Source organism: Streptomyces sp. NPDC041968 (assembly GCF_055589025.1).
The window spans coordinates 1-57,671 of the sequence record NZ_JBVJCB010000009.1; the positions used below are offsets into that span (position 1 = coordinate 1).

The 57,671-nt window shown below is 72.8% G+C and carries 18 protein-coding genes and 3 pseudogenes (1 of these 21 running past the window's edge); 6 read left to right on the top strand and 15 right to left on the bottom strand.

The annotated features are described in order from the left end of the window. The 5 genes and pseudogenes from ACZ6EG_RS22005 to ACZ6EG_RS22025 all read right to left on the bottom strand — a co-directional run. The coding region (locus tag ACZ6EG_RS22005; RefSeq protein WP_391973031.1) for a type I polyketide synthase at window positions 1-1,842 on the bottom strand (1,842 nt) is incomplete at its 3' end. Between the two features lie 432 nt (window positions 1,843-2,274). After that, window positions 2,275-6,126 (bottom strand): SDR family NAD(P)-dependent oxidoreductase, encoded by a 3,852-nt coding sequence (locus ACZ6EG_RS22010; protein ID WP_469607323.1) that lies wholly within the window; start codon window positions 6,124-6,126, stop codon window positions 2,275-2,277. Next, a pseudogene (locus tag ACZ6EG_RS22015) lies at window positions 6,112-17,666 on the bottom strand (SDR family NAD(P)-dependent oxidoreductase); the annotation flags it as partial. The pseudogene ACZ6EG_RS22015 and the gene ACZ6EG_RS22010, both read right to left, overlap by 15 nt. A 50-nt stretch (window positions 17,667-17,716) precedes the next feature. After that, window positions 17,717-33,997: a type I polyketide synthase gene (locus ACZ6EG_RS22020; RefSeq protein ID WP_469606789.1), complete on the bottom strand. Its 16,281-nt coding sequence runs from the start codon at window positions 33,995-33,997 to the stop codon at window positions 17,717-17,719. A gap of 194 nt (window positions 33,998-34,191) precedes the next feature. Next, window positions 34,192-35,436 carry a cytochrome P450 gene (locus ACZ6EG_RS22025; protein WP_391970420.1) on the bottom strand — a complete coding sequence of 415 codons (1,245 nt, stop codon included), beginning with the start codon at window positions 35,434-35,436 and terminating at the stop codon, window positions 34,192-34,194. Between the two features lie 449 nt (window positions 35,437-35,885). On the opposite strand from ACZ6EG_RS22025, the gene ACZ6EG_RS22030 reads away from it, so the two are divergent. Further along, window positions 35,886-37,082 (top strand): cytochrome P450, encoded by a 1,197-nt coding sequence (locus ACZ6EG_RS22030; protein ID WP_356612433.1) that lies wholly within the window; start codon window positions 35,886-35,888, stop codon window positions 37,080-37,082. A gap of 90 nt (window positions 37,083-37,172) precedes the next feature. Here ACZ6EG_RS22030 and ACZ6EG_RS22035 read toward each other — a convergent pair whose 3' ends face one another. Together ACZ6EG_RS22035 and ACZ6EG_RS22040 are read right to left on the bottom strand one after the other, a co-directional pair. Beyond that, window positions 37,173-38,282 carry a DegT/DnrJ/EryC1/StrS family aminotransferase gene (locus ACZ6EG_RS22035; RefSeq protein ID WP_469606795.1) on the bottom strand — a complete coding sequence of 370 codons (1,110 nt, stop codon included), beginning with the start codon at window positions 38,280-38,282 and terminating at the stop codon, window positions 37,173-37,175. A gap of 166 nt (window positions 38,283-38,448) precedes the next feature. Next, window positions 38,449-39,705: an activator-dependent family glycosyltransferase gene (locus ACZ6EG_RS22040; RefSeq protein ID WP_469606799.1), complete on the bottom strand. Its 1,257-nt coding sequence runs from the start codon at window positions 39,703-39,705 to the stop codon at window positions 38,449-38,451. Window positions 39,706-40,338: 633 nt separating this feature from the next. Between ACZ6EG_RS22040 and ACZ6EG_RS22045 the strand changes: the two genes are divergently transcribed. Beyond that, window positions 40,339-42,126, top strand: coding sequence for a fatty acyl-AMP ligase (locus ACZ6EG_RS22045; RefSeq protein WP_391970424.1), 1,788 nt, complete (start codon window positions 40,339-40,341; stop codon window positions 42,124-42,126). A 61-nt stretch (window positions 42,127-42,187) separates the two neighbouring features. Here the strand turns inward: ACZ6EG_RS22045 and ACZ6EG_RS22050 are convergent, their stop codons facing one another. Continuing rightward, window positions 42,188-43,786, bottom strand: a complete 1,599-nt coding sequence (locus ACZ6EG_RS22050; RefSeq protein WP_391970425.1) for an acyl-CoA carboxylase subunit beta — start codon at window positions 43,784-43,786, stop codon at window positions 42,188-42,190. Window positions 43,787-44,299: 513 nt separating this feature from the next. Here ACZ6EG_RS22050 and ACZ6EG_RS22055 point away from each other — a divergent pair. Continuing rightward, window positions 44,300-47,176, top strand: a complete 2,877-nt coding sequence (locus tag ACZ6EG_RS22055; protein WP_469606804.1) for a helix-turn-helix transcriptional regulator — start codon at window positions 44,300-44,302, stop codon at window positions 47,174-47,176. Window positions 47,177-47,459: 283 nt separating this feature from the next. Next, a complete protein-coding gene (locus ACZ6EG_RS22060; RefSeq protein WP_391970427.1) occupies window positions 47,460-48,224 on the top strand; it encodes a thioesterase II family protein in 765 nt (254 codons plus the stop codon). Between the two features lie 113 nt (window positions 48,225-48,337). Here ACZ6EG_RS22060 and rfbB read toward each other — a convergent pair whose 3' ends face one another. The 5 genes and pseudogenes from rfbB to ACZ6EG_RS22085 form a co-directional block, all read right to left on the bottom strand. Further along, entirely contained in the window at window positions 48,338-49,327 is a 990-nt protein-coding gene (rfbB, locus tag ACZ6EG_RS22065) for a dTDP-glucose 4,6-dehydratase (protein WP_469606807.1), read from the bottom strand. Between the two features lie 9 nt (window positions 49,328-49,336). Beyond that, window positions 49,337-50,209, bottom strand: a complete 873-nt coding sequence (rfbA, locus tag ACZ6EG_RS22070) for a glucose-1-phosphate thymidylyltransferase RfbA (RefSeq protein WP_469607325.1) — start codon at window positions 50,207-50,209, stop codon at window positions 49,337-49,339. A 401-nt stretch (window positions 50,210-50,610) separates the two neighbouring features. Further along, entirely contained in the window at window positions 50,611-51,114 is a 504-nt protein-coding gene (locus tag ACZ6EG_RS22075; protein ID WP_391970429.1) for a cold-shock protein, read from the bottom strand. A gap of 214 nt (window positions 51,115-51,328) precedes the next feature. Further along, window positions 51,329-52,132 carry an SAM-dependent methyltransferase gene (locus ACZ6EG_RS22080; protein ID WP_391970430.1) on the bottom strand — a complete coding sequence of 268 codons (804 nt, stop codon included), beginning with the start codon at window positions 52,130-52,132 and terminating at the stop codon, window positions 51,329-51,331. A gap of 38 nt (window positions 52,133-52,170) precedes the next feature. Then, a pseudogene (locus ACZ6EG_RS22085) lies at window positions 52,171-53,167 on the bottom strand (sigma-70 family RNA polymerase sigma factor). A 64-nt stretch (window positions 53,168-53,231) separates the two neighbouring features. On the opposite strand from ACZ6EG_RS22085, the pseudogene ACZ6EG_RS22090 reads away from it, so the two are divergent. Then, window positions 53,232-53,510: pseudogene (locus tag ACZ6EG_RS22090) on the top strand (hypothetical protein); the annotation flags it as partial. Between the two features lie 129 nt (window positions 53,511-53,639). Here the strand turns inward: ACZ6EG_RS22090 and ACZ6EG_RS22095 are convergent. Then, the gene (locus tag ACZ6EG_RS22095) at window positions 53,640-53,816 is read right to left on the bottom strand and encodes a hypothetical protein (RefSeq protein ID WP_391970431.1); all 177 of its coding nucleotides are present in this window, start codon (window positions 53,814-53,816) and stop codon (window positions 53,640-53,642) included. Between the two features lie 270 nt (window positions 53,817-54,086). Between ACZ6EG_RS22095 and ACZ6EG_RS22100 the strand changes: the two genes are divergently transcribed. Next, on the top strand, window positions 54,087-57,362 hold the full coding sequence (locus ACZ6EG_RS22100; RefSeq protein ID WP_469606812.1) for a LamG-like jellyroll fold domain-containing protein: 3,276 nt from the start codon (window positions 54,087-54,089) through the stop codon (window positions 57,360-57,362). Window positions 57,363-57,442: 80 nt separating this feature from the next. Here the strand turns inward: ACZ6EG_RS22100 and ACZ6EG_RS22105 are convergent, their stop codons facing one another. Continuing rightward, window positions 57,443-57,671, bottom strand: partial view of a glycoside hydrolase family 43 protein gene (locus ACZ6EG_RS22105; RefSeq protein ID WP_391970433.1) — the 3' end only. It continues 1,274 nt past the right edge of the window; the window shows 229 of its 1,503 coding nt (coding positions 1,275-1,503); its start codon lies beyond the right edge, outside the window — the gene reads right to left on this strand; its stop codon occupies window positions 57,443-57,445.

Below are 57,671 nucleotides of genomic sequence, written 5' to 3' on the forward strand. Positions count from 1 at the left end.
CTCCGCCATCGCCTGGGCGAACACCGGCTCCCGCTCCAACAACTCCGCAGCCATCCCCGCCCACTGCGACCCCTGACCGGGAAACACGAACACCGGAGACACCCGCGAACGCGCCACACCCCGCACCACACCCGGATGCGCCACACCCCCCGCCAACGCCCCCAACCCACCCACACGATCCGGCCCCACCACCACCGCCCGGTGCTCCAACACCGCGCGGGAGACCGCCAGGGTGCGCGCGACACCGACCGGGTCGAGGTCGCCGGCGACCTCGGCCAGCCGTTCGGCCTGGCCCCGCAGCGCCTCAGGGGTCCGGGCGGAGAGGATCCAGGGCAGCGCCGTGGTGTCGGCGATGCGCGGCGCGGGCTCGTCGGTATCGTCGGCCCTGCGCTCGGCCTCTTCCTCGGCCCTCCTCCCGCCCCCGTCGTCGGCCTCGTCCTCGGCCGGTGCGGCCGTGGCGTCGGCGCCCTCCAGGAGGAGGTGGGCGTTGGTTCCGCTGATGCTGAACGAGGAGACGCCCGCTCGGCGGGGCCGCTCGGGGTTCTGCTGCCAGGACATGGGGTCGGTCAGCAGCCGGACGTGGCCCTGGGACCAGTCGACGTGCGGGGTGGGTTCGGTGACGTGGAGGGTGGGCGGCAGCTCCCCGGCGCGCAGGGCCATCACCATCTTGATGAGACCGGCGACACCGGACGCGGCCTGGGCGTGCCCGATGTTGGACTTGATCGAGCCCAGCCACAGCGGCTGGTCGGCGGGCCGGTCCTGACCGTAGGCGTTGAGCAGCGCCTGCGCCTCGATCGGATCACCCAGGGTGGTGCCGGTGCCGTGCGCCTCCACCACGTCGATGTCGGCGGCGGCGAGCCGGGCGTTCTCCAGCGCGGCACGGATGACGCGTTCCTGCGAGGGGCCGTTCGGGGCGCTCAGGCCGTTGGACGCGCCGTCCTGGTTGACCGCGGAGCCTCTGATCACGGCGAGCACCCGGTCGCCGCGGCGGCGGGCGTCCGACAGGCGGCGCAGCACGAGGACGCCGGCGCCCTCGGACCAGCCGGTTCCGTCGGCGTCGGCGGAGAACGGCTTGCAGCGGCCGTCGGCCGCGAGGCCTCGTTGCCTGCTGAACTCGGTGAAGATGCCCGGGCTGGTCATGACGGTGACGCCGCCCGCGAGCGCCGTGTCGCACTCGCCGTTGCGCAGCGCCTGCACCGCGAGGTGGGTGGCGACCAGCGAGGACGAACAGGCGGTGTCCACGGTGACCGCGAGCCCTTCGAGGCCCAGGGCGTAGGCGACGCGGCCGGAGACGACGCTGGGCGCGCTGCCGGTGAGCAGGTGGCCCTCGACGCCCTGCGGGAGGGTACGCAGACCGGTGCCGTAGGCGGAGGACGAGGAACCGATGAAGACGCCGGTGCGGGATCCGCGCAGGGACAGCGGGTCGATGCCCGCGCGTTCCAGGGCTTCCCAGGAGGTCTCCAGCATCAGCCGCTGCTGGGGGTCCATCGCGAGCGCCTCGTGGGGGGAGATGCCGAACAGGTCGGCGTCGAACTCGCCCGCGTCGTGGAGGAATCCGCCCTCCCGCACGTACGTCGTGCCGGCGGCGTCGGGGTCGTCGTCGTGGACGGCGGTGTCCCAGCCACGATCGAGGGGGAAGCCGGAGATCCCGTCACGGCCCTCGGAGACCAGGTGCCAGAGGTCCTCCGGGGAGTGCACACCGCCGGGGTAACGGCAGCCCATGCCGACGACCGCCACGGGTTCGCTCCCGCGCGCCTCGACCTCCCGCAGCCGGCGCCGGGTCTGCCGCAGGTCCGCGGTGAGCCGCCTGAGGTAGTCGAGATACTTCTGATTGTCGGCCACTCGATGCCACCTTCTCCGGACCGGCAGTTCATTTTTTCGCGCCGGGAAATCTCGCACAGCTCACACGGGCCGCGTGATGCGAAGTGTTGTGGGTCGCCGAATGATTTCGGGTCCCCCGGGAAAACCGCCCCAATACCGTCGGCAAAAACCCTCACCGAGGCTACGAACGACTCGAAGCCGCGGACAACCCCTAGCCCACCCCTAGGGGGGACGGACCGTGAGGTCGCTCCGGGTGCCCGGGCGGCGGGCCGGGGCGCCGGGAATAACCGGTCCGAGGAAAGGGGTCGTGCCGTCCGAATACGCCGCTCGGCTGGGACCGCGCGGACCGGTCCACGTCATCACGCGACGGCCGTGGAAGGCATTCCTGGAACTGTTCGCGGAATACGTCCGCACTGAACGTGTTCGGGTCGATTCCGGCGCCCGGTGGGTGGGTCACGGGCTCTCCAGCTCGTTGTCGATGAGCGCGAAGATGCTCTCCTCGGTGGCGGAATACAGATCGGCGTCGCGGGCCTCGTCGGCGGTGTCCGGGCCGTCGGGTCGATCCGCCCATCGGGCGAGCAGGGCGCTCATCCTGACCCGTAGCCGGGAGCGGTCGCTGGCGGACAAGTCGTGTGACGCCGCCTCCAGTTGGTCCAGCCCGGCCATCATGGCCTCCGCCGGGTCGTGGGCGGGAGGCACCAGGTCGGCCCCGAGCCGCTCGGCGAGCGCGTCGGGCGTCGGGTAGTCGAACACCAGGGTGGCGGGCAGTCGGATGCCGGTGGCCGCGCCGAGCCGGTTACGGAGTTCCACGGCGGTCAGCGAGTCGAAGCCGAGGTCCTTGAACGCCCGGTCCCGTTCGACGGCTTCCGCTCCGGCGAAGCCGAGCACGGTGGCCGCCTCCGACCTCACCCGGTCCAGAAGCACCTGCGCCCGTTCGGCGGGAGGCAGGGCCCGCAGCCGGTCGGCGAAGCCGGTCTCCCGGGCCGCGGTGGCGGTGCGCCGACGGCCCCGTACCAGACCGCGCAGCAGATGCGGCACGTCGGGGCGGCCGGCGAACCCGGTGACATCGACGGCACCCGGCACCACGGCGGGGTCGGGCCCGGAGAGGGCCTCGTCGAGCAGGGCCAGGCCTTCGTCGGCGGTGAGCACGGGCAGACCGGAGCGGGTGGCCCGCAGGCGGTCGCCGTCGGTGAGCACGCCGAGCATGCCCGCGCCGACGTCCCACGGGCCCCAGGCCAGGGACAGGGCGGGCAGGCCCCTGCCGTGGCGGTGGCGGGCCAGGGCGTCGAGGTAGGCGTTGGCCGCTGCGTACGACGCCTGGCCGGGACTGCCCAGGGTGGCGGAGACGGACGAGAAGAGCACGAACTCCTCGGCTTCGGGCAGGAGTGCGTGCAGAGCGCGGGCCGCGGTGATCTTGGGCGCCAGCACCGGGGCGATCCGTTCGGGTGTGAGGGCGGTGGCCACCCCGTCGTCGAGGACACCCGCGAGGTGGAAGACGGAGCTGACGCGCCGCCCGGCCAGCACCTCGGCCAGGGCTTCGGCATCGGTGACGTCGCAGGCCACGATCTCGACCCGCGCTCCGGCCGCCTCGAGGTCCGACCTCAGCGTGTCCGCGCCCTCGGCGTCCGGGCCGCGGCGGCTGAGCAGCAGCAGCCGGTCCACCGCGCGCCGCTCCACCAGGTACCGGGCGACCGACGCACCCAGAGCACCCGTGCCACCGGTGATCAGCGCCGTGCCGCCGGGCTCCACCGCACGCGGCAGGGACAGCACGACCTTGCCCACGTGCCGGGCCTGGCTCATGAAGCGAAACGCCTCCGGCGCCCGCCGTACGTCGAAGGTCCGCACCGGCGGCAGGCTGAGCACGCCCCGCGCGAACAGAGCCAGCACCTCGTCCAGCATCCGCCCGATCCGCTCGGGACCCGCCTCGCTCAGATCGAACGCACGGTACATCCGACCGGGCACCGAGTCCGCATCGCGTACGTCCGCCTTGCCCATCTCCACGAACCGTCCGCCCGCGGTCAGCAGCCGGACCGAAGCGTCGACGAACTCACCCGCCAGGGCGTTCAGCACCACGTCCACCCCGCGACCGGCCGTACGCTCCGCGAAGACCTTCTCGAATCCCAGGTCCCGGGAGGAGGCCAGGTGCTCCGCGTCCAGCCCGGTCGCGCCCCACTTGCCGGGCGAGGCCGTGCCGTACACCTCGGCTCCCACGTGCCGGGCGATCTGCACCGCCGCCATGCCGACCCCGCCCGCGGCCGCGTGGACCAGCACCGACTCCCCGGCCGACAGACCTCCCACGTCCAGCAGGCCGTAGTACGCCGTCACGAACGCGATCGGAACCGCGGCGCCCTGAACGAAGGACCACCCCTGCGGAAGGGGGGCCGTCAACCGCTCGTCCGCCACCGCCAACGGGCCCATCGCACCGCTGAAGAACCCCAGCACCCGGTCCCCCACGGCCAGCTTCGACACCCCGGGCCCGACCTCCACCACCACACCGGCGGCCTCTCCCCCCAGCTCCACCTCCCCGGGGTACATCCCCAGCACGTTCAGCACATCCCGGAAGTTCATGCCGGCCGCTCGTACCGCCACCCGCACCTGTCCTGCTTCCAGGGTGCCTTCCGCATCGGGCGCGGCCACCAGCCCCACACCCTCGACGGCGCCCCGCGACACCACGCCCACACGCCACGGGCCCTCGGGAGCCCGCAGGGTGCGTTCGGCGAGCGAGGCCAGACGGGCGGCGTACAACCGTCCGTCGCGGACGGCCAGTTCCGGTTCGTCCGCGCCGGGGGTGCTGAGCAGCGCGGTCCACGGGTCGGCGTCGACGTCGACCAGCAGCAGGCGGCCGGGGTGCTCCGACTGCACGCTGCGCAGCAGCCCGCGCACGGCGGCGCCCGCCACGTCGGACAGGTCGTCGCCCGCGTCGACGGCGACAGCGCCCCGGGTGAGCACGACGAGGGTGGCGTCGGTGTCCTCGCGGGCCAGGAACTCCTGGACGGTGGCCAGCATCGCGGTCACCCGGGCCTCCGCGTCGTCGCGGCCGGCGGCGCCGTCATCGCGGCCCGCGGCGGCGTCGCGGCCGGCGTCCGGCGCGGAGGTGACCAGCAGCAGGTCGGCCGAGGCCGAGGCGAGGTCTGACACCCGCGCGCACTCGGCCCCCAGCTCCGAGAGCGCCTCGGCCGCGCAGTACGGGTCGGGGCCCAGGACCGCCCAGGTGCCGGGGGCACGTGCCACGTCGGGGAGCGGAGTCCAGTCCACCCGGTGCAGCGGCCGCGACGGGGCGGCACCCGTCGCGGCGGCCTCGGTGAGGGGACGCAGCACCACTCGTCCGACGGAGACGACGGTCTGCCCGCCGGGGTCGACGGCCACCAGCTCCACCCCGTCGGCGCCGCGGGGTGAGACACGCACGCGGAGCCTGGTGGCGCCGGAGACGGTCAGCGCGATCCGGGACCAGGAGAACGGCAGTCCGGGGGGCCCGGCGGGACCGTCGGACGCCTCCGCCCGCACGGCGAGCGAGTGGAGCGCGGCGTCGAGCAGTGCGGGGTGCAGTCCGAAGCGTCCGGCGTCGGCGTGCGCCGTCTCGGGCAGCTCGACCTCGGCCCAGAGTTCCTCACCCGCTCGCCACACTCCACGCAGGCCCTGGAACACGGGCCCGTAGTCCAGGCCGGCCGCGGCCAGCTCGGGGTAGAGGGCGTCGACCGGCACGGCCCGCGCGTCGGCCGGCGGCCAGGTCAGCTCCGGCACGGCCTGGGGGGTGGTGGTCGCCCGCAGCGTGCCGGAGGCGTTCCTGGTCCACGGCTGCCCGAACCAGCCGGTGTCACCTGAGGTCCGCGAGTGGACGGTGATCTCCCGGTCCCCCTCCTCGCCCGGGGTGCCCACGGTGACCTGGAGCTGGACGGACTCCTCGGCGGTCAGCACCAGCGGTGTGTGCAGGACGAGTTCGTCCACGACGTCGCAGTCCGTCTCGTCGCCGGCGCGCACCGCGAGATCGACGAACACCGTGCCGGGTACCACGATCCGGCCGTGCACACGGTGTTCCGCGAGCCACGGGTGCGTACGGAGGGAGAGGCGTCCGGTGAACAACAAGCCGCCGTCGTCGGCGAGATCCACACCGGCGGCGAGGACCGGGTGTCCGGTCTCCCCCAGTCCGGCGGAGACCACGTCACCGGGGCGTGCCGTCGCCGGGACCGAGGGCCAGTAGCGCTCGCGGGCGAAAGCGTAGGTGGGCAGCTCGATGCGTCGGCCGCCGACGGGGGCGAGCAGGGCGGACCAGTCCACCGCGATACCCCGTACGTGCAAGGTTCCCACGGCACGGAGGAGCGTTTCGGCTTCGTCGCGCCCACGCCGCAGTGCCGGTACGGCCATGGCCTGGTCCAGGAGCGCCGAGGAGGCCGCCGACAGCACTCCGTCCGGACCCAGCTCCAGTGCCGTCCGCACCCCGGTGAGCCGGCCGAGCGCGTCGGCGAAGCGGACCGGCTCGCGCACCTGGCCCACCCAGTACTCGGGGCTGTCGATCGCACCCGGGGCGGTGGTGAGGATCGGGATCCTCGGGGCGTGGTAGGTCAACGCCCCGGTGACGGCGGCGAAGTCGGCCAGCATGGGCTCCATCAGGCGGGAGTGGAAGGCGTGCGAGACGGCCAGGCGCTTGACCCGGATCTTCCGCGCCCGGAGGCGCTCCTCCAGATCGAAGACCGCCTCCGCCCCGCCCGACACCGTCACCGACGTGGGCCCGTTGACCGCCGCCAGGTCCACCCCGTCAGGCAGTTCCAGATCCTCCTCTGCCACCTCCACGGCCAACATCGCCCCGCCCTCGGGCAGCGCGTCCATCAACCGCCCCCGCGCCGACACCAACACGCAGGCGTCGTCCAGTGACAGAACCCCGGCCACCTGCGCGGCGGCCAGCTCACCGATCGAATGCCCCACCAGCACATCCGGGACCACACCCCAGGACTCCACCAGCCGGAACAGCGCCACCTCCAGCGCGAACAACCCCGCCTGCGCGTAGACGGTCCGCTCCAGCAGCCCGGCATCGTCGCCGAACACCACCTCCCGCAACGGACGCCCCACATCCACCCGCGCGCACACCGCGTCGAAAGCCTCCGCGAACACCGGAAACGCCCCGTACAGCTCCCGGCCCATCCCCAACCGCTGCGAACCCTGACCCGAGAACAGCAGGGCCAGGGAGCCGTCCTCCTCGGCCCGTCCGACGACAGCGCCGCCGAGGTTCCGCAGGGCGGCGTCCGCGGTCTCGCTGTCGGCTGCCAGCACCACGGCCCGGTGCTCCAGGGCTCCCCTGGTCGTCGCCAGCGAATGGGCCACATCAGCGATCCGGTGCCCGTCGAGGGCCGCTCGCAGCTTCTCCGCCTGCGCCGGAAGCGCGGTCGCCGTACGGGCGGAGAGCAGCAGCGGGAGCAGCGGGGTGCTGTCGCCGGCCGGGGCTGGTGTTTCCGCGTGCTCCCCCGCGGGCGCGGCCTCCAGCACCACGTGGGCGTTGGTGCCGCTGACGCCGAACGAGGAGACCCCCGCCCGGCGGGGCCGGTCCGTCTCCGGCCAGGGACGTGCCTCGGTCAGCAGCTCCACCGCGCCCGCCGACCAGTCCGCCTGGGGCGTGGGCGCGTCGACGTGCAACGTCCTCGGGAGTACGCCCCGGCGGAGCGCCTCCACCATCTTGATCACTCCGGCCACCCCGGCGGCGGCCTGGGTGTGCCCGATGTTCGATTTCAGTGAGCCGAGGTAGAGGGGTTCCGCACGCTCCTGGCCGTAGGTGGCCAGCAGCGCCTGCGCCTCGATCGGATCACCCAGCTTCGTGCCCGTACCGTGCGCCTCCACCACGTCGACGTCGGAGTACCGCAGATCCGCGTCGGCCAGCGCCCTGCGGATGACGCGTCGCTGGGCGGGTCCGTTGGGGGCGGTGAGCCCGTTGGAGGCGCCGTCGGAGTTGACCGCGCTGCCGCGCACCACGGCCAGCACCCGGTGCCCGTGGCGCCGGGCGTCCGACAGCCGCTCCACCAGCAGCACACCGACGCCCTCGCCCCAGCCGGTGCCGTCGGCGGCGGCGGCGAACGCCTTGCAGCGACCGTCGGCCGCGAGCCCCAGCTGTCGGCTGAACTCCACGAAGGCGGTCGGTGTGGACATCACCGTGACGCCGCCCGCCAGCGCCATCGAGCACTCGCCGGCCCGCAGGGCGCGTACCGCCAGGTGCAGCGCCACCAGGGACGACGAGCACGCGGTGTCCACCGTGAGGGTGGGTCCCTCGAAACCGAAGGTGTAGGCGACACGACCGGAGAGCACGGCGGCCGCGTTGCCGGCGCCCTGATGTCCCTCGCTGATGTCGGGATCCCCGGCGAGCAGGATCGGGTAGTCCTGCCCGTTGGTGCCCGCGAACACGGCGGTGTCGCTGCCGCGCAGGGCGGTGGGGTCGACGCCGGCGTGCTCCAGGGCCTCCCAGGCGACCTGCAGCATCAGGCGTTGCTGCGGGTCGGTGGCTACCGCCTCGCGGGGTGAGATGCCGAAGAACGGGGCGTCGAACGCGGCCACGTCGCCGAGGAATCCGCCCTCACGGACGTACGAGGTGCCCGGCGTGCCGTCGGGTTCGTAGAGACGTGCGGTGTCCCAGCCCCGGTCCTCGGGGAAGTCGGTGATGCCGTCGCGGCCCTCGGCGACCAGCTGCCACAGCTCGTCCGGCGAGGTGACGCCTCCGGGGTAGCGGCAGGCCATGCCGATGATGGCGACGGGCTCGTCGGCGGTGGCGGAGGCCGTCACGCCCCCGTCACCGTCCAGGTGCAGGATGAGGTCGTCGAGGTGTTCGGCCAGCGCGGCCGGGGTGGGGTGGTCGAAGACGACGGTGGCCGGCAGGCTGAAGCCGGTGACTTCGGCGAGGAGGTCGCGCAGCTCGACGGCGGTGAGCGAGTCGAAACCCAGGTCCCTGAAGGCCCTGCGTGGTTCGACGGCATCGGCGTCGTGGTGACCGAGGACGACGGCGGCGCGGGCACGCACCGACTCGACCAGTTCACGCCGTCTTTCCTTGGCATCGAGCGCGGCGAGGCGGACCGCGAACGGGGAACCGGCCTCCGCGTCGGCCCTCCCGGCCGGCTCCTCTTCCCCGTCCTGCGGCAAGGCGCCGGGCAGTCCGTCGAAGAGCCGTTGCGGTCGCGCGGCGGTGAAGGCGGGAAGGAAGCGTGCCCATTCCACGTCGGCCACGACCACGGAGACGTCCCCGCCGTCCACCGCCGCGCCCAGAGCCTCGAGTGCCTTGGCCGGTTCCATGGTGCGCAGGCCGCGACGCCGCAGGTAGTCGGCGGTCTCCTCCGCGCCGGCCATACCGCTGCCGTGCCAGGGGCCCCACGCCACGGAGGTGGCGGGCAGACCCCGGGCGGCGCGACGGGAGGCGAGGGCGTCCAGGGCGGCGTTGGCCGCCCCGTAGGCGGCCTGGCCGCCGCTGCCCCAGATGCCGGAGACCGATGAGAAGAGCACGAAGGCGTCGAGGTCCGCGTCCCGGAGCGCGTCGTCGAGGTGGAGGGCACCGGTGACCTTGGCGGCCAGCACGGTGGCGATGTCGGCTTCACTCGCGTCGTCGAGGGTGCCGAAGTCACCGCTTCCGGCGGCATGCACCACGGCGCTCGGCGGGTGCGCGGCCAGCAGCTCGTCGAGGGCCGCGCGGTCGCTGACGTCGCAGGCGGCGATCGTGACCTCGGTCCCCGCCGCGGTGAGTTCGGCGGCGAGGTCGGTCATGCCCGGGGCTTCGGCGCCGCGCCGGCCGGCCAGTACCAGGTGCGGGGCGCCGCGGCCCGCGAGCCATCGGGCGACATGGGCGCCGAGCGCGCCGGTGCCGCCGGTGATCAGGGTGGTGCCGCGCGGCCGCCAGGGCTCCGCCGGGCGCACGGGTGCCGGAGCCAGTCTCCGGCCGAAGACCCCCTCGGCACGGAGGGCCACCTGGTCCTCGCCCGTACCGACGAGCACGGCAGCCAGTCTCCGTGCGGCTTCCGCGTCAAGGACTCGCGGAAGGTCGACGGCGCCGCCCCAGCGGTGCGGCTTCTCCAGCGCGGCGGCCCGGCCCATCGCCCACAGCTGTGCCGCCCCGGGGTCGACGGCGGAGTCATCCGCACCGGTCGTGACCGCACCTCGGGTGAGTACCCACACCGGGGCACCCTCTCCGCGCACCGCGGCGAGCAGTGCGGCCAGCCCGAGGGACACCTCCGGACGGGCGGGATGCGGCCGGGGGTCGTGTGGGAGGATCAGCCCGTCGACGTCCGGGGCGGGCGTGCGGCCTACGACGACGGTGGCGCCGTGGGCGCCCAGCGCTTCGGCGCACCAGGCGACCAGACTGTCCTCCGGTGCGTCGGGGTCTGCCAGTACCTGCCAGGTCCCCCGCAGTACCGGTCGCCCGGCTTCCGGCAGAGGTTGCCAGGTGACCGCGTACCGCCAATCCGCTGGGTCGGCGCCTTCGGAGGAAGGCGGTACCGCCCAGAAGTGCTCCCGCTGGAAGGCGTAGGTGGGGAGGTCCACGACGCGACCGCCGAGGCAGCCGAAGACCGCCCCCCAGTCGCACCGCACTCCGGCGACGTGGGCCGCCCCGATCCCCGCGAGCAGAGCACCCACACCCTCACTGCCCGCACGCTGCAACGCAACAACCGTCACCTCGGAGTGGTCGGCCAGACACAGCCCCGCCTGCGCCGACAACACCCCGTCCGGACCGCACTCCACGAACCGGGTGACCCCGGTGCCATGCGCCTCACGCACCGCGTCCGCGAAACGCACCGGCTCCCGCACCTGACCCACCCAGTACTCCGGGGTGTCGATCGCACCCGGGGCCGTGGACAGGACCGCAATCCGAGGCGCGTGGTACGTCAACGACCGCGCCACCTCCGCGAACTCCGCGAGCATCGGCTCCATCAGGCGGGAGTGGAAGGCGTGCGAGACCGCCAGCCGCTTCACCCGCACGCCCTGCGTCCGGAGCCGCTCCTCCAGGTCCGCGACCGCATCCGCCGCACCGGACACCGTCACCGAGGCAGGACCATTCACCGCCGCCAGGTCCACCCCCTCGGGCAGCTCCAGCCCCTCCTCGGCCACCCCGACGGCCAGCATCGCCCCACCCCCGGGCAACGCGTCCATCAACCGCCCCCGCGCCGACACCAACACGCAGGCATCGTCGAGCGACAACACTCCCGCGCAGTGCGCCGCGGCTATCTCCCCCACCGAGTGACCCACCAGCACATCCGGCACCACACCCCACGACTCCACCAGCCGGAACAGGGCCACCTCCAACGCGAACAACCCCGCCTGCGCGAACACCGTCCGCTCCAACAACCCGGCGTCCTCGCCGAACACCACCTCCCGCAACGGACGCCCCACATCCACCCGCGCGCACACCGCGTCGAAAGCCTCCGCGAACACCGGAAACGCCCCGTACAGCTCCCGCCCCATCCCCAACCGCTGCGAACCCTGACCCGAGAACAAGAACGCCGTCCCGCCCGAACCCACCTCCCCCCTCACCACACCCACACCCGGCACACCCTCAGCCAACGACCCCAGCCCCGCCAGCAACTCGTCCCGCCCACCGCCCACCACCACCGCACGACACTCCAACGCAGCCCGCGTCGTCGCCAGCGAGAACCCCACATCCACCACAGCCACCTCAGGCCGCGCCACGAGAAACCCACGCAACCGCCCAGCCTGAGCACGCAGAGAACGCTCGTCCCGCCCGGACAGCACCCACACCCCCACAGACGACGAAGAACCCGATCCCTCGCCGACACCCCCCGCCCCCGCCTCCTCAGCCGCAACCCCCTCCAAGACCACATGCGCGTTGGTACCGCTGACACCGAACGAGGAGACCCCGGCCCGACGAGGTTCTCCGGAGTCGGGCCACGACCGGTTCTCGGTCAGCAGCTCGACGCTGCCCGAGGACCAGTCGACGTGCGGGCTGGGCGCGTCGACGTGGAGGGTCCTGGGGAGCACGCCGTGCCGCATCGCCTGCACCATCTTGATCACTCCGGCCACGCCGGAAGCGGCCTGGGTGTGGCCGATGTTGGACTTCAGGGAGCCCAGGTACAGGGGTTCCGTACGCTCCTGGCCGTAGGTGGCCAGCAACGCCTGCGCCTCGATCGGATCACCCAGGGTCGTACCGGTGCCGTGGGCCTCGACCGCGTCGACCTCGGCGGCGGAGAGGCGGGCGGCGGCCAGCGCGTCCAGGATGACGCGGCGCTGGGCGGGTCCGTTGGGGGCGGTGAGCCCGTTGGACGCGCCGTCGGAGTTGACCGCGCTGCCGCGTACCAGGGCCAGCACCCGGTGCCCGTTGCGCCGGGCGTCCGACAGCCGCTCCACGAGCAGCACGCCGACGCCCTCGCTCCAGCCGGTGCCGTCGGCGGCGGCGGCGAACGCCTTGCAGCGGCCGTCACGTGCCAGACCGCGCTGCCTGCTGAACTCGACGAACGCGGCCGGCGTGGCCATGACGGTGACCCCGCCCGCCAGCGCCATCGTGCACTCGCCGGCCTGCAGCGCGCGTACCGCCAGGTGCAGCGCCACCAGGGACGACGAGCACGCCGTGTCCACCGTGACCGCCGGCCCCTCGAAGCCGAAGCTGTACGCCACCCGGCCGCAGAGCACGCTGGTAGCGGTGCCGGTCAGCGCGTAGCCCGCCGCCTCCTCGGCGACGGGGACGCCGACGCCGTAGCCGGAGGTCCCGGCTCCGACGTACACGCCGACCGGACTGCCCTTGACCTCCCTCGGGTCGATGCCCGCTCGCTCGAACGCCTCCCAGGAGGCCTCCAGGAGCAGACGCTGCTGCGGGTCCATCGCGGCGGCCTCGCGGGGCGAGATGCTGAAGAAGTCCGCGTCGAAGCGTCCCGCGTCGTGGACGAAGCCGCCCTGGCGTGAGTACGAGGTGCCCTCACCCCGGGAGTGCGGGTCGTACAGGGAGCCGAGGTCCCAGCCACGGTCGGCGGGGAACTCGCTGATGCCGTCGCCTCCGGCCGACACCAGGTCCCAGAGCGACTCGGGCGAGTCGACCCCGCCGGGCAGCCGGCAGGCCATCCCGACGATGGCGATCGGCTCGTGCCCGGCGACGACCAGCTCTTGGTTGCGGGTCTTGAGCCGTTCGTTCTCCTTGATCAGGGTGCGCAGGGCTTCGACGTAACGTTCGTCGGCGGACGCCGCCATGGTCAGTGCTCCCCGTCGTTGGCTTCGACGAGCTTCAGCAGTGCCTCGCCGTCCAGTTCGTCCACCGCGTGCGCGGTCGGCGCTTCCACGTCGTCGGTCTTCTCCCCCGCCAGTCTCAGCAGGGGTGCGAGCAGTCCGGCCTCCCGGAGCCGGGCCGTCGGTACGGCGGCCAGGGCGGCGCGCACGCGCTGTTCCTCGTCGGCCTCGCCCTCGTCGACGTCCGGGGCGATGCCGCACTCCTCGAGGAGGTGCTCGGCGAGTTCGGCGGGCGTCGGGTAGTCGAAGACCACCGTGGCGGTCAGTGACAGGCCGCTGACCGCGGTGAGCCGGTTGCGCATCTCCACGGCGGTGAGCGAGTCGAATCCGAGGTCCCGGAAAGCGCGGTCGGGTTTGATGTCACCGCCGTGCGCGTGCCCGAGCACCAGGGCGGTCTGCGCTCGCACCAGTTCCAGGACCTTCTCGGACCGCTCGTACCGCGGCAGGGCGAGAAGGTCCGCGCGCAGGTCGCCGGGGGCTCCGGCCGCCTCCGCCCCGTCGGCGGCCGCGCCGCCCTCCAGCCGGACCAGCAGGGAACTGGACCGGGAGGAGGTGAACGTCCGCGCGAACACCGGCCAGTCGATGTCCGCCACGGTGACCGTGGGGGCGTTGTCCGCGACCGCGTCGGCCATGGCGGCGATCGCCAGGTCCGGGTCCATCGCCAGGACTCCCCGACGGGCGAGTTCGGCGCCCGCGCCCTCCGCCATGCCCTCTCCGCCCCAGGCACCGAAGGCGACGCAGGTCGCGGGCGCCCCACGGGACGCCCGCCGCAGGGCCAGGGTCTCCAGCCGGGCGTTGGCGGCGGCGTACGCGGCCTGTCCGGCACCGCCCCAGACGGCGGCGACCGAGCCGAACAGTACGAAGGCGTCGAGGTCACCGCAGAGTGCGTCCAGGTTCTCGGCGCCGGCCGCCTTTCCCGCCTGAGCCGCCGCCAGGTCCTCCTCGGTGAGTTCGGCCAGCCTGCCCAGGTCCCCTACGCCCGCGGCGTGCACCACGGCGTTCGGCGGGTGCGCGGCCAGCAGCGCGGCGACGGCGTCCCGGTCGGAGAAGTCGCAGGAGACCACCGCGGTCTCGGCCCCCAGCTCCGTCAGCTCCGCGACCAGTTCGTCGGCACCGGGTGTCCCGGCACCTCGCCGACCGGCCAGCACCAGTCGTGTGGCCCCGCCGAGGGCCGCCCACCGGGCGACGCGGGAGCCGAGCGCGCCCGTTCCGCCGGTGATCAGGACGGTGCCCTGCGGGTGCCAGGGCGTGGCGGTGACCGGAGCCGCGGTGACCAGCCGTCGTGCGAGCGGTATGTCCCGCAGGGCGACCTGGTCCTCGGCGGTGACCCCGGAGAGGAGGGCGATCAGGGAGGCGTCGCCGACCCCGGTCTCGGGCAGGTCGATCAGCCCTCCCCACAGCGCGGGATGTTCCAGCGCTGCCACCCGACCCAGCGCCCACAGGGCGTGGCCGCCTGCCGCGGGGGGCTCCTCGCCCGGCAGCGCCACGGCACCGCGGGTGGCACACCACAGGCGCGTGTCGGTGTCGGCCAGCGCCTGGACGAGGGCGAGTCCGGTGGCCAAGGCGGTGTCGTCGGCCAGGCCGAGCAGTGACAGCACTCCTGCCCACGGCCGGTCGGAGGAGGAACCCTTCACCAGTGCCCGGAGTTCGGCCGCCGCGTCAGCAGGATCGATCACCTGGAGGTGCGGGTGTCCGCCGCTGTGTCGGATCGCCTCGGCGCAGTCGGCGGCGATGTCCCCGTCCTCCGGGTGCGCCAGCACCAACCAGCCGCCCACGAGAACCGGGTCCACGGGAAGGGAGACCGGCTGCCACTCCTCCCGGTAGCGCAGGCTCCGGGAGGAACAGAGGTCGTGCCAACCCGCCAGCACCGACAACGTGTCGTCGAGCCGCTCCCGTTCCTGGCCGGTGTCCACACCGAGCAGTCCGGCCACGGCGTCCGCGTCACCCCCGCGCACCGCGGCCCAGAAGGCGTCGTCGGCGCCCTGGCCGCCGGCCCCGCCGGTATGGGAGGCGGGCAGCGGCCAGTACCTCTGGTGCTGGAAGGCGTAGGTGGGGAGGTCCACGACGCGACCGCCGAGGCAGCCGAAGACCGCCCCCCAGTCGCACCGCACTCCGGCGACGTGGGCCGCCCCGATCCCCGCGAGCAGAGCACCCACACCCTCACTGCCCGCACGCTGCAACGCAACAACCGTCACCTCGGAGTGGTCGGCCAGACACAGCCCCGCCTGCGCCGACAGCACCCCGTCCGGACCGCACTCCACGAACCGGGTGACCCCGGTGCCATGCGCCTCACGCACCGCGTCCGCGAAACGCACCGGCTCCCGCACCTGACCCACCCAGTACTCCGGGGTGTCGATCGCACCCGGGGCCGTGGTGAGGATCGGGATCCTCGGGGCGTGGTAGGTCAACGCCCCGGCGACGGCGGTGAAGCCGGCCAGCATGGGCTCCATCAGGTGGGAGTGGAAGGCGTGCGAGACCGCGAGCCGCTTCACCCGCACGCCCTGCGTCCGGAGCCGCTCCTCCAGGTCCGCGACCGCATCCGCCGCACCGGACACCGTCACCGAGGCAGGACCATTCACCGCCGCCAGGTCCACCCCCTCGGGCAGCTCCAGCCCCTCCTCGGCCACCCCGACGGCCAGCATCGCCCCACCCTCGGGCAACGCGTCCATCAACCGCCCCCGCGCCGACACCAGCACGCAGGCATCGTCGAGCGACAACACTCCCGCGCAGTGCGCGGCGGCCAGCTCACCGATCGAATGCCCCACCAGCACATCCGGGACCACACCCCACGACTCCACCAGCCGGAACAGCGCCACCTCCAACGCGAACAACCCCGCCTGCGCGAACACCGTCCGCTCCAACAACCCGGCGTCCTCGCCGAACACCACCTCCCGCAACGGACGCCCCACATCCACCCGCGCACACACCGCGTCGAAAGCCTCCGCGAACACCGGAAACGCCCCGTACAGCTCCCGCCCCATCCCCGACCGCTGCGAACCCTGACCCGAGAACAAGAACGCCGTCCCGCCCGAACCCACCTCCCCCCTCACCACACCCACACCCGGCACACCCTCAGCCAACGACCCCAGCCCCGCCAGCAACTCGTCCCGCCCACCGCCCACCACCACCGCACGACACTCCAACGCAGCCCGCGTCGTCGCCAGCGAGAACCCCACATCCACCACAGCCACCTCAGGCCGCGCCACAAGGAACCCACGCAACCGCCCAGCCTGAGCACGCAGAGAACGCTCGTCCCGCCCGGACAGCACCCACACCCCCACAGACGACGAAGAACCCGGTTCCCCGCCACCAGCCAGCGCCCCCTCGGCCTCCACCCCTTCCAGAATCACGTGCGCGTTGGTACCGCTGACACCGAACGAGGAGACCCCGGCCCGGCGAGGTCGGCCGGTCTCCGGCCAGGGGCGTGTCTCCGTCAGCAGCTCCACCGCACCCGCCGACCAGTCCACCTGGGGCGTGGGCGCGTCGACGTGCAACGTCTTCGGGAGCACGCCCCGGCGGAGCCCCTCCACCATCTTGATCACACCCGCCATCCCGGCGGCGGCCTGGGTGTGCCCGATGTTGGACTTGATCGAGCCCAGGTACAGCGGTTCCGTACGCTCCTGGCCGTAGGTGGCCAGCAACGCCTGCGCCTCGATCGGATCACCCAGGGTCGTACCGGTGCCGTGGGCCTCGACCGCGTCGACCTCGGCCGGTACGAGTGCCGCGCTCGCCAGGGCCTGGCGGATGACGCGCTGCTGGGCGGGCCCGTTGGGGGCGGTGAGGCCGCTCGAGGCGCCGTCCTGGTTGACCGCGCTGCCGCGCACCAGGGCCAGCACCCGGTGCCCGTTGCGCCGGGCGTCCGACAGCCGCTCCACGAGGAGTACGCCGACGCCCTCGCCCCAGCCGGTGCCGTCGGCGGCGGCGGCGAACGCCTTGCAGCGGCCGTCGGCGGCACTGCCCTCTTCCAGGCCGAACCCCGCGAACATCATCGGCCCGGACATGACCGTGACCCCGCCGACCAGGGCGAGTTCGCACTCGCCGGCGCGCAGCGCCTGCGCGGCGAGGTGCAGCGCCACCAAGGAGGAGGAGCAGGCCGTGTCCACGGTGACCGCCGGTCCCTGGAGCCCGAAGGAGTAGGCGATGCGGCCGGAGAGAACGCTGCCGGCGTTGGCCGTGCCCAGGTAGCCGTCGAGCGCTTCGGGGTCGACCACCGACGGGTAGTCGTGGTACATCACGCCGGCGAAGACGCCGGTGCGTCCACCGCGCACGGTGCGCACGTCGATGCCCGCCCGTTCGAACGCCTCCCAGGACGCTTCGAGGAGCTGCCGCTGCTGGGGATCGGTGGCGGCGGCCTCCCTCGGGCTGATGCCGAACAGTCCGGCGTCGAAGTCGCCGACGTCGTGGACGAATCCGCCGCGTGGCGCGGCTGACGTCCGTGCCGGGTCCCAGCCCCGGTCCGTGGGCAGCGGGCCGAGCGCGTCGGTACCGGACTCGACGAGTTTCCACAGGTCTTCCGGGGAGCGGACGCCGCCGGGGTACCGGCAGGCCATGCCGATCACGGCGATCGGTTCGCGCGGCCGGTCCTCCAGTTCGCGTACGCGGCGGTTGGCGTCGCGCAGTTGCGTCGTGGCCCGCTTCAGGTAGGCGAGCAGTTTCTCGTGCTGGTCCGGGTCCGTGTCGCTCATGGTCTGCTGTTCGCGTCCTCTCACGGCGTCTCGAACTCGGTGTCGAGGAGGTCGAAGACCTCCTCGATCGAGGCGGAGTCCAGATTGTCGTCCCGCCTGGTCTGCTCGCCCTGGCACCGGTCGGCCAGGGACCGCAACCGGGCCGCCAGCCGGGCCCGGCCCTCCTCGTCGCCGTCCATCCGCGTCAGGTCGGCTTCCAGTCGGGCCAGTTCGGCCAGCAGCCGGTCGGCCTCCCGTACCGGTTCGGGAGCCAGTTCGGCGCGGAGTCGGCGGGCGAGTTCGGTGCAGTTCGGGTGGTCGAACACGAGCGTGGCGGGCAGCCGCAGCCCGGTGGAGGCGGCCAGCCGGTTGCGCAGCTCCACGCCGGTCAGGGAGTCCATGCCGAGTTCCAGGAAGCCCCGGTCGACGTCGACTTCCCCGGGGGTGGCGAAGCCGAGGGTGGCGGCCACCTGGCCGCGGACCAGGTCGAGCACGACGCGCCGCTGGTCCGCCTCGGGCACTCCGGAGAGCGCGGCCCGCAGAGCCGCGGGGTCCCCCGAGCCGGTCTCCGACCGCCGCTTCTGACGAGGAACCAGCGTCCTGAACAGCGGGGGCACCAGGTCGCGTCCCCGCAGGGCCGCAGGCCGGAAGGCCATCGGCACCACCAGCGGCCTCTCTGCGGCACAGGCCGCCGAGAAGGCGGCCATGCCGTCCTCCGTGGTCAGCGTGCTCATGCCGGAACGGGTCACGCGGCGCACGTCGGCCTCGGTGAGGGTTCCGGTCAGTCCGGTGCGTTCGGCCCACGGTCCCCAGGCCAGCGACACCGCGGGCAGCCCCAGTCGGCGGCGGTGCGCGGCGAAGGCGTCCAGGAACACGTTGGCCGCCGCGTAGTTGGCCTGCCCCGCTCCGCCGAGCACACCGGCCGCGGAGGAGAACAGCGCGAACGCCGTGAGGTCCGCGTCCCGGGTCAGCTCGTGCAGGTTGACCGCCCCGCGTACTTTGGGCCCGAGCACTCGCGCGACACTCCGGTCCGTCATCTGGGTGATCACGCCGTCGTCCAGGACGGCGGCGGTGTGCACCACCGCGGTCAGCGGGTGCCGCGCGGGGATCCGGGCCAGGGTGTCGGCCAGTGCCTCGCGGTCGGCCACGTCGCAGGCGGCCACGGTCGCCCGGGCTCCCAGGTCCGCCAGTTCGGCGACCAGTTCCTCGGCGCCGGGAGCGGCGGGACCGCTCCGGCTGACGAGCAGGAGGTGCCGCACTCCGTGGTGTCGCACCAGGTGCCGGGCGAGGGCGCTGCCGAGGGTGCCGGTGGCGCCGGTCACGAGGACCGTGCCGTCGGCCGTCTCCAGGCCGGTACGCGGCTCCGGTTCCGTCCCGTCGGTCCGTCCTCCGGGTACGGGCATGCGGACCAGCCGGGGCGCGAGGACCCGCCCGTCGCGTACGGCGACCTCGGTCTCCCCTGCCTCCAGCGCGGCGACGACGGCCCTGTGCAGGAGCGCGGGGTCCGGTTCGGCCGCCGGGTCGAGGTCGACCAGCAGGAACCGGCCGGGGTGCTCGGCCTGCCCGGAGCGCACCAGGCCGCGCACGGGGGCGTTGACCAGGTCCGTCAGGTCGTCGTCCGCCGTGGCGACCGCGCCCCGAGTGACCAGCACCAGGGGTTGTCCGGTGCGCTGTTCGTCGGCGATCCGGTCACGGACGAGGCCGAGGGCCCGGGTGACGGCCTCCTCCACGGCGCCGGCCGTGTCCGCTCCGGTGGCGGGGGCGACGAACGGTGCGACGAGGATGTCGGCCTCGTCGGGCTTCGTCTCCCCGAACGCCCCGTCCAGCCAGGTGTCGTCCCCGAGCAGGGCGAGCCGGCCGGAAGCGGCGGCGGGGAGCGGCACCTCGGTGCCCCAGTCCACGTGCAGGAGGGTGTCGGCCAGACCGTGGCGGACGGCCGCCAGTTCGGCGCCCGCCGGCCGCGCCACCAGGGCCCCCACCCCGCCGACCGGGATTCCGGTGTCGTCGAAGAGTTCGAGGCCGACGCCGTCGTCGGACTCGGTGAGCCGCACGCGGAGGGTCTCGGCACCGCTGGCGCTCAGCGTCACCTCCCTCCACATGAAGGGGAGGTCGGCGGTACGGCCGGCCTCGGCGCCGTCGCGCAGGCGGCGCAGCAGGCCGATGCCGTGCAGAGCCGCGTCGAACAGCGCCGGGTGGAGGAGGAAGCCCTTGTCGGACACCTCGTCGGACAGACGCACCTCGGCGTAGAGCGCGTCGTCACGGTGCCAGGCTCCGGTGAGCGCCCGGAAGGCGGGGCCGTAGCTGTAGCCGGCGTCGGCGATGGCCTCGTAGAAGCCGGTGAGTTCGACCGGCTCGGCACCCGGCGGAGGCCAGGTGGTGAGCGAGCGGGCGGCGGGAGCGACGGCGGGCGCCAGGGTGCCGGTGGCGTGCCGGACCCACGGGGCGTCCTGGAGGTCGGCGTCGCGTGCGTGGACGGCCACCTCCCGGCGGCCCGTTTCCCCGGGGGCGCCGACCGTGAGCTGCACCTCCACGGCGTGGTCCTCGCCCAGCACCAGGGGGGTGCCCAGGGCGAGTTCCTCCAGTACCGGGGCCTGCACCCGGGCGCCGGCGTGCAGGGCCATCTCCACGAAGGCGGTGCCCGGCAGCAGGACGGCGCCGAGAACGGCGTGGTCGGCCAGCCAGGGCTGGGTGCGTGCGGAGAGCCGCCCGGTGAACACGGTGCTCGCGCCGTCGGCGAGCGTCAGCGTGGCGGTCAGCAGCGGGTGCCCGGTGCCGCTCAGGCCTGCCGCGCCGAGGTCACCGAGGCCCGGGGACGCGGTGTCGAGCCAGTACCGCTCCCGCTGGAAGGGGTACACCGGCAAGGGAACGGTCCGCACCGGCAGTCCCGCGAGGGGTGCGGTGAGTTCGGCCGCGCCCCCGTGGGTGTGGAGTTCGGCGACGGAGAGGAGGAAGCGTTCCATGCCGCCCTGGTCGCGGCGGAGCGTACCGAGCACGGTGACCTCGCCCGGGGCGAGGTCGGGGATGTCGTCGAGGATCTCGCCGAGCGAGGGCGCGAGGACCGGGTGCGGACCGATCTCCACCAGGAACCTGGCGCCCTGCTCCACCAGCCCCCGCACGCCCCGGTCCAGGTCGACGGGGGTGACGAGGTTCCGCTGCCAGTAGGCGGCGTCGAGCAGTTCTCCGTCGGTCCGCTCGCCGGTGACCGTGGAGTGGAAAGGGACGGCGCCCGTGGTGGGGCTGAGGCCGGTGAGCAGGTCCGCCAGCTCCCGGGCCGCCGGCTCCACCTGGGCGCAGTGCGAGGAGAAGTCCACCCGGATACGTCTCGCCCGGACGCCGTCCGCCTCGCAGGCGGCGAGGAAGTCGCCCAGTGCCTCGCGCTCCCCGGCGACCACGCTCCACGCGGGACTGTTGATCCCGGCCAGGGAGAGCCGCGTGCCCCACGGCTCCAGCAGCTCGCGGGTCCTGTCGGCCGGCAGGGCCACGGACGCCATGCCGCCGACGCCGGCCAGCGGGAGGAGCACCTTGCCGCGCAGGGCGACGACCCGGGCCGCCTCGGCGCGCGAGAGGACACCGGAGGCGTAGGCGGCGGCGATCTCGCCCTGCGAGTGGCCGAGGACCATGTCGGGTTCGACGCCGTGGGCCCGCCAGAGGGCGACGAGCGCCGCGGTCACACCGAAGAGCACGACCGGTGCCACGTCGACCCGGTCCAGCGGCGGGGCGCCCTCGGCGCCGCGCAGCACGTCGATCAGCGACCAGTCCAGGTGGCGGGCGAACTCCTCGCCGCACGCGTACAGCTCGGCGGCGAAGACCTCGGAGGTCTCCATCAGTTCGACGGCCATGCCCTCCCACTGGCCGCCCTGCCCGGGGAAGACGAAGGCGACCTTCCCGGAGCGCTCCACGCCCTGGACCAGGTGTGGCGCGGCCTCGCCGCGGGCGAGGGCGGCGAGCGCGGCCCGGCGGTCGGCGTCGGAGGCGGCGACCACGGCGGCGCGGTGTCCGAGCAGGGCCCGGGTGGCGGTCAGCGAGTGGGCGACATCGGCGGGATGGGCGGCGGGTGCGGCGTCCAGGTGCTCGAGGAGCCGCAGGGCCTGGCCCCGCAGCGCTGCCACGCCCCGGGCGGACAGCACCCACGGTGCCACCACGCCGTCGAGCTCGGGAGCCCGGTCGGGCTCAGGGGTCCGGCTGGGCTCAGGGGTCCGGCCGGTCTCGGGGGCACGATCCGGGTCCTGGTCCGGCGCGGGCTGTTCCACGTACTGCTCCAGGACCAGGTGGGCGTTGGTGCCGCTGCCGCCGAAGGAGGACACGCCGGCCCGCCGGGGGCGCCCACCGGTGTCGGGCCAGGGGGTGGTCTCCGTCAGCAGCTCGACCGCGCCCGTCGACCAGTCGACGTGCGGGGTCGGCGCGTCGATGTGCAGGGTTCCGGGCAGGATCCCCTCGCGCAGCGCCATGACCGTCTTGATGACGCCCCCCACGCCGGCCGCCGACTGGGTGTGACCGATGTTCGACTTCACGGAGCCGAGCCACAGCGGCCGGTCCTCGGCGCGGTTCTGGCCGTACGTCGCCAGGATCGACTGCGCCTCGATGGGGTCCCCGAGGGTGGTGCCCGTGCCGTGCGCCTCGACGGTGTCGATGTCGGCGGCGTCCAGACCGGAGTTGGCCAGCGCCTGGCGGATGACCTTCTGCTGGGCGCGGCCGCTGGGGGCGGTCAGGCCGTTGGAGGCGCCGTCCTGGTTGACGGCGGTGCCGCGGATCAGCGCGAGGACCGGGTGCCCGGCGCGCAGCGCGTCCGAGAGGCGCTCCACCAGGATCATGCCCACCCCTTCGCCCCAGCCGGTGCCGTCGGCCGCCGCGGCGAACGGCTTGCACCGGCCGTCGGCGGCGAGGCCGCGCTGGCGGCTGAACTCCGTGAAGGAGGCGGGGGTGGCCAGGACGGCGGCGCCGCCCGCGACCGCCAGGTCGCATTCGTTGTTCCGCAGTGCCTGGCAGGCCAGGTGGATGGCGACGGCGGAGGACGAGCAGGCGGTGTCGACGGTGGCGGCGGGCCCTTCGAGGCCGAAGGTGTAGGAGATGCGGCCCGACGCGGCGGCGGTACCGGTGCCGGCGAGGAAGAAGCCCTCGGCCTCGTTGCCCGGCTGCTGGGCCCCGATGCCGTAGCCGACGAACGAGGTGCCGACGAAGACGCCCGTCGAGCTGCCCCGCAGGGAGGACGGGTCGATCGTGGCCCGTTCCATCGCCTCCCAGGTCGCCTCCAGCAGCAGCCGCTGCTGCGGGTCGGTGGCCACCGCCTCGCGGGGGCTGATCCCGAAGAGGGACGCGTCGAAGTGGGAGGCGTCCGCGAGGAACCCGCCCTCCTTGACGTAGGAGGTGCCGGGGTGGTCGGGGTCGGGGTGGTAGAGGTGCTCCACGTCCCAGCCGCGGTCCGACGGGAAGGGCCCCATGGCGTCGGTGCCGTCCAGCACGAGCCGCCACAGGTCCTCGGGCGAGTCCACTCCGCCGGCGTACCGGCAGCTCATGCCGATCACGGCCAGCGGCTCGTCCGCGGCGGCGCCGCCGGCTCGGGCCGCGGTGCCCTCGGCCGCGTCCTGCTCGCCGAGCACCTCGACGAGCAGGTGGTCCGCCAGGTCGGCGGGGGTGGGATGGTCGAACACCAGGGTCGGCGGCAGCTTGCGGCCCGTGGCGGCCTGGAGCCGGTTGCGCACGTCGACGGCCATCAGCGAGTCGAAGCCCAGGTCCCGGAAGGCGCGGCCGGCCTCGATCGCGGCGGTGTCCGTGTAGCCCAGCGCGGCGGCGGCGTGCTCCCGTACGAGATCGAGCAGGTGCTGGGTCCGCTGCGGTCCGGTCAACCCGGCCAGCAGGTCATGCAGTTCGCCGGTCTCCTCGGCGCGGTCGGCCGGGGTCTCGGGCGTCGCGAGCGCGGCCCGGGCCTCGGGGATGTCCATGATCAGCGGGCGGGCGCGGGCCGCGCTGTAGCCGGGCGCGAAGCGTGCCCAGTCGATGTCGGCGACGGTCAGGCAGGTCTCGTCGGCGTCCAGCGCCTGGTCGAGCGCTTCGAGGGCGAGGCGGGGATCCATCGCGTGCAGTCCGCGCCGGCCGAGTTCCGCGACGGCCCGCCCGTCGTCGGCCATGCCGCCGTCCGCCCAGCCGCCCCAGGCCACGGCGGTGGCCGCCAGGCCCCGGGCCCGGCGGTCCTGGGCCAGTGCGTCGAGTACGGCGTTGCCCGCCGCGTAGGCGGCCTGGCCCGCGCCGCCCCAGACACCGGCGCCGGAGGAGAAGAGCACGAACGTGCCGACGTCACCGGCCAGTTCGTCCAGGTGCCGGGCTCCCTGGGCCTTGGCGGCCGTCACCGCGGCGAGTTCGGTCTCCCCGCAGTCGGCGAGCGCGGTCGCCTGCGCCACTCCGGCGGCGTGGATCACCGTGTCGGCGGGGTGCTCGGCGAGCAGCGCGGCGATCTGGTTCCGGTCGGTGACGTCGCATGCGGCGACGATCGTCTCGACGCCTCGTGCGGTGAGTTCGGCGGCCAGTTCCCGGGCCCCGGGGGTGTCCGGGCCGCGGCGACCGGTGAGGACGAGCTTGCGTGCGCCCCGGGCGGCCATGTGGTGGGCGAGGTGCCGTCCGATGCCGCCCGTACCGCCGGTGATCAGCACGGTGGAACCGGGCTGCCAGGACCGGACCGGCGTGCTCTTCGGGGCCCGGACCATGCGGCGCACGAAGACGCCGGCGGGACGGAGTGCCACCTGGTCCTCCGTGGCGGAGTGCCCCGAGTCCGCGGAGCCCCCGGAGCCCTCGGGCTGCCGCGCGATCAGCCGCAGCAGCTTGTTGAGCACCCGGTCGTCCGGTTGCTCCGGCAGGTCGACGAGGCCGCCCCAGCAGTCGGGACGTTCCAGGCCGGACACCAGGCCCAGCCCCCAGGTGGCGGCCTGGGCGGTGTCCCGTAGCGGGTCCATGCGGCCGACGGAGACGGCGCCGCTGGTGACCAGGTGGACCGGGACCGGGGTCGGGCGGGCGGTCACGGCGCGCAGCAGGGCGAGGTTCCGCGCGGCACCGACGCTGATGCCGGGGTGGACGGGGTGCGGGCGGGAGTCGAGGGCGAGCAGCGAGATCACCCCGGACAACGGTCGTTCCCCGGACGGTTCCCCGGGCGGGTCGGTGGTCACGTGGGCCGTGCCGCCGGCCCGGTCCACCAGCGCGGCGAGCCGGCCGGCCAGGTCCTCGTGCTCCTCCCCCGCGACGATCGCCCAGGTGCCGGTCAGCGCGGGCCGGCCGGGCCCGGTGAGGGGCGTGTGCCTCCACTCCACCCGGTAGCGCCAGCCGTCCACCGTGGACCGGTCGTGGGAGCGCCGCCGCCACGCCGCGAGCGCGGGCAGTGCGGGGGCCAGGGCGTCGGTGCCCAGGGACTCGGCGAGCGCTTCGGCGTCGCCGCCCTCCACCGCTGCCCAGAACCGGCCCTCCTCGGCCGTACCGCCCTGGGCGGGGCCGGCCGTCTCCTGCGGGAGAGGCTCCCACCAGTAGCGGTCGCGCTGGAAGGGATAGGTGGGCAGGTCGACGGCGCTGCCCCGGGAGGCCCAGGAGGGGCCGACGCCCCGGACGAACGCTTCGGCGAGCGAGACGGAGAACCGTTCGAGCCCGCCCTCCTCACGGCGCAGCGAGGCCAGCAGCACGGGGTCGGACGCACCGGCGTCCTCCGCGGTCTCCTGTACGGCCCCGGCGAGTGCCGGGTGGGGGCTGCACTCGACGAAGACGCCGAACCCGTCGGCGAGCAGTGCGCGCGTGGCCGGGGCGAACTGCACGGTCTGCCGCATGTTGCGGTACCAGTACTCCGCGTCCAGTGCGGTGGTGTCGAGCAGTCCGCCGGTGACCGTGGAGTAGAAGGGGATGCGCGCGGCGCGGGGCCGTACGGGCGCCAGCACCGCGAGCGCCTCCTCGCGCAGCGGTTCGACGACGGCCGAGTGCGCCGCGCCCTTGATACGGAGCTTGCGGCACCGTACGCCCTCGGCCTCCAGCTCGGCGAGGAACTCGTCCAGGGGTGCCTCGTCGCCGGCGACGGAGACGGAGGACACCCCATTGACGGCGGCGATGCTGAGCGCGTCGCCCCAGCGTTGCAGCCGCGCCAGCGCCTCCTGCGCGGGCAGCGAGACCGAGGCCACCGCTCCCTGGCCGACCACGCGGGACAGCAGGCGGCTGCGGTGGGTGACGACCCGCGCGGCGTCCTCCAGGGACAGCGCGCCGGCGAGGTGGGCGGCGGCGATCTCACCCTGCGAGTGACCGACCACCGCCTCCGGCTCGACGCCGTGCTCGCGCCAGAGCCCGGCGAGCGCGACCATCGTCGCGAACAGCACGGGCTGGATGACGTCGGCCCGTGCCATGTCCCCGGCCCCGGGCAGGCCGCGCAGCGTGTCCTCGACCGACCAGTCGAGATGCTCCTCCAGTGCCTGCGCACAGGTCCGCAGCGTGTTCCGGAAGGTCGCGGACTCCGCCAGCAGCCGGTCGGCCATGCCGGGCCACTGCGAGCCCTGGCCGGGCAGCACGAACGCCACCCGGCCGGTCCGCCCCGCGGTCCCCGTCACCACTCCGGGCGCGGGGGCGCCCTCGGCGAACGCGGTGAGCTGCGCGTGGTGGTCGGGGCCGAGGAGGACGGCGCGGTGCTCGAAACGGGAGCGGGTGGCGGCCAGGGAGTGGGCCACGTCCTGACCGGCGGGCGCCGGGTCGGCGTCGAGGTGGTCGGCGAGCCGTCGTGCCTGGGCGCGCAGGGCGGCGGGGGTACGGGCGGAGAGCAGCCAGGGCAGGGCGACCTCCGCGCCGCCGTCGGTCGCGGACGGTTCCGGGGCCGGCTCGGGGAGGGCCTGCTCGAGGATGGTGTGGGCGTTGGTCCCGCTCATGCCGAAGGACGAGACGGCCGCCCGGCGCGGACGTTCGCCGTCGGCCCACTCCACCCGTTCGGTCAGCAGCCGGACCCCGCTGCCGTCCCAGTCCACGTGCCGGGTGGGCTCGGTGATGTGCAGGGAGCGCGGCAGCACGCCGTGGCGCAGGGCCATCACCATCTTGATGATCCCGGCGACGCCGGCGGCCGACTGGGTGTGCCCGATGTTGGACTTCAGCGAACCCAGCCACAGCGGCTGTTCCTCGTCGCGCCCGCGCCCGTAGGTGGCCATCAGGGCCTGGACCTCGATGGGGTCGCCGAGTTCCGTGCCGGTGCCGTGCGCCTCGACCGCGTCCACGTCGGTGGTGTCCAGGCCCGCGTCGGCGAGCGCCGCCCGGATGACCCGCTGCTGGGCGGGGCCGTGGGGGGCGGTGAGGCCGTTGGACGCGCCGTCCTGGTTGACCGCGCTGCCGCGCACCACGGCCAGGACCGGGTGCCCGTTGCGGCGCGCGTCGGAGAGCCGCTCGACCAGGAGCATGCCGACGCCCTCGCCCCAGCCGGTGCCCTCGGCGTCGGAGGAGAAGGCCCGGCAACGGCCGCCGGGCGCGAGCGCGCCGCCCTGCGCGGCGTCGGTGAAGATGCCCGGTACCGACATGACGGTGGCACCGCCGGCCAGCGCCATCGCGCACTCTCCGCGCCGCAGTGCCCCGATGGCCAGGTGCAGCGCCACCAGCGACGACGAACACGCGGTGTCCACGGTCACCGCCGGCCCTTCGAGCCCGAAGGTGTAGGCCAGCCGGCCGGAGATGACGCTCGTCGCGGTACCGGTGAGGACGTGCGGGCGGGAGCCGTCGGGCACGTCGAACCGGCCGAGGCCGTATCCGGAGGTGGCGGTGCCGACGTAGACGCCGGTGGACGTGGCGCGCAGCTCCGCCGGGTCGACGCCGGCCCGCTCGAAGGCCTCCCAGGAGGTCTCCAGCAGCAGCCGCTGCTGCGGGTCCATCGCCAGCGCCTCACGGGGCGAGATACCGAAGAACGCCGGGTCGAACCCGCCGGCGTCCTGGAGGAAACCGCCCTCGAAGGTCCGCCGGTCGTCGGTCTTCTCGCTCTCGCCGTAGATGTGGGCGAGGTCCCAGGCCCGGTCGGTGGGGAAGTCGCCGACGGCGTCGGTCTCCTCGGCGACGAGCCGCCACAACGCCTCGGGGGTGTCGGCCCCGCCGGGGAAGCGGCAGGCCATGCCGACGATCGCGATGGGGTCGCCGGCGGTCTCCGCACGGGTGGTGGCGGGCAGGGCGGGTACGGGCGCGGCGGGGTCGCCGAGGACCTCCGTGACGAGGTGGGCGGCGAGTGCCTCGGGGGTCGGATGGTCGAAGACGAGGGTCGCGGGCAGCCTGCGGCCGGCCGTCCGGCCGATGCGGTTGCGCAGTTCCACCGAGGTCAGCGAGTCGAAGCCGAGGTCCTTGAACGGCCGTGACGGGTCCACCGCGTCCGGCGACGCGAAGCCGAGCACCGACGCGACCATGCCCCGTACCAGGTCGAGCGCGGTGCGGGCCCGGTCCTCCGCGGGCAGCCGACGCAGCCGCTCCGCGAGGCCGCCGGGGGCGACGGTACGGTCGGCGACCCGCCGTGCGGGACGGACCAGACCGTGCAGCAGCGGGGGCAGCGTCGCCGGGGAGGCGGCGAGCCGGGCGGTGTCCAGGACGGTGGGGAGCAGCGCCGGGTCGGGCAGCGCCAGGGCGGTGTCCAGCAGGCCGAGGCCCCGCTCGGGGCTCAGCGGCGGGAATCCGGAGCGGCGGATGCGGGCCGCCTCGGATGCGGTGAGCGCGTCGGCCATGCCGCCGGTGCCGGCCCAGGGACCCCAGGCGAGGGACAGCGCGGGCAGTCCGCGGGCGTGCCGGTGACGGGCGAGGGCGTCCAGGTAGGCGTTGGCCGCGGCGTAGTTGGCCTGCCCGGGGCTGCCGAAGGTCCCGGACATCGAGGAGTACATGACGAACGCGGCCAGGTCGGCACCGGCCGTCGCCTCGTGCAGCGCGGAGGCCGCCGTCTTGGGCGCGAGGACGGCCTCGAGCCGGTCCTCGGTGAGCGACTCCACCAGGCCGTCGTCGAGGATGCCCGCCGCGTGCACGACGGCGGTGAGCGGATGCCGTGCCGGGACTTCGGCGAGCAGGGCCGCGAGTGCCTCGGGATCGGTGACGTCACAGGCCGCGACGGTGACCTCGGCTCCCAGGGCGGTCAGTTCGGCGCTCAGTGCGGCGGCGCCGTCGGCCTCAGCGCCCCGGCGTCCGACCAGCAGCAGGTGGCGCAGGCCGTGTTCCTCGACCAGGTGCCGGGCGGTGAGGGCGCCGAGCGCCCCCGTACCCCCCGTGACCAGCACCGTGCCCTCCGGGTCCCACGCGGCCGGTACCGACAGCACGACCTTGCCCACGTGCCGGGCCTGACTCACGAAACGGAAGGCGTCCGGCGCCCGCCGCACGTCGAAGACCCGCACCGGTGGCACCACCAACGTGCCCGCCGCGAACAGCGCGAGGACCTCGGCGAGGATCTCCCCGATCCGCTCCGGCCCCGCCTCCCGCAGGTCGAACGCGCGGTAGGCACAGCCGGCGAACGCGTCCGCCTCCCGCACGTCCGCCTTGCCCATCTCCACGAACCGTCCCCCGGGCACCAGCAACCGCGCCGAGGCGTCCACGAACTCACCGGCCAACGCGTTGAGCACCACATCCACCCCGCGCCCACCGGTCCGCTCCCTGAACACCCCCTCGAAGTCGACGTCCCGCGACGACGCGAGGTGCTCCGCGTCGAGGCCCGTGGCCCCCCACTTCGCCGGCGACGCCGTCCCGTAGGCCTCCGCGCCCAGATGGCGCGCCACCTGCACCGCCGCCATCCCGACGCCACCGGCCGCCGCGTGCACCAGCACCGACTCGCCGGCCGACAACCCCGCCAGGTCCACCAGCCCGTAGTACGCCGTGACGAAGGCGATCGGCACCGCCGCCGCCTGCGTGAAACCCCACCCGTGCGGCACCTGCGCCAGCAGCCGCTCGTCGGTCACCGCCACCGGACCCATCGCGCCGTCGAAGAACCCCATCACCCGGTCCCCCGCCGCGCAGCGGGTCACCCCGGGGCCCACCTCCAGCACCACGCCGGCGGCCTCGCCACCGACCGGCACCTCGCCCGGGTACATGCCCAACACGTTCAGTACGTCACGGAAGTTGACTCCCGCCGCACGCACCGCCACCCGCACCTGGCCCGGTTGCAGCCCGCCCTCGGCGTCCGGCGCCGCGAGCAGCGCCACGTTCTCCACCGCGCCGCGCTCCGTCACCCCCACCCGCCACGCCCCGCCGGGAGGCGGTACGAGGCCGCGGTCCGCCGCCGTCAGCCGTGCCGCGAGGACACTGTCCCCGCGTACGGCGGTCTGGGGGTCGCCGGACATGACCGCGAGGGCGAGCGCCCGGGCGTCGTCCTCGGCCGACGGGTCCAGATCGACCAGGACGATGCGGCCGGGGTGCTCCGCCTGCGCCGAGCGCACCAGGCCCCATACGGCGGCTCCCGCCACGTCGGGCACGGTGTCGGCGGGGTCCGCCTGCACCGCGCCTCGGGTGGCGACGATCAGGCTGCTGTCCGCGTACCGCTCGTCGCCGAGCCACGACCGCAGCAGTCCGAGCACCTCGGTGGTCCGGGCGAGTACGGCCCGCGCGCCGGTCGAGACGTGCGCGTCCGGGCAGGCGGACAGCACGAGATGGGTGGGTGTCCGGCCGCTGTCGGTGAGGTCGTCGAGCGTGCCCGCCCGGTCGACGAGCGGCTCGCCGCCCCCGATCTGAGCCAATGCGCCGGGGCCGGGGCCGGCCGCCGGGACCGGCGTCCACTCCAGCCGGTAGAGGTCGTCGGGCCGTGGCGCCTCGTCGGTGAGGGCCGGTGCGGGCCGGGTGACGACACGCTCCACGGTGACGACCGGGCTGCCCGCCGGGTCGACCGCCCGCACACGGACACCGTCGCCGTCGTCCGCGGGTGAGACCCGGGCGCGCAGGAGGGTCGCCCCGGAGGCCCAGAGCGTCACCCCGGACCAGGAGAAGGGCAGGCCGGTTCCGCCGCCGTCCCCCTGCACGGCGGCCGACTGGAGCGCGGCGTCGAGCAGGGCCGGGTGCAGCCCGAAGCCGGTGGCGGCGCTCTCCGGCAGGGCGAGTTCGGCGAAGACGTCCCGACCGCGCGTCCACACGGCGGACACGCCGCGGAACAGCTCGCCGTACTCCAGCCCGGCAGCGCCGAGCCGCTCGTAGAGCGCGGCCGGGTCGGCGGGTGTGACGCCCTGGGGCGGCCATACGCCGACGAGTTCGGGGTCCTCGGCGACAGCCGGGGGCCGTGGGGCGAGGACGCCGGTGGCGTGCCGCGTCCAAGGACGGTCCGGCCAGCCGTCGAACGCGCCCCCGTCCTCGCGCCGGGAGTGCAGGGTGAGGGTCCGTCTGCCCTCGTCGTCGGCGGCGCCCACGGCCAGCTGCACCTGCACCGCGCCGTTCTCGGGCACGACCAGCGGCGCCTCCAGCACCAACTCGTCCAGCCGCTCGGTCTCCGCCTGCTCACCGGCTCGCACCGCGAGGTCCACGAACGCCGTTCCGGGCACCACGATCCGGCCGTGCACCCGGTGCTCCGCCAGCCAGGGCTGGGTGGCCGTCGAGATCCGGGCGGTGAAGAGGTACCCGTCGTCCTCCGCGAGCGCGATCCCCGCGCCCAGCAGCGGGTGATCGGTGACGCCGAGGCCGGCGGACGCGACATCACCGGCCCAGGAGACACCGGAGGGCCAGTAGTGGTCGGCGGCGAAGGCGTACACGGGCAGCGCGATACGGCGGCCACCAGCGCACGCGAACACGGCGGCCCGGTCGAGATCCGCACCACGCGCGTGGACGCACGCGAGGGCACGCAGCAGTGTGGCGTGCTCGTCGTGGCCGGGACGCAGGGCGGGGGCGGTGGCCGCGTCCTCGGTGAGGTGAGGGACCAGGGAGGAGAGCACACCGTCCGGGCCGAGTTCGAGGAACACGCCGGCACCGATGTCACGGGTTTGACGCACCGCGTCCGCGAAACGGACCGGTTCCCGTACCTGACCCACCCAGTACTCCGGGGTGTCGATCGCACCCGGGGCCGTGGTGCGGACCGGGATCGTCGGGGCGTGGTAGGTCAACGACTCCGCGACGGCCGCGAACTCCGCCAGCATCGGCTCCATCAGGCGGGAGTGGAAGGCGTGCGAGACGGCGAGGCGCTTGACCCGTATCTCCCGCGCCCGGAGTCGCTCCTCCAGCTCCGCGATCGCCTCCGCCCCGCCCGACACCGTCACCGACGTGGGTCCGTTGACCGCCGCCAGGTCCACCCCGTCAGGCAGCTCCAGAGCTTCCTCGGCCACCTCCACGGCCAGCATCGCCCCGCCCTCGGGCAACGCGTCCATCAACCGCCCCCGAGCGGACACCAACGCGCAGGCGTCCTCCAGCGACAGCACCCCCGCCACGTGCGCCGCCGCCAGCTCACCGATCGAGTGCCCCACCAGCACATCCGGGGTCACCCCCCAGGACTCCACCAAGCGGAACAGCGCCACTTCGAGCGCGAACAGTCCCGCCTGCGCGTAGACGGTCCGCTCCAACAACCGCGCGTCCTCGCCGAACACCACCTCCCGCAACGGACGCTCGAGATCGACACCCGCACAGACCGCGTCGAAGGCATCCGCGAACACCGGAAACGCCCCGTACAGCTCCCGGCCCATCCCCAACCGCTGCGAACCCTGACCCGAGAACAGCAGCGCCAGGCCGTCCTGCACGGCCCGGTCGCACACCACCGACGGTGTGTCCTCGCCCTCGGCCAACGCCCGCAGCCCGGCCAGCAGTTCCTCCTGGTCGGCACCGAGCACCACCGCCCGGTGTTCCAGCGCCGCACGCCCCGTCGCCAGGGAGTGACTCACATCGGCCGGGTGCGCCTGGGCGGCCACCGGCAGCAGCCGCCCGGCCTGGCGGCGCAGCGCGTCGGCGGAGCGGGCGGACAGCGGCCACGCCAACAGTCCGTCTTCCGTACCCGCCCCGGCCTCGGCCGTCTCCTCCACGGCGCTCGCGGCGGGCGCCTCCTCCAGGATGACGTGGCCGTTGGTACCGCTCACCCCGAACGACGACACCCCTGCCCGGCGCGGCCGCTCCCCCCGGGGCCAGGACCGTCCCTCGGTCAGCAGCTCCACCGCGCCCGCCGACCAGTCCACCTGTGCGGACGGTTCGTCCACGTGCAGCGTCCGGGGCAGCTGCTCGTGGCGGAGCGCCTGCACCATCTTGATGACGCCGGCGACACCCGCCGCGGCCTGCGCGTGCCCGATGTTGGACTTGACCGAGCCGAGCAGCAGCGGGCGCTCCTCGGGCCGGTCCTGGCCGTAGGCGGCGAGCAGCGCCTGCGCCTCGATCGGGTCCCCCAGCCTCGTGCCCGTGCCGTGCGCCTCGACCACGTCCACGTCGGACGCGGAGAGGCGGGCGTCGGCGAGCGCCTGGAGGATGACGCGTTGCTGGGACGGTCCGTTGGGGGCGGTGAGCCCGTTGGACGCGCCGTCCTGGTTGACGGCGCTGCCCCGCACCACCGCCAGCACCTCGTGGCCGTTGCGCACGGCGTCGGAGAGCCGCTCGACCAGCAGGAGGCCGACGCCCTCGGACCAGCCGGTGCCGTCGGCGTCCACGGAGAAGGACTTGCAGCGGCCGTCGGCGGCCAGTCCGCGCTGTCGGGTGAACTCGGTGAACACGCCGGGTGTGGCCATGACCGTGACGCCACCGGCCAGGGCGAGCGTGCTCTCGCCGCTGCGCAGCGACCGGCAGGCCAGGTGCAGGGCGACCAGCGACGACGAACACGCCGTGTCCAGGGTCACCGCGGGCCCTTCCAGGCCGAGGGTGTAGGCGACCCGGCCGGAGATCACGGCGGTCGCGCCCCCGGTCAGCTGGTGTCCCACGGAGCCGGGTTCGTTCGCCAGCAGCCGCAGGTAGCCCTGGTCGTTGCCGCCCGCGAACACCCCGGTGCGGGTGCCGCGGACCGAGTGGGGGTCGATGCCGGCGTGCTCGAACACCTCCCAGGCCGCCCGGAGCAGCAGCCGCTGCTGGGGGTCCATCGCCAGCGCCTCGCGGGGGGAGACGCCGAAGAAGTCGGCGTCGAAGGCGGTCGCGTCGTGGACGAAGCCGCCCTGGCGTGCGGAGCTGTGCCCCTCGCCGTCCGGGTCGCCGTCGAAGAGCCGGGCCAGGTCCCAGCCCCGGTCCTCGGGGAAGCCGGAGATCGCGTCCTGCTCCGCGGCCACCAACCGCCACAGGTCGTCGGGCGTGTGGACGTCGCCCGGGTAGCGGCAGCTCATGCCGATGATCGCGATCGGCTCCTGGTCGGCGGCCTCACGGTCGCGCAGCTTCTGCTTCGTCCTGCGCAGATCGATCGTGACCAGCTTGAGGTAGTCCCGGAGCGTCTCGTCCTCTGCCATCTGCCAGTGCCTCCCAGGCTCCCGCTCGGCCACGGTCCACCCGGAGCCGCCATGGCGCGGGTGCCGTGTCCAACACATCCGCGTCCGCACGCTATGGACGCCTCGCGAAGGCGGACAACCCCTATGGGGTGAGGCCGCCCCTTATCTCACGTCACCGCGCCGCGCGCGGGTCGCGCCACCTCCGCTGCCGGTACTCAGCGCAGGTCGACGGGGAACTGGAGCATCCCGCGGACGATGAAGGACCCGCGCCTGCGCACCGGTCCGGCCCGGCGGATCTCGGGTACCCGGGCGGCGAGGGCGGCGAGGGCGGTCTCCGCCTCCATACGGGCCAGCGCGGCGCCGAGGCAGAAGTGGATGCCCGCCGAGAAGGCCAGGTTCTCCGGTCCCGGGTCCCGTGTGATGTCGAACCGTCCGGGATCGGGATAGACCTCCGGATCCCGGTTGGCGCCGCCCGCGCAGATGGCCACCTCCTCGCCCGCGGCGATCGTCTCGCCCTCCAGCTGGAGGTCGGTGTGCGCGATCCGGCGGTACTGCTGCACCGACGGGTCGTAGCGCAGGGTCTCGCGTACGACGGCGGCCGCCAGCGACGGGTCGGCGACCAGCATGTCCCACTGCTCGGGGTGTTCGAGGAGGGCCAGCAGGCCGTTGCCGATGAGGTTGACGGTGGTCTCGGTGCCGGCCAGCGGCAGGAACATGCAGAGCGGGACCATCTCGTCCATGGTCATCCGGCCGTCCTCGACCGCCGGGAGCAGATCGCTGATCAGGTCCTCGCGCGGGTCGGCCCGCCGCTCGGCGATGATCTCCCGGAACATCACCGTCATCTCGCCGATGGCCGCCACCACGCCCCGCGCGGCCGGGACGGTGGCCACGCCGTCGAGCAGGTAGGCCATGCGGCGGCTGAGCCGGAAGAACAGCTGCCGGTGGTGGGGCGGGATGCCGACCAGGTCGCCGATCACCCGCAGCGGGAGCCGCTGGGCGAAGGCCCGCATGAAGTTGACCTGACCGCGACCCGCCAGCATCTCGTCGATCAGCTCGTCGGTGAACCGCTCGACGTACGGCTGCCAGTGGGCGAGCCGGCGCGGGTTCAGCGAGGGGGTGGCGAGCTTGCGCAACCGCGTGTGGTCGGGCGGGTCCAGTCCGAGCATCGAGTTGTCGAACGGCATGAACTCGGGAGGTTTCTCCCCTTCCGGTGTACGGACACCGAAGCGCCGGTCCCGGAGGATCTGGTTCGCGACGCGGTGACTGGTGGTCGTCCAGACACCGACCGCGCTGCGGTGCAGCGTCCCCCGCTCGCGCAGCTGCTCGTAGAACGGGTAGGGATCGTCCGGGACCAGCAGGATCGAGGCGTACGGGTCACCGCCCGCCGCCGCGGTGCGCAGGGCCCCCTGCACCACGGTCGTCTGGTAGTGCGCCCTGCGCTCCGCCTCAAGCTCCGACATGCCGTCACTCCCCGCGCGTCGAGCAGCCCGTCTGCACCGGCCGTCACCCTACGAAGGGACGCCCCCCTAGCCTCAACCCCTAACCGATCAGCGGGAGTTCCCGCCGGGCCCGGCTCGGCGCCTGTGTGACCAGGCCGTCGGTGCGGCACCTGCCCGCGCGGTGGGTGGTCCGGTGGTCACAGGCGACGGCGATGCCGTCGGCCGCCCGGGCAGCGAAGACGCCGGCGTCCGGGGGAACGGTCCGGCCACCGTTCTTTAGGGGTTCTCGGCGTCTCGGCGGCCCACTTAGCCTGTGGGGCAGACACCGGCCGGCGAGGAAGGGCGGCGGCATGGCCGCTCCGGAGCCGGCGTCCGGGTCCGCGAAGGCCTTCGGCTCCGAGAGGAGACCGGGCACGCGGACGTCTCGCCCCGCAGGACACGGCACCCACCGACGTAGAGGGATGGACGGCATGAGCGTTCTCTACGACCCGAACGATCCCGCCCTCGCCGCCGACAGGTTCGCCTACTACAAGCGGCTGCGCGAGGCCGATCCGGTGCATGAGATCGCGGCGGGGTACTGGCTGCTCACCCGGTACGACGACGTCGAGGCGCTGCTGCGCTCACCGCACTCCTCCAGCGCCTTCCCGAAGGACCCGGGCTGGGCGATGAGCCGGGGCGGGCCGACCTGCCCGGCCATGCGCAGTGTCAGCAAGTGGCTGCTGCTGCAGGACGGAGCCGAGCACCGGCGGCTGCGCAAGCTGATCGCGCGGGTGTTCACGCCGCGCTACATCGACCGTCTGCGGCCGCGCATCGGGGAGATCGTCGACGGTCTGCTCGACAGCATGGGCGAGGGCGAGGTCGACCTGATCCGGGACCTGGCGCTGCCGATGCCCGTCGCGGTGGTCGGGGAGCTGCTGGGGATACCCGTCGAGGACCGCGCGAAGTGCCGTGACTGGACGGACAAGGTCGGTTACATCCTGGACCCCGACGTGACGCCCCGCAGACGCATCGCCATGAACAAGGCGGAGCCGGAGTTCCGCGCCTACCTGCTGGACCTGATGGCCTCCCGGCGCGACGCCGACCCGGACCACGACCTGCTGTCGGTGTTGATGACGGCGGAGGACAACGAGCAGCTCACCGAGGAGGAGGTCGTCGCCAACATCCTGCTCATCTTCAACGCGGGGCACGAGACGACGGTCAACCTGATCGGCAACGGCATGCTGGCCCTGCTGCGCCAGCCCGAGGCGCTGGAGGCGCTGCGTGCGGATCCGGGGCTGATGGCGACCGCCGTGGACGAGCTGTCCCGGTTCGACCCGCCGGTGACCCTGTCCAGCCGGATCGCCACCGCGGAGATGGAGTTCGGCGGCAAGGTCATTCCGCCCGGTTCCCATGTGATCGGGTTCCTGGACGCCGCCGGCCGGGACCCGGAGCGCTATCCCGACCCCGACCGCCTGGATCTGGCCCGCACCGAGCCGAAGACGCTGGCGTTCAGCGCCGGGCCGCACTTCTGCCTGGGCGCGGTGCTGGGGCGCCTGGAGGCGGCCACCGTGTTCTCGAAGCTGTTGGAGCGGTACACGAAGATCGAGCTGCTCCGCGAGGACCTGCCGATCAACAGTCACTTCAACCTGCACGGGCTGCTGGAGCTCCCCCTGCGGCTCTCCCGCTGAGCGCCGACCGCGCCGCGCGCCCGCCTCCCTGCCGCTCACCGGGACGCGGGCGCGCTGAGCAGTGCGGTCCGCTGCGACGGCCCGCCCGGTTCAGACGGTGCGCAGCACCTCGCGCAGGGCCGCGATCACCTGGTCCTGCTGTTCCTCGGGGAACGACGGGTACATCGGCAGGGAGACGATCTCCTCCGCCAGCGCCTCGGTGACCGGCAGCGAGCCCTCGGCCTGCTTCAGGTGGGCGAACCCGTCCATGGTGTGCACCGGCCGGCGGTAGTGCACGCCGAGGTGAACGCCTCGCGGCCGAAGGGCCTCGATGATCGCGTCGCGCCGGGGGTGCCGTACCACGTAGGCGTAGTAGACGTGGTCGTTGCCGGGTGTCACCGCGGGCAGGACCAGGTCGGTGTCGGCGAGCGCCTCGGCGTAGCGGGCCGCGATCCGGCGGCGGGCCTCGATGTACCCGTCGAGCCGCCGCAGCTTGCGGCGCAGGATCTCGGCGTGGATCTCGTCGAGTCGGGAGTTGTGACCGGGAGTCCGGGCGACGCGGCGCTGCTCGTCCATGCCGTAGTACCGGAGCCTGCGCAGCGCGGCGTCGGTGTCCGCGTCGTCGGTGACCACCGCTCCCGCGTCGCCGTAGGCACCGAGGACCTTCGTCGGGTAGAAGGAGAACGCCGCGACCCTGCCGGTGGTGCCGGCCAGTCGGCCGTGCCGTCTGGCACCGTGCGCCTGGGCGCAGTCCTCGACGATCATCAGGTCGTGCCGGGTGGCGACTTCCTCCAGCGAGGGGAGGTCGACGCACTGGCCGTAGAGGTGGACGGGCAGCAGGCAGCGGGTGCGAGGGGTGATCGCGGCCTCGACCTGGGCGGTGTCCAGCAGGTAATCGCTCTCGCGCACGTCGACGAAGACGGGGGTGGCTCCGACCTGGTCGACGGCGACGACGGTGGCGGCGGCGGTGTTGGACACCGTGATCACCTCGTCGCCCGGTCCCACGTCCAGGGCGCGCAGCGCGAGGACGAGGGCGTTGGTGCCGTTGTCGACGCCGATGCCGTGCGCCAGTCCGAGGTAGGCGGCGAACTCCGCCTCGAAGCCGGTGACGGAGGGTCCGAGTATCAGTTGTCCGGAGCGGAACACCTGGTCGACGGCGTCGAGGATGTCCGCACGCTCCGCCTCGTACTCGGCGAGGTAGTCCCATACGCGCGTGGTCATGACCGTTCTCTTCCTTCCGGGCCGGCCTGCGTGGGGGCGGTGCGCGGACGCAGTCGTGGCGGCGGCCGGGGCCACCGCGGACGCCGGTGCCGGGGATGGGCGGGCAGGGCGGCGACCGCGGTGAGGGTCTCGCCGGCTCCGGGCCGCGCGGGGCCGCGGCCCTCCGTCAGCCGGTGGTCCGGTGGCGGGCGGTGAGGTCCTCGAGGACCGGGACGACCTCGTTGGGCGAGGGCGCGGCGAGTACGTCCTTGCGGAGTGCGGCGGCTCCCTCGCGGAAGGCCGGGTCCTCCAGCAGGCGGACCAGGTTCTCACGGACCCGTTCGGGGGTGAACTGCTCCGCGGGCACCGAGATGCCCGCGCCGGACTGGTCCAGGAGGGCGCCGCGGACCTTGGTGTCCCAGAGGCCCGGCAGGATCATCTGGGGGACGCCGTAGTAGGCGGCGGTGGACTGCACACCCGCGCCGCCGATGTGGATGACGGCCGAGCAGGTGGGCAGCAGCCCGTGCATGGGCACGAAGTCGACGACGGTGGTGTTCTCCGGTGCGTCGTCAACCGACTCTCCCGGGCCGGGCAGCAGCGTGGCGATCAGTTCGATGTCCAGCCCGGCGAACGCCTGCAGGGCGCTGATACCGAAGATGTCGAACCCGAAGTAGCTGCGGACCGAGATGCCGGCGGTCACGGCGACGCGCGGTTTCGCGGGCTCGGCGGCCAGCCACTCGGGGAGCACGGCCCGCCCGTTGTAGGGCACGTACCGCACACCGACCACGGTCAGCCCGTTGTCGATCCGGTGGCTGGGCGGGTTGGTGTCGATCGTCCAGTGCCCGTTGACCACGGTCTCGTCGAAGGCGGCGCCGTGCCGGGCGAGGGCCTCGGTGAGCCAGTCCCGCAGCGGGTCCACCCGCTCGTTCTCGGGACGCTCGGCGAGCCGGGCCAGGAAGTCGTCGCGAGAGCGGGTGACCACGTCCGCCCCCCACAGCATGCGGGCGTGCGCGGCGCCGGTGACCTGGGCGGCGACGGCGCCTGCCCAGGTGAACTGCTCCCACACGATCAGGTCGGGCTTCCACCACCGGGAGTACTCGACCAGCGCGTCGAGGAACTCGTCGTTGTTGACGATACGGAAGTACCGCTCGGTCGTCTCGTCGAAGAACCGCAGGAGTTCGTCGTGCCCCAGGTCCGCGGAGTGGGTGACGGCCTCGGCGACCCGGACCGGCCACTCCTCGTCCTCGTTGGCCTCCATGACCTGCTTCCACCGGTGGTCGCAGCCCAGCGGAACCGCTGTGAGCCCCGCCTCGCTGACGCCCTCCGCCATGTCCGGCTGGGTGGCGACCCGGACCTCGTGGCCCGCTGTTCGCAGTGCCCAGGCCAGCGGCACCATGCTGAAAAAGTGCGTCTTCTCCGCGTGCGTGACGAAGAGTATGCGCATTGTCGTCCTCCAGGCGGGCCCGCCGACGGAAACAGTTCGGACTCGTTCCTTATGCTCGGTTCGCGCTCAGAACCTATGGACTGCTGCGAACGGGGAACAACCCCTACCTCCCCCGCACCTGACCTCGGCCACCCCGACGTGCGTCCCCGACGGCGACCACGCCCGGTCGACGAGCGGGCGCATCGGCCCTCCGGCTCCCTGTAGGGGCTGCGCAGGCAACTTAGGGGTGATCACGAAAGGCACGGAGCGGCGGCCGACGTATGCTTCTGACATCCTTCTGCCGCAGGACGCTGCCGTGTCGGCGTCCCGGCCGTTCTCAGCGTGGGCCCGAGTGACCGACCCCCACGCCGTCCCTTCCCAGGCTGACCGATTCCGCGCCCCGCACAGGAACCGCGCCGGCATCACCCGCACGTCGACGCCCTCGTCGGCCCGTGCACGGAGCGTGCGGCCGCGGCCGTGACCCCGTGCACCACCGCGAGGCCGGTCGTCCTCCCCCGCACCCCGCCCGCCCGGGCACGGCCGTGCTGCCGTGTCACGCCCCGGGCGGCACGGACCTCGAACGGCTCCGGCACGTCCGGCGGCTACCTGCACCGGATGTCGGCAGAAGGACCACAGGACAAGGAGACCTGCCCCATGGCCACTGTTCTCGATGACGTCCGCTCGGACGGCGGCACACCGACGCTGCCCGAACTGGTGCGCCGACGCGGTGAGCGGCAACCCGACGACACCGCCTACGTCTTCCTGTACAACGGTGAGGACCCCCGGGAGTCGCTCACCTACCGCGAGCTCGCCGACGCGGTGGACGTCCGGGCCCGGTGGTTCGCCGCCCGGGGCATGAGCGGGCAGAGCGCCGTGCTCATGTATCCGTCGGGGCTGGAGTTCGTCCGTACGCTCCTGGGGTGCATGGCGTCCAAGGTGACCGCGGCGCCCGTCCAGACACCGCGCCACCTCAAGGACGTGGAGCGCATCCGCCGCATCGCGCAGGACGCCGGCGCCACGGCCGTGCTCACCGAGACCTCCGCCAGGCTGGAGTTGGAGGACCGGTTCGGGAACCTGGAGGACCTCCTCGGCCTCACGGTCCTCGACACCGCCGATGCCGCCTCGGCGGGGGACGACGTGCCGGGGGCGGTCGTACGGGGTCCCGCTCCCGGCCTGGACGACGTCGCCCTGCTCCAGTACACGTCGGGCTCCACCGGCGACCCCAAGGGCGTCGTCGTCACCCACGCCAACTTCCTCGCCAACGTCGCCGAGACGGACGCCCTGTGGCCGTGCGCGCCCGAGGGCACCGTGGTCAACTGGCTCCCTCTCTTCCACGACATGGGCATGCTCTTCGGCGTCGTCATGCCGCTGTGGGCCGGTATCCCCTCGTACCTGATGGCACCCGCCGCCTTCATCCGCCGGCCCGCCCGCTGGCTGGAGGCGATCGCCCGGTTCCGCGGCACCCACTCCGCGGCGCCCAGCTTCGCCTACGAGATGTGCGCGCGGGTGGCGGCGGAGGGGAAGGCCGGCGGGGTCGGTGACCTCTCCTCGTGGCGCGTGGCGGCCAACGGCGCCGAACCCGTGCGCTGGCGTGCGATCCGGGACTTCACCGAGGCCTTCGTCCCGCACGGCTTCCGGCCCGAGGCCATGTGCCCGGGCTACGGACTCGCCGAGAACACCCTCAAGGTCACCGGCAGCGACCAGGACCGCGAACCGACGGCCGTGTGGCTGTCCGCGACGGCGCTGCGGGAGGGCCGCGCGGAGATCGTCGACGCGCGGACACCCGGCGCCGTCCCGGTCACCAGCAGCGGCCGCACCGTCCCCGGCACCGAGGTGCGGATCGTCGATCCCGGCACCTCGCGCGGCTGTCCGCCGGACGTCATCGGCGAGATCTGGGTCGACGGACCGTGCGTGGCGGCGGAGTACCGGGGGCGGCCCGAGGCGAGCGCGGAGACGTTCCGCGCACGGATGAGGGACGCCGACGGGCGCCCGGTGGACGGCCGGGCCTACCTGCGCACCGGCGACCTGGGCTTCCTGCACGACGGTGAACTGCACGTCGCCGGCCGCTTCAAGGACCTGATCATCCACCAGGGCCGCAACTACTACCCGCAGGACGTCGAACTGTCGGCGGAGAAGTCCGTGGACGGCCTGCACCCCAACTGCGCCGTCGCGTTCGCCGTCGAACGCGACGAGAAGGAGCACCTCGTGCTCGTCGTCGAGGCCGACGGCCGGACGGTGCGCGCCCATGGCACGGAGAGTCTGCGTGCACGGGTGGTCCGCGCCGTCCACGACCACCATCACCTGACGGTCGACACGGTCCTCCTCGTGCGCAGGGGCGCGATACCCAAGACTTCCAGCGGCAAGGTGCAGCGCCGTGCGTGCCGTGCGCTGTACGAGGGCGGCGACCTGGTCGACCTCGCCGCGCCGTCACCCGGCCGGTGACGGCGCGGCCCGCGCGCATAGGTGGGCCCGCGTACGGGTGTGCCCGGCACGACGAACGACGTCACAAGGGAATGTTCCCGTGTTTGCGTGTCGGGCGCGCCTGCCGCTTGTTCCGCAGGCTCGCCAGCGCCCTGGCGACCTCGTGCCGGGTGCGGGAGGGCGAGATGACCATGTCGACGTAGCCGTGCGCGGCGGCCTCGTAGGGATTGCCGAACCTGCGCCGGTAGTCGTCGACGAGCCTCTCCTTGACCGCCGCGCGCTCCTCGGGCGGGACGGCGGCCAGCTCGCGGCGGTGCAGGAGGGGCACGGCGCTGTTGGCGCCCATCACGGCGATCTCGGCGGTGGGCCAGGCCATCACGCGGTCGGCGCCGATCTGCCGGGAACCCATCACCGCGTACCCGCCGCCGTAGGCCTTGCGGGTGATGACGGTGATCTTGGGGACGGTGGCCTCGGCGTACGCGTAGAAGAGCTTGATGCCGCGCCGGATGATGCCCTGGTGCTCCTGGCCCACGCCGGGCAGGTAGCCGGGCACGTCCATGAAGGTGAGGACGGGAATGTTGAAGGAGTCGCAGAAGCGGATGAAGCGGGCGGCCTTCTCGGAGGCGTCGATGTCCAGCACGCCGGCGAGGTGTCCGGGCTGGTTGGCGACGACGGCCACCGAGTGGCCCTCGACCCGGCCGAGCGCGCAGATGATGTTGCGGGCGAAGTCCGGATGGATCTCGAGGTAGTCGCCGTCGTCGAGGACCGCGGTGATGACGTCGGCCATGTCGTACACCTGCTGCTCGCTGTCGGGGATGACGGTGTCGAGAGCCAGGTCCGCTTCGGTGATGCCGGGGGCGCAGTCGTGGTCGTAGACCGGGGCCGGGTCCAGGTTGTTCGGCGGCAGGTAGCCGAGGAGGGTCTGCACCCACGAGATGGCGTCCTGCTCGTCGTCGCCGACGTAGTGCGCGTTGCCGGAGACCTCGGCGTGGACGGCGGGGCCGCCGAGTTGCGCGGCGGTCACCTGCTCGCCCATGACGGCGGAGACGACCTCGGGTCCGGTGACGAACATGTAGGAGATGTCCTTGACCATGACCGTGAAGTCGGTGAGGGCCGGCGAGTAGACCGAACCGCCCGCGCAGGGGCCCATGATGAGGGAGATCTGCGGGATCACGCCGGAGGAGTGAACGTTGCGGACGCCCAGTTCGGTGTAGTAGGCGATGGACATCACGCCTTCCTGGATGCGGGCGCCGCCGGAGTCGTTGATGCCGATGACGGGGCAGCCGACGCTCATGGCGAAGTCGTAGATCTTCACGACCTTGCTGCCGAAGGCCTCGCCCATACTGCCGCCGAGGGTGGTGAAGTCATGGGAGAAGACGCACACTTGACGTCCGTCGATGGTGCCGTGGCCGGTCACCACCCCGTCGCCGTAAGGGCGCGGGATGCCTGCCTCGACGGTCCGGTGGCGCACGAACTCGTCGAGTTCGACGAACGAGCCGGGGTCGAGCAGCAGGTCGATGCGCGCGCGGGCGGTGAGCTTCCCCTTGAGGTGCTGCCGGTCCGCGGCCTTCTTCTCGGCCAGGACGACGGCCTCTTCGTGCCGGGCGGCCAGATCGGCGATGCGGTCCGCCGTGGACGTGGGTGACTCCCCGACCGGCGAGACAGGCTCCTGGAGCGACATACCAGCCCTACCTTCCAACACGACGACCCTGCCTCCGATCCTCCTCGCATCAGGCCATCGGCAGCACCCCTAATCGCCCGCCCGCGCCCCTAGACGCGCCGGCCGGTTTCGGACGGCGCGCACCCGGCCAGGGTCCCGTCCTGCGCGGGCGGCGGACCGGTGAACATGACCCCCAGTCGACACACGGCTATGTCGCTCACCGACAGCAGCACGTCTACCAGGGGCTTCGCGGCCGGCTCCCCCGTCTCGTCGACAACTCGTCATGTCATCCGTCACGTTGTTAGTGGCGATGCCGTTGTGGCATGGCCGGTAACTGTGAAAGATTCTCAAAAAACTTGTCCAAGTCGAGGACGAGTTGAGTTCGAAACAGTTCAGAAGGGCCGTCCAGACGTGGCCCAGGGGTCACCCTTGCACGCGCTCGGACACGTGTGAACGGGGGAGCTGCGGATGCTGTGCCGGCCGGCGCCTGGCAATCCCCGTTCGGAACTGCTAACGGGGAGGCAGACGCCAGTCATGCTGGTCCATCGAGACGAACAACTGGCCCATCTACGCTGGGCGTTCCACGCCTGTGAGAAGCACGGACACGGACAGGTGGCGCTGGTCACCGGCGCCGTGGGAAGCGGTAAGACCCAGGTACTGGAGACCTTCGGGGAGTGGGCCGCCACCGCTGGTGGGCAGGTTCTGAGCGCCGCCGGGTCACGCGCCGAGCAGGGACTCCACTTCGGAGTGCTCGGTCAACTCCTGCACAGCGCTCGGCTGAAATCCGACGGTGTCCGGGAGGTCGAGGAGCTGATACGCGAGGTCGCGCTCGCGGTACCCACGGCGGAGGCGAGGAGCGGCGCGGCGCCCGAGATCTTAGCGGAGGCCTTGACAGCGGACGGACTGTGGGCACCGCTGTTGCGGACCGCCTTCGACACGTTCCTGACCCTGGCCAACCGAGGGCCCCTGGTCCTGGCGGTCGACGACCTCCAGCACACGGACGCCGCCTCACTGCACTGTCTGCTCTATGTCACCCGAAGACTGAGAAACGCACGCATCATGGTGCTGCTCTCGGAGGCGACGACGCTGCGCCCGGCGCATCCGCTGTTCCACGCGGAGCTGCGCAGTCTGCCTCGCTTCACCCGTGTCACCCTGCCGCTCCTCACCGTCGACTCCGTCTCCCGGCTGCTCGGCGAGGAGGCCGGGGCGCACGGCGGTCACGGCACCGAGGCCGCCGCACCGGACGTGCACGAAGAGGCCAGGCGCATTCTGCGGGTGACCGGCGGCAATCCGCTGCTGACCCAGGCGCTGGTCGACGAACGGGCCCACCGCGGGACGAACAGCGCCCCCGACGGCGGAGCGAGGGCCGGCGACACCTTCGAGAGGGCCGTGCTCGACTGCCTCTACCGCCACGAGCCGGGCGTTCGCCTGGTGGCCCAGGCCCTCGCGGCGCTGGACCGCCCGGCCTCACCGGAGCTGCTCGGTCAACTGCTCGACGTGCTGCCCGACTCCACCGTGCCCGCCGTCCGCGTGCTCGAGGGTGCGGGGCTCGTCCACGCGGGCCGGCTGCGCCATCCGCGGATCCTGCTCGCGGTGCGTTCCGACATGCCGGCCGAGGAGCAGCGGCGGTTGCACCAGCGGGCGGCCGAGGTGTTGCACGAGAACGGTGCCGAAGCGAGCGTGGTCGCCGAGCATCTGGTGGCCTCCGCGTGGACGGACGGTGCCTGGGTGGTGCCCGTCCTCCGGGACGCCGCGGCGCACGCGCTGTCCACCGGCCGCCCCGACCACGCCGCCGCGTGTCTGCGCCTGGGCGGCCGGGCCGAGACCGACAAGGACCGGCGCAACTCCCTGATGGCGATGCTGATCACCGCCCGGTGGCAGGTCAATCCGCTGGCCGTGACCGGTCAGGTGAGCCAGTTGGTGGAGGCGGCGCGGTCCGACGAGTCGTCTCACTCGACGGCCGTGTCCGCGGTGCCGTACCTGTTGTGGCAAGGTCGGGCGGAGGAGGCGGCCGAGGCGATCAGCGGCTGTGGCGCGGACGACCACGGCCCCGCGTCGCACGAGCTGCGGCTGATCCGCTTGCTGATCGCGTTGTCCCATCCGGACTACCTGGGGACGGTACGGGAGGATCCCGGTTCCTGGATGCGGGCGGCGACGGCGACGAACTCCGGCAGTCCGCTGTTGCAGGCCGTGTCGGTGCTCGGCAACGCGCTGATGCCGACCGCCGGTGTGGACACCGTGGCCGCCGCGGAGCAGCTGCTGGAGCGGCATCACCTGGACAGCGGCTCCCTGGGCCTGTTGACCGCTCCGCTGCTGGCCCTGCTCTGTGCCGGCCCCTCCGACCGGGTCGTGGCCTGGGGCGAACGGCTGCTCGCCCGACAGGGCGTCCAGCACATACCGGCCTGGCGGGGGGTCATCCGGGCGATCCATGCGGAAGCGACGCTGCGCCTGGGCGATCTGGACGCGGCCGAGCGGGGCGCGCGGTTGGCGCTGGAGGATTTGCCGGCGCCCGCCTGGGGCGTGGCCGTCGGTGGTCCGCTGGGCACCCTGATCACCTGCACGACCGAGAGTGGCCGGCTGTTCGAGGCCGAACGCTGGCTGTCGCAGCCGGTACCGGCCGGTGTCTTCCGCACTCCGGTGGGCGCGCACTACCTGATCGCCCGGGGCCGGCACCACCTGGCCACGGGGCAGCACCAGGCGGCCGCGGCCGATCTGCACCGGAGCGGTGAGTTGGTCCGTTCCTGGGGCATCGACGTGGCCGGTCTGTTCCCGTGGCGCCTGGAGCTGGCCCGGGTGCAGCTCGGCCTCGGCAACGCGACGCGCGCCACACAACTGCTCCGGGAGCAGCTCCAGGTGTCCCGTGGGCTGGACGACCGCACCCGGGGCCGGGCGCTGCGGCTGCTCGCTTCCACGGCCACGCCGGTTCTCCGGCGCAAGCTGCTGTCCAAGGCGGTGACCGTGTTGCAGGCGTGCAGCGACCAGCACGAGCTGGCCCGGGCCCTGTCCGACACGAGTCAGACGCTTCCGCAGGCCGGTGAGTCCAGAGGGGCCCGGCTGTTCGTCCATCGTGCCAACCAGCTGGCCCAGGGCTCGGGCAGGGCCGCGGCGCTGCCGCAGCAGCTGCAGCGGCGGGCTGCCCCCGGCGGCGCGACGCCGACGGCGGGTTCGCCCTCGGCCGCGTCCTCGGACGGCTTCGAGACCCGGGACCAGGACGGTCTGCTGAGCGAGGCCGAGCGCCGGGTCGCGGTACTGGCGGCCCGTGGGCGTACCAACCGGCAGATCTCCAACGAGCTGTACATCACCGTGAGCACGGTGGAGCAGCACCTCACCCGGGTCTACCGGAAGCTGGACGTCAAGAGCCGCACGGACCTGCCGAACCGGCTCATGGCCCTCGCCGAACCGATGGCGTAGGCCGGCCGGAACAGCGCGCCCGGTCGGGACCGAGCACCGCGGTCCCGACCGGGGGCTCGTCGGGCCGGCCCGCCCCGGGCTCCCGCCGCTGCCTCGTGAACACACCCCCTACCAGGCGGTCGTCCGCGTTCGTTAGGGGTTGTCGGCGGCTGCTGGCACTGCGATCGTCTGGGCCTGGGCCGATGTGCGACCGCGCGCCGGGGGGCGGACGCGGGCGGCGAACAGTCGAGGACGTCTCCCACCCGGGGGCGGACGACACCGATCGGAAGGGACGACGAACGCGATGGCGAAGAGCGACGCGAGCGACCTGTGGGTGCGCCGCTTCCATCCAGCACCCCAGGCACCGGTCCGTCTGCTCTGCCTGCCACACGCGGGTGGCTCCGCGAGCTACTACTTCCCGGTCTCGCAGCGTCTCGCTCCGCGTGTCGAGACCCTGGCCGTGCAGTACCCGGGCCGGCAGGACCGCAGGAACGAACGGTGTCTGGAGACGGTGCGGGACCTGGCCGACCAGATCGTCGAGGTCCTCGGTCCGTGGCAGGACAAGCCCCTGGCGCTGTTCGGGCACTCTCTGGGCGCCACGGTCGCCTTCGAGGTGGCTCTGCGTCTGGAGGCACGTGGTTGCCTGCCCGTCGCGCTCATCGCGTCCGGGCGGCGGGCACCGAGCGCGCCTCGGGACGAGCGGGTTCACCTGCGGGACGACGAGGGCCTGTTGGCGGAGATCAGCCGTCTGGACGGCACCCAGTCCCAACTGCTCGAGGACGACGAGATCAGGCGCATGGTCCTGCCGTCGATCCGCGCCGACTACAAGGCTGCTGAGACCTACCGCTACGAGCCCGGTCCGCCGCTGTCGACGCCCGTCTACGCCCTGACGGGGGACGCCGACCCCAAGGCCACGACCGACGAGGTCCGCGCATGGGCCGGCCACACCACGGGGCGGTTCGAGATGACCGTCTACCCGGGTGGTCACTTCTATCTCAACGCCCACGCTCCGGCGGTGACCGAGGAGATCGCCGCATGGCTGGTGCCCGCCGCCACCGCCGGCCGCTAGCGCGCGGATACTCCTCCGACGGTTTTCCTACGCGAACGTGCCATTTGCCATGGCCGTCATATCGACGATTCGGATTGACGAGAGATCCGATGCAGATGACGCGCGACTTCCTTCTAATGAACTGATGTGCCGCTGTTTTTCAGCGGCTGCCACCAGTCCCGCCGCTTCTTGTACCATTCGACGGTTTCTGCCAGTCCTTCGTCGAAGGAGATCCGCGGGCGGTATCCGAGTTCCGTGGAAATCTTCGTGATGTCGACCGAGTAACGGCGGTCGTGGCCTTTTCGGTCCGCCACGTTCTCCACCATGGACCAGTCCGCGCCGACCATACGCAGCAGCCGCCCGGTGAGGTCACGGTTCGCCAGTTCGGTACCACCGCCGATGTTGTAGACCTCGCCCGCCGCTCCCTTTTCCGCCACCAGCGCGATGGCCCGGCAGTGGTCGTCCACGTGCAACCAGTCCCGCACATTGCCGCCGTCCCCGTACAGCGGGACCTTCCGCCCGTCCAGCAACCGGGTCACGAAGAGCGGGATCATTTTCTCGGGATTCTGGTACGGGCCGTAGTTGTTGGAACACCGGGTGATGCACACCGGCAGTCCGTGGGTGCGGTGGTAAGCCCGTGCCAGGAGATCGGCGGACGCCTTGGACGCCGAATAGGGGGAATTGGGCTCCAGTGGCCGGTCCTCGCTCCACGAACCCTCGTCGATCGAACCGTAGACCTCGTCCGTCGAGACGTGGACGAACTTCCGCACCTCCGCACGCAGGGAGGCTTCCAGCAGTACCTGCGTGCCGAGGACATTGGTCCGGACGAATTCCTCGGACCCGCTGATCGAGCGGTCCACATGCGATTCCGCGGCGAAGTGGACGACCAGGTCACAGTCGGCCAGTACCTCCGCGACCAGTGAATGGTCACAGATGTCGCCGCGTACGAAGGTGAAGCGCGGGTCGTCCTCGATCCGCGCCAGGTTGGCCCTGTTGCCGGCGTAGGTGAGCTTGTCCAGGACCACCACCTCGGGCGCGGTACCGCCGGTGTACGCGCCGGTCACGGCCCGTCGGACGAAGTGGGAGCCGATGAACCCGGCGCCGCCGGTCACTACGATGCGCATGCCGCTCCCTCAGTGATCCGCACTCGCGATGGCCATGAGGTAGGCACCGTACTCCGATGTGCCCAGCTGTCCGCCCAGTGCGTAGCAGGCGGCGGAGTCGATGAATCCCATACGGAAGGCGATCTCCTCCAGGCAGGCGATCCGTACGCCCTGGCGCTCTTCCAGAACCTGTATGTACTGCCCGGCCTGGAGCAGCGAGTCGTGTGTGCCCGTGTCGAGCCAGGCGAATCCGCGTCCCAGGTCGATCATTCTGGCCCGACCCTGCTGGAGGTACACCCGGTTGACGTCGGTGATCTCCAGTTCCCCACGGGCGGACGGCCGGATGTCCCGCGCGATGTCCACCACGCCGTTGTCGTAGAGATAGAGGCCCGTGACAGCCAGGTTCGACCTGGGCCTGACCGGCTTCTCCTCCAGCGATATCAGCTCACCCCGGCCATCGGTCTCCCCGACGCCGTAGCGTTCCGGGTCCTTCACCGCGTAGCCGAACAGCACGCAACCGTCGACGTTCTTGCAGTGATCGCTCAGCAGGTCCGAAAGTCCGGGGCCGTGGAAGATGTTGTCGCCCAGAATGAGCGCCACCGAGTCGTCCCCGATGAATTTCTCACCGATGACGAAGGCTTCCGCGATGCCGCCTGCCCGTGGCTGCTCGGCGTATTCGATGGAAAGACCGAGACGACTCCCGTCACCCAGCAGCTCCCGGAAGAGCCCCGTGTGCGAGGGAGTCGATATCACCAGGATGTCCTTGATGCCACCGAGCATGAGGACGGAGAGCGGGTAATAGATCATCGGTTTGTTGTAGACGGGCAGTAACTGCTTGGACACGGCATGGGTGAGCGGATAAAGTCGCGTCCCGCTCCCTCCGGCCAGAACGATCCCTTTCATGCTCGTTAACCCCTCGTTTCCGATGATGAACTCGGGATGGATCGAGCGGGCCGCCACTCAACCGAGATCATGCCTGAGTCGGATCGAGAGTATCGCTCTGCGCGTGATTCCGTCTACTGCCACGGCCAAGTCACCGGCATAAACAAAAGCGCACTAGCCGCCGGGCGAAAAGATTTGCAGCTGTGAAATAGCGCCCCGCTTGCGGCCGATGATCCGACCGGAGGCGAGCGCGCAGGCAGCGCGCGCGGGGACGGACCGAGGGAGGAGGCATCCCGTCAGCCGGCCCTCGGGCCGAGGGTCGACGGGTTCGAAGCATCCCCGGCCGGAAGACGTAGCGGTCCCGCCCTCCACCGCGAAGACGGGTACCGACTGTCGGGCCAGGACTCGGAACGGGGCCGGTGTCAGCTCGTCCTGCCGACGCCGGGCGGGGACACCGGTCCGCCGGCCCGGGTGTCCGCTCCGGGTTCCGCGTCGATCCAGCCGTGCGAGAGGGCGACCTGCACGAGCCCCTGACGGACCTGGAGGATCTGTTCGGAGGTCACGGTGGGAGCGGTCCGGAGGATGGTCTCGGTGATCTCCTCGATGTACTCCTTCACGGAGAGTACGTCGCACAGTCCGTCCTCCGGGAAGAGGCCTGCGGGACCGGTGGCAGCCGAGGACGTCCTCACCGGCGGCGACACCGGGCGCTCACGCTCGGCGTTCCCGTTCTGGATGCGCACCCTGCTGGCCTTGAGGCCGCGGTCGCCCTCCTCGACGTCGAACTCCACCTTCATGCCCGGACCGAGGAGCCTCTTGTCGAAGGCGAGGTCGTTGACGTGAATGAACACGTCCTCGCCGCCGTTGTCGGGCGCGATGAATCCGTAGCCCCGGAACTCGTCGAACCGAATGATCTTCCCAACCGCCACTGCATGCCCCACTCACCCCAGGCGCACTTACCTCCACCGTGCGCAACTGCGCCCGAGAGTACCTCCCACCCGGTACACGCACAATGATCCTTCGGACGAGCGACCGATGGCGGGGGTGCGCCGGTGGCGATCGCGGGGGGGGTCCGGGTGCCCCGGTCCGTACGGACCGGGGCACCCGGACCCGAGCCTCTGCTCGACCTTCGTGGGTGGCGCTTCAGTGCTTGATCGCGACGCCGCACACGGAGACGTCGGCCGTGGACTCCTCGGACCCGTCGGAATCCGGCCGCCAGGAGGCCGTCGACACGACCCCCGGCTCCACCAGTTCCAGCCCGGTGAAGAAGGTGGCGATCTCCTGCGGCGACCGCAGGTGGTAGGTGTTGGCCGACTGGCCGTTGTAGACCCGGACCGCCGTGTTGAGCGCCTCGTTGGTGTTCGTGCCGTCGCTCAGGGCCAGGTAACTCCCCGCCGGCAGACCCGACAGCAGCGAACTCACCAGCTCCGCGGGGCGTTCGGCGTCGGAGATCTGACCCATGATCCCCAGCATGGTCAGGGCGACCGGGCGGCTGAAGTCCAGGGTCTTCGCGGCTTCGGCCAGGATGCGTTCCGGGTCCCTGACATCGGCGTCGATGTAGGCGCACGCGCCCTCGTCGCTGCTGGTGAGCAGTGCCTGCGCGTGGACCAGGACGAGGGGGTCGTTGTCCACGTACACGATGCGGCTCTCCGGCGCGATGCGCTGGGCCAGCTCGTGCGTGTTGTCCGCGGTGGGCAGGCCGGTGCCGATGTCGAGGAACTGACGGACCCCGGCCTCCCCCGCCAGGAAGCGCACGGCGCGCGAGAGGAAGCGTCGTTGCAGCCGGGCGACGGCGGCGAACTCCGGGAAGGTCGTCAGGATGACCTCGCCGGCCTCGCTGTCGACGGGATAGTTGTCCTTGCCACCCAGCAGGTAGTTCCAGACACGGGCCGAGTGCGGGCGATCGGTCTGAAGTCTGGCCCTGACTTCTTCGCGCGGATGAGTCATGGGGAAAGCTTCACACAGGCCCGTACGTCCGTGGTCGACTACCCCGGAGATTCCCGCGCTTCGACGCCCTCGCGCGCCCACGGGCGCAGCTTCTCCGGGTTGCGGACCACCCAGATCCGGGTGACGCGCCCGTCGCAGACGTCGAACGCGGCGACGGTCAGCACGACGTCGGCGCGCTGGGCCACCAGGCCGGGCACCCCGTTGACCGACCGCACCAGGAGGCGCAGTCCGGGGGCCTTGTCGGCGATGGCGACCATGTACTGCGCGATGCGCGCGCCCCCCTCGACCGGGCGCAGAACGGTGCCGATCACGCCGCCGCCGTCGGCGGTCAGCACGGCGGCCGGGTCGAGGACGGCGACGAGAGCCGTGATGTCCTTCGCCTCCCAGGCTTCTTTGACCTGCCTCACCACGTCGGACTGTCCCGGCTCCGGCTCGGACCCGAGCCCCGTCCGGGGGCCCGGTCCCGGCTCCGTCCTGGTGCCCGGCCCCGTCGCGGATGTGCCCTCCGCGGTCAACCTCCGCCGGGCGGCGGCGGCCAACTGCTTGCAGGCCGCCGGAGTGCGGCCGAGAACGTCGGCGATCTCGGCGAACCGGTACCGGAAGACGTCATGCAGGACGAACGCCACCGGCTCGGCCGGCGTCATCGACTCCAGGACGACGAGGAAGGCCATGGCCACCGACTCGTCCAGGACGATCTGGTCGGCGGGGTCCGCCGGGCCGACGGGAGCTGCACCGCCCGCCCGGTCCCCCTCGGAGCGGTCGGACAGTGGCTCCGGCAGCCACGCGCCGACGTACCGTTTCCCGGCGCGAGCGCGCCGATCCGAGCAGGTTCAGGCAGATGCGGCTGGTCACCGTCGTCAGCCAGGCGCCGGGCGACAGGATCTCCTCCCGCCGGCTCTGCGGCAGCCCGAACCAGCGCGTGTAGGCGTCCTGCACGGCATCCTCGGCCTCGGTCATCGAACCGAGCAGCCGGTAGGCCACGTTGAGCAGTTGACGTCGCTCCCCGGCTACCTCGTGCGTCCCGGCGCTGTCCATGCTTCCGGCCACCCCCTCGCCTTACCTTTCGCGGACCCACGTGGTCGGACTGGATGAGACCTAGGCGGTCTCGGCCGGACTGCTGCTGACCTCCGCCTACGGGGAGACGCTGCACAGCGTCGGAGCCCGGGTGATGTACGGCGCGTCGATGCTGTACGTCCTCGCGGCGGTCCTGGCCTGGAAGCCGGGCGGCGACTCGGCGCGGCCCGCGTGGCACGCGTCGGGTTTCCTCGCCCTCGCCTCGCTCCAGGTCGTGCTCGGCGTCGCTCACGTTCCGTCGGTCCACCTCCCCCTCGGCGTCCTGATGTTCGGGCTGAGTCTGCTCGCGCTGGCCAGGCGCTGAGTTCCGGGGCCGGATACGACGGCCCGTCACCCCCCGCGCCGGGCCGTCCTCAGCCGGTCGGAGACGGCGGTGCGGTGCGGGGGCGATGGGCCCGGACGTCCACGGGGCGCCCGTCCGGGTCGCGCGCCGTCATGGTCCACTGCGTGGGCAGGGTCCCGATCCGCCCGACCGGGAACCCGGCGCGGAGCCGGTCGCGGCCCGCTCGAAGGCGAGCACTCCCCCGAGCAGCTCCGTGTAGTACGGCAGGAGTCGGTCGAGGTCGGTGGTGGACAGGGTCAGATGGTTGATCCCGAGAAGATCCGGCATGGTCCGCCCACTCCGGTGCGGCGACCCCGCGGCGGGCGGAGAGTTCTGCCGGGGCGCTCAACTGGCGCTCCACGAACCGGATCCGGGGGTCTGGACAGTGACGGATCGACGTGTTGTCATTCCGCTGTCGCTCGATTTCCAACGTTGGAAGAGCACCTCGACGCAGATCCACCCGACGAACGCTCGCGCCCACGATCTCCACGGTGCCGCCCAGCCGGTGCCGTCCGACCGACTCGTCCCGGTCCGGGACCCCACTGCGAGGAAGGTTCGATGACAAGACGTACCGCACGCCCACGAGCGAGAGCGTGGGCATTGCTGACAGCCGCGGCCCTGGCGCTGCCCACGACCGGTCTGATGTCCACCGCGTCGGCCGCCGGGGCGCCCGCCGGTGTCTCGGCCCCCGCGGCCGAGCAGGCCGCCGTCGCGGTGCACGGCCTGAAGGGCGAGTACTTCGCCATGTCGGCGCCGGGCGCACGGGACTTCGCCGAGCTCGGCGGCACCGTTCTCGACCCGCAGATCAACTTCTCCGGCCTGACCAGCACGTTCCAGGAACTCACCGGCAGGACGGAGCACACGACCGCCCGCTGGACCGGGCAGATCGAAGCACCGGCGACCGGGGACTACACCTTCCACGCCAGCGGCGACAACGGCTTCCGGCTGTTCATCGACGACGAACCCGTCATCGACCACTGGGAGCCGGACTGGGACAACGAGCAGACCAGCGCGGCGGTCAGGCTGGCCGCCGGGGAGAAGCACGAATTCCGCCTGGAGATGTTCCAGGACACCGGCGGGGCCAACATGTTCCTGCGCTGGTCCACTCCGACCCTGCCCAAGCAGGCCGTTCCGATGTCGGCGTTCACACCCCCGGCCGGGTTCGAGGTCTATCCGGTCGAGCCGTCGGTCGCCGAGGACGGCCGGCGGGTGATGGCGCGCTTCGAGGGCGAGGCCGGCGGCGACGTCGCGGCGTTGGCCGAACGCCTGGAGATCGAGGCCGACACCACGCCCATGCCGATCGAGTCGGTCACGGTGTCCCGCCGCGACCGCACCGCCCTGGAGATCACGCTCGCGGCACCCATCCAGAAGAACCAGCAGGTCAAGCTCACCTACGACGGCCAGGGTGGGCTCACCTCCGGCGGCGAGACCGTACCGGAGTTCATCCGCTACGCGCAGAACGACTCGGTCCACCGGCTCACCACCGAGTGGGGCGACCGGCTCGACGAGAAGCGACCGCTGCCGGAGTACCCGCGCCCCCAGCAGGTGCGCTCCGCGTGGAAGAACCTCAACGGCCCCTGGCAGTTCGCCGCCGCCGAGGCGGGCGAGATGCCGGTCTTCGGCAAGGACCTCGACGAGCGGATCGTCGTGCCGTTCCCGGTCGAGTCGCAGCTCTCCGGGCTGGAGCGGCACGAGGACCACATGTTCTACCGCAAGCTCGTCGACGTGCCGAAGAACTGGAAGGTCGGCAAGGGCGGCAAGGGCGACCGGCTCAAGCTCAACTTCGGAGCGGTGGACTACCAGGCCCGCGTGTGGGTCAACGGGAAGGAGGTCACCGAACACACCGGCGGCTACACCGCGTTCAGCGCCGACATCACCGACGCGCTCAAGAACAGGGGCCCGCAGGAGGTCGTCGTCGCCGTCACCGACACCGGTGGCGCCAACCAGCCGATGGGCAAGCAGTCCACCAACCCCGGGGGCATCTTCTACACGCAGTCGTCGGGCATCTGGCAGACGGTGTGGATGGAACCGGTCGCGGCGACGTCCATTGACAACGTAGTCACGACGCCCGACATCGACAGCGGTTCCCTCGCCGTGACGGTGGAGTCCGAGGGCGCCTCCGCCGGGGCCCGCGTCGAGGCCGTCGCCCGCGACAGGCGCGGCAAGGTCGTCGGACGGATCAGCGGACCGGCCAACGAGGAGCTGCGCCTTCCCGTGGCGAAGCAGCACCTCTGGAGCCCCGACGACCCCTACCTCTACGACCTCGACGTGTCGCTCACCGACGGCAGTTCGAAGGACTCGGTCGACAGCTACTTCGGCATGCGCGAGGTGGGCATCGAGGAGGTCGGCGGCTATCCGAAGCTGGTGCTCAACGGGAAGCCCGTCTTCTCCCTCGCCACCCTCGACCAGGGCTTCTGGCCCGACGGCCTGTACACGGCGCCCAGCGACGAGGCCCTCGCCTTCGATCTGAAGGCCCACAAGGAGCTGGGCTTCAACGCCGTCCGCAAGCACATCAAGGTGGAGCCGGCGCGGTGGTTCTACCACGCGGACCGGCTCGGTCTGCTGGTCTGGCAGGACTTCGTCTCCGGGAACGTCACCGACACGGCCGGACAGAAGGCGTTCGTCGACCAGGGCATGGAGGCGATGCGGCAGCACCACAACGCGCCCTCGGTCATCGGCAACATCGTCTTCAACGAGGGCTGGGGCGAGTGGGACCGCGAGGAGAGCGGTCGCATCGCCGAGGCCGTCAAGGCCGCCGACCCGTCCCGGATCGTCAACGCCCACAGCGGTGTGAACTGCTGCAACTCCAAGGGTGACTCGGGCAAGGGCGACATCATCGACCACCACGACTACAACAACGAGGACCCGCCGTTCCCGGACCACCGGGCCGCGATGGACGGTGAGCACGGCGGCTTCACCCTGCGCACCCCGGGGCACATGTGGCCGGGCGCCCCGACCGTGATCTACAGCGGGGTGGCCGACAAGGAGGCACTGACCCGCAAGTACGTCGAGAACACCGAGAGGTTCTACCTCGACCAGGCCGGTGCCGAGTTGTCCGGCTCCGTCTACACGCAGATCTCCGACCTGGAGAACGAGCTCAACGGCCTCTACACCTACGACCGCCGGGAGATCAAGGTCGACCCCGTCCGGGTGCGCGAGGTCAACCGCAAGGTCATCGCGGCCGGCGCCGCCGCGGGTGACCGGGAGGAACTGAAGGGCGGCGGGCACTGGGCCCTGGACGAGGGCGCGGGTTCCACCGCCGCCGACGAGGGCCCGAACGGCTCGGCGCTGACCCTTTCCGAGGGCACCACCTGGACCCCCGGGGTCAGCGGCAGCGCGCTGAGGTTCGACGGTGCGGGAGCGCACGCCGAGACCGACGGCCCGGTGCTCGACACGACCGGGAGCTACTCGGTCTCCGCCTGGGTGACCCTCGACGCGCTCCCGGGCAACTACGCCACCGCCGTCAGCCAGGACGGCCGCCACCAGGCCAGCCCGTTCTATCTGCAGTACGGACAGGGCGCCTTCGCCTTCAGCACGCCCGGCGAGCAGCGCGCCCGGCTGCCGATCACACCGGAGAGGGGGCGCTGGTACCACCTCGTCGGGGTGCGCGACGACGCGAGCAACCAGATCAGGCTCTACGTCGACGGGAAGCCCGTCTCGACCGCGACGGCCGGCCCGAACTACGTGGGCACCGGTCCCCTCGCGGTGGGGCGCGCCCAGTGGAACGGTGCCGACACCGACTTCTGGAACGGCGCCGTCGACGAGGTCCGGGCCTACGACAGGGCCCTCACCACCGAGGAGGTGAGCGCCCTGCACGCACAGCGCAAGCCGTAGGCCTCCGGCGCGCGAAGGTCCCGGCGAGCCACCACTCGCCGGGACCCTGTGCGTGCGGCCGGGGACGACCGGGCCGGAGGTCACTGCGCCGGGTGCACCGCCACGTTGTCGAAGGAGGCGGCCGCGTCGAAGACCCGGACGCCGTTGGCTCCGCTGCGGTAGGTGCCGTCGCTGACGGAGATCTTCGGCGTCGTCATGTCGTCGACGTACACCTTGAGGGACGAGCCGACGGCGCTGACGCGCAGGCGGTGGGTCGTGCCGGGCGCGGTCGGCACCCGCGCGGTGCCCAGTTGGGTCCAGTCGTCGTTC

Coding starts and splice junctions, on each gene's coding strand:
- ACZ6EG_RS22020 (WP_469606789.1), bottom strand. CDS start 33,997: ATGGCAGAGGACGAGACGCTCCGGGACTACCTCAAGCTGGTCACGATC.
- ACZ6EG_RS22025 (WP_391970420.1), bottom strand. CDS start 35,436: ATGTCGGAGCTTGAGGCGGAGCGCAGGGCGCACTACCAGACGACCGTG.
- ACZ6EG_RS22030 (WP_356612433.1), top strand. CDS start 35,886: ATGAGCGTTCTCTACGACCCGAACGATCCCGCCCTCGCCGCCGACAGG.
- ACZ6EG_RS22035 (WP_469606795.1), bottom strand. CDS start 38,282: ATGACCACGCGCGTATGGGACTACCTCGCCGAGTACGAGGCGGAGCGT.
- ACZ6EG_RS22040 (WP_469606799.1), bottom strand. CDS start 39,705: ATGCGCATACTCTTCGTCACGCACGCGGAGAAGACGCACTTTTTCAGC.
- ACZ6EG_RS22045 (WP_391970424.1), top strand. CDS start 40,339: ATGGCCACTGTTCTCGATGACGTCCGCTCGGACGGCGGCACACCGACG.
- ACZ6EG_RS22050 (WP_391970425.1), bottom strand. CDS start 43,786: ATGTCGCTCCAGGAGCCTGTCTCGCCGGTCGGGGAGTCACCCACGTCC.
- ACZ6EG_RS22055 (WP_469606804.1), top strand. CDS start 44,300: ATGCTGGTCCATCGAGACGAACAACTGGCCCATCTACGCTGGGCGTTC.
- ACZ6EG_RS22060 (WP_391970427.1), top strand. CDS start 47,460: ATGGCGAAGAGCGACGCGAGCGACCTGTGGGTGCGCCGCTTCCATCCA.
- rfbB (WP_469606807.1), bottom strand. CDS start 49,327: ATGCGCATCGTAGTGACCGGCGGCGCCGGGTTCATCGGCTCCCACTTC.
- rfbA (WP_469607325.1), bottom strand. CDS start 50,209: ATGAAAGGGATCGTTCTGGCCGGAGGGAGCGGGACGCGACTTTATCCG.
- ACZ6EG_RS22080 (WP_391970430.1), bottom strand. CDS start 52,132: ATGACTCATCCGCGCGAAGAAGTCAGGGCCAGACTTCAGACCGATCGC.
- ACZ6EG_RS22095 (WP_391970431.1), bottom strand. CDS start 53,816: ATGCCGGATCTTCTCGGGATCAACCATCTGACCCTGTCCACCACCGAC.
- ACZ6EG_RS22100 (WP_469606812.1), top strand. CDS start 54,087: ATGACAAGACGTACCGCACGCCCACGAGCGAGAGCGTGGGCATTGCTG.